Genomic DNA, 57,671 nt, shown 5'->3' on the forward strand with positions numbered 1-57,671 from the left:
CCAGTTCCGGCGTTACCCAATGGGCCGCGCGGGCAATGGGCTTAGGCACTTCCACAAAGGGACTGGTCTTGCGGCTGCGGACGTCGAGCTCAGCCTGCAAGGCGTCGGCCTGGTCTACGGTAAAGCCGGTGCCGACGCGGCCGCGATAAATCAGCTTGCCGTCCTCCCAGGTGCCCAGCAGCAGCGAGGCAAAGGACTTCTTCTTGGCCGAGGGAGACCAGCCGGCAATGACGAATTCCTGACGCTTGCTGGCCTTGATCTTGAGCCAGCTCTTGGTGCGCTCACCGCGATAGGGGGCATCGGCCTGCTTGGCGATGATGCCTTCATGGCCCTCTCGACTGATGGCGTCGAAGACCTTCTGGCCGTTGCCGGTGACATGGGCCGAAAACTGCACCAGCGATGATCCGTCGATCTTGCCCAGCAGCCTTTCGAGCCTGGCCTTGCGCTCGGTCAGCGTGAGGCCGGTAAGGTCCTTGCCATCGAGCTCAAGCAGATCAAAGGCGAAAAAGGTCAGCGGGCCGCCATTGGAAAGGTGGTCCTTGAGGGTAGAGAAGTCCGTGCGGCCCTTGGAGTCGAAGGCGCAGAGCTCGCCGTCGATCAGCGCGCTCCCCTTGGTGATGCGGGTGAGCGGCGGCACGATGGCGGCAAACTGCTCGGTCCAATCCTTGCCGGTCCGCGTGTAGAGGCGCACCTGGTCGCCGGCGATCGCGGCCTGGCAGCGATAGCCGTCATATTTCATCTCGAACACCCAGTCGGACCCGGTGGGGATGTCATTGACGAGAGTGGCTAGCTGGGGCGGCTGGAACTCGGGCAGGGCAGCGGTGGATTTCTTCGTCGCCTTGGCCTTGCCCGGCGCGGGATTGTCGACGGCCTTGTCGGGGTCGGAGTGCCAGACGGCATCGGCCTGGGTCTTGCTCTGTTTTTTGGGCTTGAGCCCGTTGGCAATGCCGGCCATATCGCGGCCGGTCGAGACCGATCTGGTGAAGCGCGGGACGAGGGTTTCTGCGTCTTTGGCGTAGTCATCCTTGTGCTTGATCAGCAGCCAGTTTTCGCGCGGGGGGCCGGACTTGCGTTTGCTGTCGCGGCCCTTCATATGCACCAGCACCCATTCGCCCTGCATGCGCTGGCCATGCAGGCGCATCTTGAGATCACCGCCCTCAAGACCTTCATGCGGATCGCCAATGGGTTCCCAGGTGCCCTGGTCCCACAGCATGACGGTGCCGCCGCCATACTCGTCCTTAGGAATGGTGCCTTCAAAGCTGCCATAGTCGACCGGGTGGTCCTCGACCCGGACGGCCAAGCGCTTATCGGCGGGATTGTCCGACGGCCCCTTGGTCACCGCCCAGCTCTTGAGCACGCCGTCGAGTTCGATGCGGAAATCAAAATGCAGCCGGGTGGCGTCGTGTTTCTGCACGACGAAGCGGTTGCCCGCGGCCGCCTCGGACTGTTGGCCCGAGGGCTCCTGCGTCTTGGTGAAGTCGCGCTTGGCGTGATAATCCTTGAGCAGGGTGTTGGCTTTGCTGGCCATGGCCTAGCTGGCCTTCTTGCGCGGGGCGGCTTTGGTCGCCGGTTTCTTCGCGGTGGTCTTCTTGGCCGGGGCGGCCTTGCTCCCACTGCTCCCCTCAAGGCTCGACTTGAGGGCGGCCATCAGGTCGACCACATTGGAGCCGCTGGGCCGCGACTCGGCGGGCTCATCTTTGGTCGAAACCGTCTTGCCCTTGGATTTGAGCTTAGCGGCAATCAGGTCGCGCAAGGCGGCCTGATAGTGATCCTTGAAGACGCTGGCGTCGAACTTGGCCGTCTTCTTTTCGATGAGGGCGGTGGCGACTTCAAGCAGATCTGGATCGGCCTTTTTCGCAGAGATTTCAGAGAAAAACGGATCGGATTTGCGGATTTCTTCCTCATAATGGAGCGTTTCCATCAGCAGGCCGGTGCCTGTCGGCTTGATGGCCACGAGATATTCCTTGCCGCGCAGGGCCAGTTGCCCCAGCCCGACCTTTTCGCTCTGGCGTAACGCATCGCGGATGACGCGGAAGGCGTCTTCAGCCAGCTCATCGGCAGGGACGACGAAGTAGGGCTTGTCATAGTAGATCGGGTCGATCTCGCAGGCGCCGACAAACTGGGTCAGTTCAAGGGTCTTGCGGGTGTCGAGCTTGACGGCGTCGATCTCGTCTTCGGTGAGCAGGACATAGTCGCCCTTCTCGTATTCGAAGCCCTTCATGATCTCGTCCTTGTCGACCGGCCCGACACCGGCGACCACCTTTTCGTAGTTGATGGGCTTGCCGGTCGGCTCGTGGATCTGCCGGAAGCTCGGCTTGGCGTTGGATTTTGTCGCGGTGTACAGCTCCACCGCGATGGAGACGAGGGAAAGGCGCAGCTGGCCTTTCCAGATGGGGCGTGACGCTGGCATGGCTGGTTCACCGGACTCGGGGACTTTTGCCGACAACGACTCCGCCAGTGCCTTTGTTCCGCCGCTCCTGGCGTTGCGCCCATCCTGATGCACCCATAAGGTCTGGCAACTGGACAAGGGAGAGTCGGCGATGGATGGCTTCAGCATTGCGCTGATCGGTTTGGGCATTCTGGCCCTGCTGGTACTGTTTGCCGGTGCCAAGACGGTGCCCCAAGGCTACAATTTCACCATTGAGCGGTTTGGAAAATATACCCGCACGCTCAAGCCCGGCCTCAACCTGATCGTGCCGTTCATCGATGCCATCGGCAAGCGCATCAACGTGATGGAGCAGGTGCTCGACGTGCCGCACCAGGAGGTGATCACGCGCGACAATGCCTCGATCACCGCCAATGGCGTAACGTTCTACCAGATCCTCGATGCCGCAGCGGCGGCCTATGAAGTGTCCAATCTCGAGAATGCCATCCTCAACCTGACCATGACCAATATCCGCACGGTGATGGGCTCGATGGATCTGGACGAACTGCTGTCCAACCGCGACGGCATCAACCAGCGGCTGCTGCATGTGGTGGACGCGGCCGTGGCGCCCTGGGGCGTCAAGATCACCCGCATCGAGATCAAGGACATTGATCCTCCCAAGGACCTGGTGGAATCGATGGGTCGCCAGATGAAGGCCGAGCGCGAGAAGCGCGCCGCCATCCTTGAGGCAGAGGGGCGCCGGCAAAGTGCCATCCTGCAAGCAGAAGGCGCCAAGCAGGCGCAGGTGCTGGAAGCCGAGGGCCGCAGGGAAGCGGCGTTCCGCGACGCCGAGGCGCGCGAGCGCTCGGCGGAGGCAGAGGCCATGGCGACGCAGGTGGTGAGTGCGGCGATCGCAGCCGGCAGCGTGCAGGCGATCAACTATTTTGTCGCCAACAACTACATCAAGGCCCTGGAATCCATCGCCAAATCGCCGAACCAGAAGCTGCTGATGATGCCGATGGAAGCCGCGAGCGTGATCGGCGCCATCGGCGGCATTGCCGAGATCGCTCGCGAGACCTTCGGGGGCGCCGCCCCGGCAGCGCCGCGGCCAAGCCGGCCGCCGCCCGCCGGCAAAGCGTAGCGGGGCCGCGATGCAAGTGGTCGATTTCATTGCCGCCAATGGTCCCTGGTCCTGGATCGTTCTGGGGATGATTCTGCTGGCACTGGAACTGGTTGTCCCGGGCGGATTCCTGCTGTGGATGGGGATTTCCGGGCTGGTCACCGGCGCGCTCACTCTGGTTCAGCCGATGCCCTGGCCGCTGCAGTGGCTGGTCTTCGGCCTGCTGTCCCTGCTGAGCATTTCAGCGTGGCTGCAATGGAATCGTCGCCGGCCGTCAGTCTCGGACCGCCCGTTGCTCAATCGCCGGGCCGACCATTTCATCGGTCACGAAACAGTGCTGGAGCAGGCGATCGAGCAGGGCTTTGGCCGCGTGGTGCTGGGCGATACGGTCTGGCGTGTGTCAGGTCCTGACCTGCCGGTGGGGCAGCGGGTGCGGATCGTGGGCAGCGACGGCGCCGTTCTCACCGTCGAGCCAATGTTGTAAGTCCATGGCAAGGCTTCATTAACTATAAGATGGAAGGATCGCCGGACCTGGGATCGCTGTGGTCCCAAGTCGGGATCGGTGTGCCGATTTGTCTTGTTGGGCGGGCGGTCTGAAAGTGTCCCTGCGGCTGCTTCATTGGGTTTGGCGGACCGGGGTCATTGGCGGCCTGTGCCTGGTTGCGCCCGCGCTGGGGCAATCGCTGGCCTGGAACGGCGACGGGGCGAAGGCCGACAATGACCGGCTGGTTGCGGGGACGTATCCCGCAGACCCGGTATTGAGCAGTGGCGCGGGCTTGCGCGAGCCTCACGATGCTCCTTTCGATATCGACTGGTCCGTAGCCCTGCGCGGTACCTACACCAAGTTCAGCGGCGGCGAGCGATTCGACACTCGGCTCATTCCTTCGGTGAGCCTGGATCACACCGGTTCGCGATCCAATCTCAAAGGCAATGGCAGTGCCGACATCGTCCGGTCCAATCAGGGGGCGGTGGATGTCAGTGCTTTGCGGCTTTCCGGCAGCGTGGATTATGCGCTGGATCGTGACACCACTTTGACCGGTGGCGGCCGCTTCGCGCTGTCGCGCGAGGTTGCCGGCACGCCGGGGGTGGCCAGCACCATCGCTATCGCGCCCCAGACCATCAGCGGTGGCGGCGATGTGGGCGTGACGCGGCAGTTCGGGAAATTCAATATCGGCGTCACGGGGTCGGCGGACCGATATGTCTATGGGGCGACGACGCTCACCAGCGGGGCCGTGGTCGACAATGCCGACCAGGACGTGTGGGCCTTGGATGCGGGGCTGCGTGTCGGCTTCCAGATCACGCCGATCTTTGAGGTGTTCGGCGCGGCCGATGTCGGGCGCGATGTGTTTGACCGGCCATCGACATCGCTGGGGCTGAGGCCGGATGCGACGACCACATCCCTTGAGGCCGGGGTCACCGGACGCTGGAGCGAGGTCCTCGAGGCTACGGCCTCGACGGGTATCACCATGCGGCGCTTTGATGCGGCCAGCCTGGGTGAGGTCACCGCCCAGACCTATGATGCACAAGTCATTTTCAGGCCGGACCCGACAATGCGCATGACCCTGGGCCTGGCCACGACTGTGTCGCCTCCCGGTCCCGATGGCGCGGGAACGACGCGCATTGGCTACGGCGCCAATGCCGAGATTGCATATACGGTCAATTCCTGGCTGGCCTTGCGGGCGCTGGCTGACTGGAACCGCGCCAGCTTTGTCGGCAGCAGCACGACCGAGAGTGGCTATGGCTGGGGCGCCGGTGGCGACTACAAGCTCAATGCCCATACCGCGCTGACAGGCGACTACAATTACGACCAGTTCGAGAGCAGCACCAATGGTGCGCAGGATGCGCACCAGGTGACGTTTGGCGTTACGCTGTCGCGTTGAGTGCTAGAACGGGTCGCCGAGGTCGAGCAGGCGCAACTGCTTGATGAAGCCTTCGCGAATATCGTCCCGATCAAGCGCATAGACCACATTGGCGGTCAGGAAACCGATCTTGCTGCCGCAGTCAAAGCTCTGGCCCTGATATTTGACACCGGTGAAGGACTGGCTGTGCATCAGGGTCTGCATGGCATCGGTGATCTGGATTTCGCCGCCGGCGCCGCGTGGCTGGTCGGCCAGCAGGCTGAAAATCTCGGGCTGCAGGATATAGCGGCCGGAAATGATCAGGTTGGACGGTGCTTCTTCGGGCTTGGGTTTTTCGACCATCTGGGTAATGGCAAAGCCGTTGTCTGGGCCCGCGCCGCGGGCGATGACGCCGTAGGACGAGACCTCCTTGTGCGGCACTTCCTCAACGGCGATGACGTTGCCGCCAGTCTCTTCATAGGCATCCATCATCTGCTTGAGCACGCCTGGCTCGCTCTTGAACAGCATGTCGGGCAGCAGCAGCGCGAAGGGGCTGTCGCCGACGATGTCGCGGGCGCACCATACCGCGTGCCCCAGGCCGAGCGGCTCCTGCTGGCGGGTGAAGCTGGTGCGGCCGGCAGACGGCAAATCCTTGCGCAGTTCATCGAGCGCTGCCGTCTTGCCGCGCAGTTCGAGCGTGGTCTCAAGCTCGAACTGGCGGTCGAAATGATCCTCGATCACGCCCTTGTTGCGCCCGGTGACGAAGACAAAGTGCTCGATCCCGGCCTCGCGCGCCTCGTCCACCGCATATTGAATGAGGGGGCGGTCCACAACGGTCAGCATTTCCTTGGGGAGAGCCTTGGTCGCAGGCAGGAATCGCGTTCCAAGACCGGCTACGGGGAATACGGCTGTTCTGACGCGCTTGGACAAAGATTTAACTCCGTGCTGATTTTGGGCGTAAGGCTATCGCAACCCTTGTATAATATCACGACAGAAAATTGCGTTGCAGTTGCAAAGGGCTATACGAATGGTGGTGATGGTTACTGGCGGCGCTGGCTATATCGGCAGCCACATGGTTCTGAGCCTGACCGATGCCGGGGAAAAGGTTGTCGTGCTGGACAATCTGGTGACCGGCTTTGACTGGGCCATCGATGGCCGGGCGGTGTTCGAAGAGGGCGATGCAGGCGATGTCGACTTCGTCCTGGGCCTGATCAAGAAACACGCCATCACCGAAATCGTGCACTTCGCAGGGTCCATCGTGGTCCCCGAGTCGGTGACCAATCCGCTCAAATATTACGGCAACAACACCGCCACTTCGCGCAGCCTGATCGAGGCGGCGGTCAAGGGCGGCGTCAAGCATTTCATCTTCTCGTCCACTGCGGCGGTCTATGGCATGACGGGCCTGGCGCCGGTGGTGGAGACCACGCCGCTCAATCCCATGTCGCCCTATGGCCGGTCCAAGCTGATGACCGAGATGATGCTGGCCGACGTGGCCGAGGCCCATCCCATGACCTATGGCGTGCTGCGCTACTTCAATGTGGCTGGTGCCGATCCGCAGGGTCGCAGCGGGCAGTCCTCGCCCTGGGCGACCCATCTGATCAAGGTGGCCTGCCAGACGGCGCTGGGACAGCGCGAGAAGATGGATATCTTCGGGACCGATTTCGAAACGCCCGATGGCACGGGTGTGCGCGACTATATTCACGTCACCGACCTGATTGCGGCGCACGCGCTGCTGCTGCGGCATTTGCGGGGCGGCGGGCAGAACACGACGCTCAACTGCGCCTATGGCAAGGGCTATTCCGTGCGCGAGGTGGTTGAGACCGTGCGCAAGGTGTCGGGCGTCGATCTGCGGGCCGACGAGGGACCACGTCGCGCCGGCGATCCCGCCTCGATCACGGCGACCGGCGAGAAGGTGCGCAGCCTGCTCGGCTGGGTGCCCCAGCATGATGATCTTACTGAAATCGTGACCTCTGCCTATGCCTGGGAAAAGCACCTGATGGTGCGGAACCGCTAGCTGACCATGGTCACGCCAAGGGGGATTATTGCTGGATTTCTGCTGGCGTTGACGATGACGGTCGCGGCGCTGGCGCAACCGGTGGAGAGCTTTGACAGCTTTCTGGCCGGGTTCCGCAGCAAGGCTGTTGCGGCGGGCATTGATGGCCAGCTTTACGACAGGGTGACAGCGGGCATGACGCCCGATCCGCGCGTGCCGCAACTGGTGACGACGCAGCCCGAATTTGCCACGCCAATCTGGGACTATATCGATGGTCGCGTCACGGCGGACCGCGTGGCGCGTGGCAAGGCGGCCATTGCCGCCAACCAGGCGCTGTTCGCTTCGGTCGGCGCTGCCTATGGCGTCGATCCCTATCTGCTGGGCGCCATCTGGGGCATGGAAACCGATTATGGGGCGGTGCTGAACAACGGCAATTTGATTGGTCCGGTGGTGCGTCCGCTGGCCACGCTGGTGCATCAGCGGCGCAGCCGGCTGGTGGAGGATGAAGGCGACCTGATCGCCGCGCTCAAGCTGCTGCAGCTGGGCGGGCTAGAGCCGCAGGAACTGGTGGGGTCGTGGGCGGGTGCCATCGGCCATCTGCAGGTCAATCCGGCCAATGTGGTGGCGCATGGCACCGATGGCGATGGCGACGGGGTGGTGGATCTGCACCGGTCCCTGGCCGATGCGCTGGCCACCAGCGCCCGCTATCTGCGGGGCATCGGTTATCAGCCCGGCCTCGACTGGGGCATGGAGGTCGTCGTGCCGCCCGGCTTTGACTATCTGCTGGCCAGCCGGACGCAGTTGCTGCCGGTATCGTTCTTTGCCGAGCGCGGGGTGACGCGCGTGGCCGACAGGCCGTTCGGGGACACCAATCTTGGCGTATTTCTCTATGTTCCCGCGGGACAGGACGGACCCAAGTTCTTGATGACGCAGAACTATCTGGTGCTCAAGGGCTACAACTTCTCCGACAGCTATGCGCTGAGCGTGGCGCATATAACGGATCGCTTGAAGGGCGGCGGCAGCTTTGTCGATGACTGGCCGCGCGGCACTGCGTTTCCCAATCTGGCGGAGCGGGAAGCGATCCAGCGCGCCTTGCTCAGCCTGGGCCTTTACGACGGCAGCGTGGATGGGCGCTTGGGACCCATTACCCAGGAAGCCTATGCGCGCTTTCAGGCGAGCCGGGGAGAGGTTGCCGACGGGTTCATCACCAAGGCGGCGCATGCGGCTCTGGCTGCGGCCGCGCGGTAACTTCGCGGTGCGGCCATGGCGCCGCCTATCGGGGTTTGGTAGGAGGATAAGTTCTGGCAGGCAGGTTGAGCATGGTCCGTATTGTCCTGGCATTGCTGATGGGGTTGTTCGTCCTGGTCGACGTGGCGCCCGTGCTTGCCCAGAACAATGATACCATCCAGGTGGCGCAGGGGGAAAAGCGGCGCACGCTGTTCGATCTGCTGTTTGGCGAGGAACCCAGCCAACCTGCACCCGTGCAGCAACCGCAGCGCGCCCCGCGCCAGCAGGCGCCAGCCACCGCTGCGGCGCCGGTTGCGGTGGCGCCGCAGGTGGAGAAGGCGGCCGATGCGACGCGGCTGGCGGTATTCGGGGACTCGCTGGCGATCGATCTCAGCCGGGCGCTGGAGCGGCGCTATGCCGAGGATGCCAATCTGGTGGTGATCAACAAGGGCATCAGTTCATCGGGCTTTGTGCGGGCCGATTTTTATGACTGGAACGCGGCGCTGCGCGAGGAGATCGCTGCCGACAGCTTCGATCTGGCGGTGATGATCATCGGCATCAATGACCGCCAGGAGCTGCGGATCGATGGGCAGGCTTTGGCGCCGCTGAGTGCAGGCTGGGCGGCGGCCTATCAGGCGCGCCTGGTTGATGCGCTGGAGGCGCTGCGGGCCGCCCGCAAACCGGTCATCTGGGTGGGCCTGCCGCCCATGGAAAAGGCGGAATATTCGGCCGCTATCAGCCAGATCGCCAATATCCAGCGGCTGGCCAGCTTTGCCGGCGGGGCGGAATATCTTGATATCTATGAGAAATTCCTGGGCGAGGACGGCAAATACTCGGCCAATGGCCCCGACGTCAACGGGCAGACGGCCCGCATGCGCAAGGATGACGGCATCCATTTTGCGCCAGCCGGCTCGGACAAGCTGGCCTTCTATCTGAGCCAGACCATCCGCACGCTCTATCGCGGCGGCGCGGTGGTCAGCGCGGTGGCCGACCCGCTGCTCGGTACCGATGCGGCGGCGATGCTGCGTCCGCCCTATCAGGGCGTGGGGCAGATGCGGCTGCTGGAAATGGCCGGCACCGTGATCCCGATCAGCCGCGCGCCGGCGCGGGCCAATGACTTGCTGCGGGCCGGCAGCGCGGGGACAGGCAGTGGCGCCTTCAAGCTGGAGACGCTGTTCGATGCGCCGGTCGGCCGGGTCGACGCCTTTGGTGTCGGCGTGGATCCGGCGGCGCAAGTGCTGGAAAATGCGGGCGAACGCTAGGATCAGTCGGTGAAGCGGACCGCGCCGATATGGGGCAGGTTGCGGTTGCGCTGGGCATAGTCGATGCCATAGCCGACGACGAATTCATCTGGAATATCAAAGCCGATCCAGCGCGCCTGAACATCGGTTTCGCGCCGGCTGGGCTTGTTGAGCAGGGCGCAGACTTCCATGCGGCGGGGATGGCGGGTGTTGAGGATTTCCAGCACGTGCTTGAGCGTATAGCCGGTATCGACAATGTCCTCGACCACCAGCACGTCGCGGCCGGCGATCTCGCCGCGCAAGTCCTTGAGAATGCGCACTTCCCGGCTGGATTCGGTGGAATTTCCGTAGGACGAGGCCTCCATGAAATCGACCTCGACGGGCAGGTCGAGCTCGCGCACCAGGTCGGCGATGAAGATGAAGGAGCCGCGCAGCAGGCCGACCACGACGAGCTTGTCGGTGTCGGCATAAAACGAGGATATCTCTTTTGCCAGGGCCTCGACGCGGGCGGCGATGGACTTGGCCGAGATCAGTTCATCGACGGTATAGGGCTTCTGGGTCATGGCAAAATTCCGTCACAGGGCATTCGATGTGTAACAACCGATTGGCCAAATTCGTTAGCAGACTGTTAGCCTTGAGGGTAGCCGGTCAGGCGCTGACGTGAAATGGGGGCGAGAGGCGTCGGTCGACGGGGTTTTGGCGACGGGCCGGCATCCTGCCCGGTGGAATCATACCCCCACCCGACCCCTTCGGGGCCACCCTCCCCACAAGGGGGAGGGAGAGCACGGTGCCTACAGCTAGCGCGGCAGGCTGGTCTTGCCCATCAGGTCGAAGTCGATGGAGCGGGCGGCCTGGCGGCCTTCGCGGATGGCCCAGACGACCAGGGACTGGCCGCGGCGCATGTCGCCGGCGGCATAGACTTTGGGGACGGTGGTCTTGTAGCTCAGCGTATCGGCATAGAGATTGCCGCGCTTGTCGAACTGGGCACCCAGCTCGGTCAGCATGCCCTCGTGGATGGGCGAGGCAAAGCCGATGGCCATCAGCACCAGATCGGCCTTGATGATGAATTCGGTGCCGGGAATGGGCTGGCGGCTGCGATCGACGCGGGCGCATTCGACGCCGGTGACGCGACCCTTGGCGTCGCCGATGATCTTCATGGTGCCGGCGGCGAATTCACGGATGGCGCCCTCGGCTTGCGATGAGGACGTCCGCATCTTGACCGCCCAGTTGGGCCAGTTGGTCAGCTTGTTCTCGAGCTCGGGCGGCATGGGGCGGACGTCGAGCTGGGTCACGGCAATGGCGCCCTGGCGGAAGCTGGTGCCGACGCAGTCGGATGCGGTATCGCCACCGCCGACGACCACGACATGCTTGCCGGCGGCGGTGAGCTGGACCTGGCTGGAGACGTCCTCGCCGCCGAGGCGACGGTTCTGCTGCACGAGGAAAGGCATGGCATAGTGCACGCCGGCAAAATGGGTGCCTTCGGCGTCGACGTCACGCGGCTTTTCCGAGCCGCCGCACATCAGGATGGCGTCGTGGCGGGCCTGCAGGTCGGACAGCGGCGTGGTGACTCCGACATTGACGCCATAGTGGAAGGTGACGCCTTCGGCCTGCATCTGCTCGACGCGGAAATCGATATGCTCTTTTTCCATCTTGAAGTCGGGAATGCCATAGCGCATCAGGCCGCCGGCGCGGGGCTCGCGTTCATAAAGGTGCACGTCATGGCCGGCGCGGGCCAGCTGCTGGGCAGCGGCCAGACCGGCCGGGCCCGAGCCGATGACGCCGACCGACTTGCCGGTCTTGTGGTCGTTGATCTGCGGCTTGACCCAGCCCGAGCGGATGGCGCGGTCGGCAATGGCCTGTTCGACGGTTTTGATGGCGACGGGCACGTCTTCGAGATTGAGCGTGCAGGCCTCCTCGCAGGGCGCCGGGCAGATACGGCCGGTGAATTCGGGGAAGTTGTTGGTGGAGTGCAGGTTGCGCGCCGCCTCTTCCCAGTCGCCATTATAGACTAGGTCATTCCAGTCGGGGATCTGGTTGTTGACCGGGCAGCCGGTATCGCCATGGCAGAAGGGAATGCCGCAATCCATGCAGCGCGCCGCCTGGTCGACGATGCGCCCTTCACTCATGGGAATGGTGAATTCACCGAAATGGCGGATACGGTCGGAGGCCGGCTCATAGCGGGGCTCTTCGCGCTCGATCTCGAGAAAGCCGGTTACTTTACCCATGGCTCTGCTCCCTGGAATTGATGTCGTTGCTAAGGTGCGCGATCTTGATGGTCATCATTCCGCCGCTGCTCCCATGCCCATGCCGGCGCGCTTTTTTTCCATCTCGCGGATGGCGCGGCGGTATTCGACGGGCATGACCTTGACGAATTTGGGCCGCATCTCGACCCAGTTGTCGAGAATGGCCTTGGCCTTGGTCGAGCCGGTATAGTGCAGGTGGTTGCTGATGAGCTGGTGCAGGCGCTCGTCGTCGTGGCGGGTCATGTCGCCCGAAATATCGACGCGGCCATGCCATTCGAGATCGCCACCATGATGGTGCAGATCGCGCATGAGGTTTTCTTCTTCGGGCACGGGCTCGAGATCGACCATGGCCAGGTTGCAGCGCTCGCGGAAGGTTTCGTCCTCGTCGAGCACATAGGCGACGCCGCCGCTCATGCCGGCCGCGAAGTTGCGGCCGGTCTGGCCGATGACCACGACAATGCCGCCGGTCATATATTCGCAGCCGTGATCGCCGGTGCCTTCAACCACGGCGATGGCGCCGGAATTGCGCACGGCAAAGCGTTCGCCGGCCACGCCGCGGAAGTAGCACTCGCCGGCAATGGCGCCGTAGAGCACGGTATTGCCGACGATGATGGAGTTCTCCGGCACGAAGCTGGCCTTGTCGGAGGGGCGTACGACGATGCGGCCGCCCGAGAGACCCTTGCCGACATAGTCATTGGCGTCGCCCACCATGTCGATGGAAATGCCGCGGGCAAGGAAGGCGCCAAAGGCCTGGCCGGCCGTGCCGCTGAGGCGGATCGAAATGGTGTCGTCGAGCAGGCCCTCATGGCCATATTTGCGGGCAACGGCGCCCGATAGCATGGCGCCGACGGAACGATCGCGGCTGCGGATGGGCAGGTCAATATGCACAGCCGTGCCGTTTTCCAGCGCCGGGGCGGCCAGCTCGACCAGTTGGCGATCGAGCACGGCTTCCAGATGATGGTTCTGGGTTTCGGAGTGATAGATGGTGTCGTCACCCAGCGGCTCGGGCTTGTGGAACAGCTTGGTGAAATCGACGCCATCGCTCTTCCAGTGATCGGCCAGCTTGCGCTGGTCGAGCAGATCGGAGCGGCCGATGAGCTCGTTGAGGGTGCGGGCACCCATGGCGGCGAGCAGGCCGCGCAGCTCTTCGGCGATGAAGAAGAAGTAGTTGATGACGTGTTCGGGCGTGCCCTTGAAGCGCTTGCGCAGCACCGGATCCTGGGTGGCGACGCCAACCGGGCAGGTGTTGAGATGGCACTTGCGCATCATGATGCAGCCGGCCGCAATCAGCGGCGCGGTGGAGAAGCCGAACTCGTCGGCGCCGAGCAGGGCGCCGATCAGCACGTCGCGGCCAGTCTTGAGACCGCCATCGACCTGGAGGCGGACGCGGGCGCGCAGGCGGTTGAGCACCAGAGTCTGGTGGGTTTCGGCCAGGCCGATTTCCCAGGGCCCGCCGGCATGCTTGAGCGAGGTCAAAGGCGAAGCGCCGGTGCCGCCATCATAGCCGGAAATGGTGATGTGATCGGCGCGCGCCTTGGCAACGCCGGCAGCCACCGTGCCGACGCCGACTTCGGACACCAGCTTGACCGAGATATCGGCCTGCTCATTGACGTTCTTGAGATCGTAGATGAGCTGGGCGAGATCTTCGATGGAATAGATGTCGTGATGCGGCGGCGGGCTGATGAGGCCCACGCCGGGCGTGGAATGGCGCGTCTTGGCGACGACCCAATCGACCTTGTGACCGGGCAGCTGGCCGCCTTCGCCGGGCTTGGCGCCCTGGGCGACCTTGATCTGCAGCTGATCGGCATTGACCAGATATTCGGTGGTGACGCCAAAGCGGCCCGAGGCGATCTGCTTGATGGCCGAGCGCATGGGATTGGCCGAGCCATCGGGCAGCGGCTTGTAGCGATCGGGCTCCTCGCCGCCTTCGCCGGTATTGGACTTGCCACCGATCTGGTTCATCGCCTTGGCCAGAGTGGTATGGGCCTCGCGCGAAATCGAGCCAAAGCTCATGGCGCCGGTGACGAAACGCTTGACGATATCGACCGCGGGCTCGACTTCGTCCAGCGAAACAGCCTCGCCAATCGGGCGGATCTCGAAGAGGTTGCGGATGGCCAGATAGCCGTTCTCACCCGAGTTCACGCGGGCAGCAAAGCTGTCATAGCGTGCCTGTGCGGTTTCGGGACTTTCGTCATGGGTGCGGACGGCGTGCTGCAGGTCGGCAACGACGTCGGGGCTCCAGGCATGCTTTTCGCCGCGGATGCGGTACATGTATTCGCCGCCCACATCGAGCGCCTTGCGCAGCACGACCTTGTCGCCAAAGGCGTCTTCATGCCGGCGCGCGGTCTCTTCGGCGACTTCGGCGAGGCCCACGCCCTCGATGGAGGTGGCGGTGCCGAAGAAGAAGCGCTGCACGAAATCGGTGCTGAGCCCGACCGCGTCGAAGATCTGGGCGCCGCAATAGGACTGGTAGGTGGAAATGCCCATCTTGGACATGACCTTGAGCAGGCCCTTGCCGACCGACTTGATGTAGCGGTTGACCACTTCGGCGGCATCGACCTCGGCGGGGAATTCGCCCTCGGCATGCAGGGCTGCCAGCGTCTCGAAGGCCAGATAGGGGTTGATGGCTTCGGCGCCATAGCCGGCCAGCATGGCAAAGTGGTGCATTTCGCGGGCTTCGCCGGTCTCGATGACCAGGCCCGAGGAGGTGCGCAGGCCCTTGCGGATCAGGTGGTGATGCACGGCGGCGGTGGCCAGCAGCGCCGGAATGGCGATGCGGTCGGCCGCGACCAGGCGGTCGGACAGCACGATGATGTTGTACTCGCCGGCGATGGCCGCTTCGGCCTGCTCGGAGATCGACTGGATAGCCGCCTCCATGCCTGCCGCGCCGGTTTCGGCGGGGTAGGTGATGTCGATGGTCTTGGTCTTGAACTGGTTGTCTGCCATGTCGCCAATGGCGCGGATCTTGGCGAGATCCTCATTGGTCAGAATGGGCTGACGCACCTCGAGCCGCTTTTCACGCGAGCTGCCTTCGAGATCGAGAATATTGGGCCGCGGGCCGATGAAGCTGACCAGGCTCATCACCGATTCCTCGCGGATCGGATCGATGGGCGGGTTGGTGACCTGGGCGAAGTTCTGCTTGAAATAGGTGTAGAGGAGCTTGGACTTCTGGCTGAGGGCGGAAATGGGCGTATCGGTGCCCATCGAGCCGACGGCTTCCTGGCCGGTGGTGGCCATGGGCGTCATCAGGATCTTGATGTCTTCCTGGGTATAGCCAAAGGCCTGCATGCGATCGAGCAGGGACTCGGAGGTCACCGGCGCGGTCAGCGCGGTATTGGGCAGGTCCTCGAGCACGATCTGGCTGCGGGCCAGCCATTCGGCATAGGGATGGCGGGTGGCCAGGGTCCGCTTGATCTCCTCGTCGGAAATGATGCGGCCTTCCTCGAGATCGATCAGCAGCATGCGGCCGGGCTGCAGGCGCCAGCGCTCGACAATGTCCTCGTCGGGAATGGTCAGCACGCCCGATTCGGAGGCGAGCACGACGTGACCTTCCTTGGTGACGAGGTAGCGGGCGGGACGCAGGCCGTTGCGGTCGAGCGTGGCCACGACATAGCGGCCGTCGCTCAGCGACATGGCGGCGGGGCCGTCCCAGGGCTCCATCAGGGCAGCGTGATACTCGTAGAAGCTCCGACGCGTCTCATCCATCAGCGGATTGCCGGCCCAGGCTTCGGGGATCAGCATCATGGCCGCGTGGGGCAGGGAATAGCCGCCGCGCACGAGGAATTCGAGCGCGTTGTCAAAGCAGGCGGTGTCGGACTGGCCCTCATAGGAGATCGGCCAGATCTTGGTGATGTCCTCGCCGAACTTGGGCGAGGAGACCGAGGCCTGGCGGGCGGCCATCCAGTTGACGTTGCCGCGAATGGTGTTGATCTCACCATTGTGGGTGGTCATGCGATAGGGATGGGCCAGCTTCCAGGAGGGGAAGGTATTGGTGGAAAAGCGCTGATGCACCAGGGCGATGGCGCTTTCGAAGCTCTCGTCGTGCAGGTCGAGATAAAAGGCGCCGAGCTGGAAGGCCAGGAACATGCCCTTGTAGACAATGGTGCGGGCCGACATGGAGACGACGTAAAAGCCGTTGTCGCCTGCCGATTCCGGAATCTGCGCATAGACGGTGTTGGAGATGACCTTGCGGGTGATCAGCAGCTTGCGCTCGAACTCGTCCAGCGTCATGCCGGCGGGGCGGCCGATGACCATCTGCTCGATGATGGGCTGGGTGGCGATGACGCCAGCCGAGAGATCCTTGTTTTCGACGGGCACGGTGCGCTCGCCGAGCAGGGACAGGCCCTCGCGGACGAGGCAATCCTGCACCACGGCGGCGACGCGGTCGCGCAGGCCATCGGTGTTGGGATAAAACAGCATGGCGACGGCGTAGAAGTGCTTTTCGGGCAGGGCGAACGGCATGACCTTCTTGAAGAATTCATGCGGGGTCTGCACGAGGATGCCGGCGCCATCGCCCATCAGCGGATCGGCCCCGACGGCACCGCGATGCTCGAGGTTCTCGAGGATTTCGAGACCCTTCTGCACCACTTCGTGGCTGGGTCTGTTCTTGATGTTGGCGATCATGCCGATGCCGCAGGCATCGTGCTCATTGGCCGGATCATAAAGACCCTGCGCTGTGGGACGGCCCATGGCCAAAGCCGTGGGGACGCGCTGGCCATCGCGGATCAAGGTTTTGGCAGTTTTCGGGGTGACCGGAGAAGTGGATCGGTTCCGCGCGTTTGCCATGGCTTTGTCCTCGCTGGTTGGTCGCGCCCGTTGCAGGGCCTGTCGCTATGTCGTGTGCATCCTGGTAGTGCCGGTCGCCCGGCGGGCTGGATGCGGTCTCGTCCTCAGGTGGGCAGACTGCGCAAGCGGGTCGTACACAGTACGGCTCGAACGAGCAAACCTGTCCATGCGTGGGGAGTGGCGCTGCATCCAAATGGCCACTCAAATTCGAGCTATCTTAGCTCCGCCTACCCGTTTCCGCTATCGTCTAGCGGGCCAGCCGGGCCAGCGTGCGTGCTGGCCGCGGAGAGCGGGGCGACGCGTCATATAGGACAGTTGTGCTGCCCTATCACGTCCACATTTGCATAATTCCAAACTGTGGGCAAGCGTCTTTGCCATGGAAGCGTCACAAAAAATAGGAAATTACCAACTCTTGTATAGGAAAGAGTAGGAAAACGGACGGGTAGCAGCCGCAAAAAGGGCGTCTCCCGGTCGGAAAACGCCCGTCAAGCCGGATAAACCAGCGATTGCCTATTCGAGGTGGGACTTGATGAACCAGAGGTCCTTGTCGAGCTCGCGCGAGAAGGCGGTGAGGATGTCGGCGGCATTGGCGTCGCCGGCCTCGTCGGTGGCGTCAATATCCTCGCGCACCTGGTTGGCCAGGGTGGCAAAGCGGTCGGCCAGGGCCTTGAGGTGATCGGGGACCTTGCGGATGTCGGTGGGATAGGCGGCCAGGGTGCTGGCCTTGGCGACGACCTGGCTGGTGCCCAGAGCAATGCCGTCGAGCTGGGCGACGCGCTCGGCGATGATGTCGACATGGGTGTCGATGGCGGTGCGCATGGGATCGAGCATTTCATGCACGGCGATGAAATCGGGACCCTTGAGGTTCCAATGGGCCTGCTTGACGATCAGGGCCAGGTCGATGGCATCGGCGAGGCGGGCATTGAGAATGTCGATGACGGCGGACTTGGCATTGCCCTTGAGGGCGACGGATGGGGTTTTCATGGGGGGGAGTCCTTTGACGCGGAAGTATTCCACCCGATCAACCGCCGGGGACAGACGGTGGTTCCGCGCGCCATAAAATAGGCGCAGCCCGGGTTGGGCTGCGCCATGCATCGTGCCTGCTGAAAGTCTGGGCCATTCGAGCGTAGCTCTCATGGCCTCGCCGCCTAAAATCGCTCCACCGGAGCGATTTTGCGCAAGCGCCGGCGTCTAGTTTACCGACTTGTCCTCGAGGCTGGACTGCTCGCCAGACTTGATCTGGATGGAGCGGGGCTTCTTGCTCTCGGGCAGCTCGCGCTTGAGCTCGAGGTGGAGCAGGCCGTGCTCGAGCGTGGCGCCATGGACCTCGACATAGTCGGCCAGCTGGAAGCGCAGCTCGAAGGCCCGCTCAGCAATGCCGCGATGGAGGAATTCACGCGCCGTATCAGCGGTTTCGGCCGACTTGGCACCCTTTACCACAAGGTTGTTTTCCTTGGTCTCGATGGCAATGTCGCCATTGGAGAACCCGGCCACGGCAATCGAGATGCGGTAGGCGTCGTCGCCGGTGCGCTCGATATTGTAGGGCGGGTAGGTCTTGGCTTCCTGGCCGACCAGATTGTCGAGCCGGTTGAAGACGCGGTCAAAGCCGACAGTGGAGCGATAGAAGGGGGAAAAATCGATGGTCTGCATAGTCACATTCTCCGTAAAGCAACGTGGTTTCCCGGTGGTCTCGCGGTGTTTTCCTCTTGGCTCCCAACATTAGGCAAGCCGAGGATATCGAGGTCGGGGTTCCCGGCAGAGCCGGCGAACGATTGAGATATAGGGGGCAATTTAGCCGGTTCAAGGCCGCCAAAGCGTCACGACTATGAACGGGTTATGAACAGGCCAGACCGATCGGGTTCAGGCGGACGGGACTAGAACAGGGTCAGGTGTTGAGGGCGACTTCAGCACTGCAGACGCGGTTCGTCACCCGCCCCCCGCACGGGCCGCCGACGCTCACAAGGAACCAGCATCCCCCGGGATGCTGGTTTTCTTTTTGCCCAGCGTTTGCTCTAAGTCAGGGTGTCACCCGGTTTGGAAGCGCTCATGAACACCGTCGATCCCAATGGCCCCAGCCTGGTCAATATTCCCACCAATCCACTGCCCGAAGGAGCGCGGGTGGGATTTTTCAAGACGATCGACAAGGTGCAGTTGCGCTACGCCACCTGGCCCAAGGCGGTGGGCAAGCAGCGCGGCACGATATGCCTGGTGCAGGGGCGCGGCGAATTCATCGAGAAGTATTTCGAGACCGTGGAAAATTTCCGCCAGCGCGGCTTTGCCGTGGCAACCTTCGACTGGCGCGGCCAGGGCGGCTCGGCGCGGCTGATCGGCAATAAGAGCCTGGGCCATGTCGACCGTTTCGAGGATTACGGCATGGATCTGCGCAGCTTTCACGGGCAGATCCTGCTGCCCGAATGCCCGCCGCCGTTCTATCTGGTGGGCCATTCCATGGGCGGGCTGGCGTCGCTGTTTGCCGCGGCGCAGGACCGGATGATGTTTGACCGGATCTTCCTGTCGGCGCCGATGCTGGCGCTGGACCGGCAGCCGCTGAGCATGGCCGGGATGGCGCGGGTGGCCACGGCGCTGAGCTTTATGGGCCTCGGCCGGCTGCCGATCCGCCGCAAGGCCGACAGGCCGGCCTCGGAAGCCAGCTTTGCCAATAACCCGCTGACCGGGGACATGCTGCGCTATCTGCGCATGGTGGATGTGGTCAAGGCGCGGCCGGCGCTCGAGATCGGCGCGCCGACGATCGGCTGGGTGGCCGCCGCCATGGGGGCGATGGCGGAAGCGGGCAGCGACAGCTTCCCCGCCCGGCTGGGCATACCCCTCTTGATGCTGGCGGCGGCGCGCGACGAAGTGGTCTCCACCAATGCCATCGAACAGCTGGGCCTGCGGCTGCGTACCGGGCGGCACCAGGTGATCCCCGGGGCGCGGCACGAACTGTTCATGGAAAGCGATCCCATTCGCGGCCAGGTGCTGGCGGCGTTCGACGCGTTCATTACCGAGCAGAGCTAGGCATCCACGCGGCGGCGCCTTGCCGGCGCGCAACGGGTCATGGTGCTGAGCGGTGGTCAATCGGCGCTGGCCGGCGGGTTTTTCATCTTCCAGGCCCAGCAGGCGGTGCCCGCTTTGGCGCCAACCTTGGCCGGGTATGCCGGCTTCGCGCGATCTGTTTCCCGGTATCGGGAACTTCCCGATTTAAGAGAGGGGAGTATCTAAAAGAACAGAGCTTCGCCTTCCACCGTGAAAGGAGGGCTGGCTCCGATTGACAGCAGGTGCGCATCAAGTTCCAGCTCGCGGCCTCTCGCCGACTGCGAAGTAGTAGCGAACGAAACGATCCATTCCCGATCTTTACGACACGCAACCGCGGCCGTGGGGTGGTCTCCGTCCACTTCAAACGACCGGCAGTGTTGGGCAAACCGATTTGCGAACGTTGCGAGTGGAGAGACTATCAGATTTCCCGCTTTGCCCTGCTGTCCTGACAAGACGGTGCCGACGATACCGGCGATGCTACCCGGAAGTGCTTTGCCGACCACGATCTCCCCTGACGTGTATCTGCTATAGGCAAAGCCGGCGCCCAAGGCGACTAGCGATACTGCAAGGAATGCTGCAGGTGTTCTCCAACGCTGCGCCGCAACCTTCTGAATTGATCCCCGGCCAGGAGTGGGCACCCAAGACCTGTTCGACTTTACGCCGTCACGTTTGGCTTGGCCACGCAGAAATCCCAGCGGGATAACCATGAGCATGGTGACAACTGTGAGCATCGCTCCTGCCAATTGCATTGCTGGCGTCGGCATGGGGAGGACAAGGCCCGGTAAAGAGGGCTCATCGGCCATCGCGTAGCCGATACCCGCAAAAGTCATAGGCCATTCCATCCCAAAGGCCTGAATAAGGATGAACAGACCGTTGGCAGCCAGGTATAGGGTGACGTCCCAGCCGGTACCGCCTCTGTCTCGGCGTCTCTTCACCGATAATGCATAGAGTGGGTACAGAACCGTTAGGAAGATACCGAGGACCAGCCAACCGCTGAACCGAAAGCGGGCAAGGATGCTGGTGCCGTTGAGTTCTTTGAAACTGGGGAAAAAGCTAAACGCAGCAAGCGTAGCCAACACATTGATCAACACCACCATGATCGCGATCAAGGCAATGCCGATCCACCAGCTTTCTCGGCCCAACCGACCGGAGGTGCTGGCGAACAGCGCGATGTACCACTCGATGCTAAAACCCCGGCCTCGCGGCTCGCTCATTCTTGGCTATCCCCACGCTCAAGTAATGCTGTCCAACCAGCATGTATGCGCCCCCGAAACCTAGCTCACGCTGCTTATCAACTTGCTGGTAGAGTTATGCCACTGGCGTTCAATATCAGGCTTAATGGCGACTTTTAGAGATCGAGCGCTGAGCGGGGCATGACCGACAAGGGGTCGAGAGCGGCCGCAGCAACGATGTGGGCAGGCCTCTGACGGCTTTCGACGATCCTGGAGCAAAACAGATATGGGTCGGCTGGCGAGTTTGGGGCCGGCATGGCCGACCGCAAGCCTCTGCCAGCCGAGTGCACGCTATCGCGGTTCGCTCAGAAGGCCCTTGACCAGGGCGTAGCATGCCAGCAGCAGAATGATGGCAAAGGGGAAGCCGGTTGAAACCGCCATGGCCTGCAGGGCAGCCAGGCCGCCCCCGAGCAGCAGGGCAATGGCGACAAGACCCTCAAAGCTTGCCCAGAAAATGCGTTGCCCCACGGGGGCATCTACCTTGCCGCCGGCGGTGATGGTGTCGATGACCAGAGACCCTGAATCCGAGGACGTCACGAAGAAGATGATCACCAGCGCGATAGCAATGAACGAGGTGATCTGTGTCAGCGGCAACCCGGCCAGCATCTGGAAAAGCTGCAGTTCCAAAGCCGAGCTTGCCACGGCCTCATAGCCGTCGTTGACCAGCTGGCTGATGGCCGTGCCGCCGAAGGCCGTCATCCACAAGACACTGACCGTGGAGGGGACCAGCAGCACGCAGATCAGGAACTCCCGCACGGTCCTGCCGCGGCTGACGCGCGCGATGAACATGCCCACGAACGGCGACCATGACATCCACCAGGCCCAGTAAAAGGCCGTCCAGCCATGACGGAAATTGTCGTCCGTCCGGCCGAACGGATTGGACAGGGCAGGCAGATTTTGTGCATAGGCCGACAGATTGGCAAAAAAGCCGGTGACGATCTGCCAGGTCGGCCCCACCGCCAGGACAAAGACCAGCAGTAGCCCAGCCATGACCATGTTGATTTCCGACAGCCGCTTGACGCCGGCATCGAGCCCGGCCACCACCGACAACAGCGCGACCCCGGTTATGGCCACGATCAGCACGACCATCGACACATTGCCGACCGGCAGGCCGAACAGGAAGTTGAGCCCGGCATTGGCCTGGCCGGCGCCTATGCCCAGCGAGGTAGCGAGGCCGAACAGCGTCGCGAAGACGGCCAGGATATCAATGATGTGCCCGGGCCAGCCCCACATGCGCTCACCAAAAACGGGGTAGAAGATCGACCGCATGGTGAGCGGCAGGCCCTTGTTATACGAGAATATCGCCAGCGAGAGCGCAACCACGGCGTAGATAGCCCAGGGGTGGAGGCCCCAGTGGAAAATCGTGGCCGCCATGGCCAGCCGCCGGGATGCCTCGGCATCGCCAACGGCACCATCGAGCGGCGCCCAGTCGGTCCGGACACCCGCTTCCATCACGGGACCGTTGAAGGCGGCGGTGAAGTTGGTGAGCGGCTCGGCCACGCCATAAAACATCAAGCCGATACCCATGCCGGCGGCAAACAGCATGGCCAGCCAGCCGGTGTAAGAATAATCCGGGGTCGCATCCCGCCCGCCGATGCGGATCTTGCCCAGCGGGGATACGATCAAACCCAGGCAGAGCAGGACGAAGACATTGCCGGCAATGATGAAGAACCAGTCGAAGTGACTGGTGAGGAAGTCGCGCAGCCCGATAAAGGCGTCAGTAGCGCGGCTGCCCAACACCATCGTCGTAATAACGAACAGCACGATGGTGAGCCCGGAAATAAGAAAGACCGGACTGTGCACGTCCACGCTCAGAAAGCCGCGACGGGAGACAAAATTGTCCTGACCAATGGAATAATCGGTCTGGATGATCTCTGTCGGTCCCTCGGGCGGACGAACCTCTTCGCTGCCGTTGTCCTTATCGTCGGTCATGGCTTTCCCATCCAGGTGTTAACAACTTCTCCAGCGGAAGTGATTCCGCCTGTTGTCTCTGGCTTAGGCTAAAATCCTCGCGAGCGGTGGTAACGATGTGGTCTTTGTCGACATCGGTCAGACCCCTTCGGCGCATCTCGATGCTGAACCCGCTTTTGAACGCAGCTTCCAGGACTTTGAAACTAACGCTTGAATGACCGCAAGGGTGGCAGCGGACCGGCCAGGGCTGGGTGGCAAATGCTCAGGCAGCTTGCCCGGAGCCGCCTGGACAGGCGGCGTGTCGGCTGGTCCGGCGCTGGCCCGATGCGTGTCGTTCTTCCCTTGCCTGGGTCAGGCGTTGCTGGCGGCCAGGGTGGCGAGCAGGGCGTCGAGCTGGACGAACTGTTCGGCTGCGCCATCCATGCCGCCCAGGGAGTCATCGAGCGCCTGCTTGCTGGGATAGACTTCGCTGAAGGTCAGCAGTGTTTTGCCGCCCGTTTCCACCAGGGTCACCGTGGAGATGGCGCCGTTCTCGCCTTCGTCATTGCTCCAGACGATCCGCGCCGGCGGCACCACGTCGATATAGCGGCCGAAAAAGGCCGAGATGGTGTCGGGGTCCTCGCCGAATTCGAGGCGGTAGCTGCCACCGGTGCGCACATCCATCTGGCAGGAGCGCAACGACAGGCCCAGGGATTTGGGCACCCACCAGCGCGCGAACAGTTCGGGATTGCTCCAGGCCTCAAAGACAATCCGCGCGGGTGCATCGAAGCTGCGCGTCACCGCGATCTCGCGATCGGATAGCCGCTTCACCGTGGTGCGGCCATCGACCGGGGCCGCCGCATTGTCCTGGTTATTGTCCATCAGTCTTCTCCTTGCGTTTGAGTTCTTCGACAACCCGGTCGAGCTGGTCGAAACGGGCATCCCAAAGCTGGCGGTACTGCTCGATCCAGGCCGCCTCCTGCTCGAGGCGGCTGATACCGAGCCGGCAGGTGCGCACGCGCCCGATCTTCTGCGTGGTGACGAGCCCCGCCCGTTCGAGCACACCGATATGCTTTTTCATGCCCGTCAGGGTCATGCGGAAGGTCGCGGCCAGTTCGCTGATCGAGGCATCGGCGCGCGCGAGCTGCTCGAGCACGCCCCGCCGGGTTGCATCCGAGAGCGCGGCGAATGAGGTATCAAAGGTGGCTTGCTGAAACTGAACCATGTGGTTCACTATATCGATCTGCGAGCGAAAGGCAAGGGGAGAGGCGTAAGACGGCGGGAATGGCGACTGGCCTAGGGGATGTCAGGCGGCCGCGCGCTGCTGCAGCAGCAGCTCGGTCAGCTTTTCCGCGGTGACTGGTCGGGAGAGCAAGAAGCCCTGGAGCTGGGTGCAGCCCAGCTTGGCCAGCATCAGGCGCTGGCTTTCGTCTTCCACGCCTTCGGCGGTCACATCGATGCCCAGGGCATCGGCCATCTGGATGACGGACTGCACGATGGTGCGCGTCACCTCGTCACTGCCCATGAGACGGGTGAAAGACTGGTCGATCTTGAGCTTGTCGATATTGTAGGTACGCAGATAGCTGATGGACGAGTAGCCGGTGCCGAAATCGTCGAGTGCGATGCGGATGCCCATTTCCTGCAGCCGCGCCAGGGTGATCTCGATCTGGGGGGAATGCTGCAGCAGCACGCCCTCGGTGATCTCGAGCTCAAGCCGTTTTGCGGGCAGTCCGGTCTTGTTGAGCACGTCGCTGACGCGGCTGCCGAAGGCCTGGTGACGCATCTGCACGGGGGAGATGTTGACGGCGATCCAGAGCAGGTCGGACTCGACCGCGGTGCGGCAAGCCTGTTCCAGCACCCATTCGCCGAGCTGGTTGATGATGCCGGTTTCCTCGGCCAGGGCGATGAACTTGTCGGGTGACAGCAGGCCGCGCTGGGGATGTTTCCAGCGGACAAGCGCCTCGGCGCCGACAATGGCGCCGGTCCGGGCGCTGAAGATGGGCTGATAGAGCACGAACAGGCCCGCGCCGGTGATCAGGGCATTGCGCAGGTCAATCTCGAGCATGCGCTTTTCGCGGCGGGAAGCGTCCATCTGTGGATCGTAAAGCTTGAGCCGGTTGCGGCCCTCGGCCTTGGCGGCATAGAGCGCCACGTCGGCGCGCCGGAACATCTCCGCCGCCGTCACCTCCCGGCCGTCCTCCAGCGAGACGCCGAAACTGGCCGTGACCTCGACGGTCTCGCCGCCCAGGACAAAGGGGTCATGCAGGGCGCGGATCAGGCCCTCGCAGATCCAGCGTGCCTGGCCTTCGCTGATCATGCCCGGCTGCACCAGGGCAAATTCGTCGCCGCCCACGCGGGCAAGGGTCGCCTCTTCGGGCAGGGCAAAGGCAAGGCGCCGCGCCACCTGGCGGATCAGATCATCACCCGCAGCGTGGCCAAGGGTGTCGTTGACCTCCTTGAAGCCGTCCAGATCGATGGAGACCAGCGCGACCTTGGTGGGCGCCAGGTATTGATAGGCCATGGCCTCGTTGAGGCGCGATTCAAACAGCGCGCGATTGGCAATGCCGGTGAGCGGATCGTGCAGCGACAGATAGGTCGTCTGATCCTGGGCGATCTCGAGCCGCAGGGTCATGCGGTGCAGCCAGGCGATCAAGGCGAGCAGGCTGGCCAGGCCCAAAGCAAAGACGCCCAGGGTGGCCGGCGCAGTTTCCACCAGGAGCTCGAGGACCGGGTGCTGTGGCTTCCACCCCAGCACGGCAATTACCCGTCAGACATTGTTGAGCACCGGAAGCGTCGAGGGCGCCCCGTTTCGGGCAACCACGCGAAGGTCATCAAGGCCGAAACGCGTGCCGACCTCGTCGAGCATGTCTGCGGAGACGAGCTTGACCGAGACATGCAGGAAGGCGTCGTCGGTGACCGGCTTGTCCGCGTCAGATGTCAGCACGACCGGTCGCAGGCTGAGATAGGCCAGGTGACCATCACCCAGGATCACGGTGTCGAGCAGGCCGCGATCGACGGGCGATGCTGTCGCGCCATCCTGCTGGGTTGACGCCAGGGCGACGCGCGCCCGGAATTCGGCAAGCAGGCCGGCAAGAACGGCTTGGTCCGCAGGATTGACCGACTGGCCAGCATATTGCCCCTGGTCTGCCGCACGAACGACATGGTCGTCCGGGGCGATGACATAGACGCGGTCATGGCCGTAATACTGGCTCATCCAATCGACGAGATTGTCGGCAATCCAGGGCTGGTCGTTGGCCTCTAGCCGCAAGACGGCCTCGTCCCAGACGGCGGTACTGTCCTGCTCGGTCGTGAGCCTGTCTTTTTCCTGATCCAGGCCAGCGGTGACCGATTGGCGCTCCTGGGCATCTGCCCAGGCGTCAATCCGCCCGGCGGCCCACCAGGTTCCGAAGGCAACCGCCAGCATCATGGCTATGCCAAAGACAAGCAGGAGCCAAACCAGGGGGCTCGACACAGAGCGCGATGATTGAGGACGGGCGGATGTCATGGCGGCAGATTAGCATGCAGTTATGATGCAATCGTTCACTGCGCCGGTGGAAATTGGCTGAGGCGAGAGTGTGGCCCCATCCTCGAATACGGCGCTGGGGCAGGGCCGTCGTCCGTCTTGACGGGGAAGTTGGAGACCCGGGCGGCGGCATTGTCCCACTGGTGGGCGGGTAAATTGTCCCGGCGCCGCGCTTGAACTGCAGACGATATGGCTGGACTTTTATAGGGTACCCCCCTATGCTACCTACAGGAGGCGCCATGTCACATATGATCACGGAAAAGAGCCGGCTGCTTGCCCGCGTCCGTCGCCTCAAGGGGCAGATGGAAGCGGTGGAGCGCGCGCTGGAGGCCGAGGTCGAGTGCGGCGATGTCCTGCAATTGCTGGCCTCAGTGCGCGGGGCGCTCAATGGCCTCACCGTCGAGCTGATCGAGGACCATATCATCCACCATGTTGTGGATCCCCAGAACGAACCCGATGCCAGCAAGGCCAAGGGGGCAGCCGACCTCATCGCGGTCGTGCGCAGCTATCTCAAGTGAAGCAGGATACCGACATGACTGAGCAAGCATTTCCGGCGCCGCATGATCACGTGTTCCTGGGAAGCGGCCACGACCGCAACGAACGGCGCACCTGGCTGGTCATCGGCCTGACTGCCACGATGATGGTGGTCGAAATCGCCGCCGGCAGCCTTTTCGGCTCGATGGCGCTGACGGCCGATGGCTGGCACATGTCCACCCATGCCGGCGCCATGCTGATCGCTGCCCTGTCCTATCGCTATGCCCGGCGGAATGCCCACAATCCGCGCTTCAGCTTCGGCACGGGCAAGTTTGGTGATCTGGCGGGCTTTGCCAGCGCGGTCGTGCTGGCCTTGATCGCGCTCCTGATCGGCTATGAGAGCTTTGTGCGGCTCGGCAGCCCCGTGGCGATCAACTTTGAGCAGGCGATCCTGGTCGCGGTCATCGGGCTGACGGTCAACCTGGTCTGTGCCTGGCTGTTGCGGGAAGATCATGCCCATCACGGGCATCACGGCCATTCGCATGGCCACGACCATCACGATCATGGTCACGCCCATGATCATGGCCATGAGCATCATGCCGGCAAGCCAGCAGGGGGGCAGGATCTGAACCTGCGCGCGGCCTATCTGCACGTGCTGGCCGACGCCCTCACCTCAATACTGGCCATTGCTGCCCTGGTGTTTGGCAGCCTCTATGGCTGGCTGTGGCTGGACCCGGTCATGGGCATTGTCGGTGGCCTGGTGATCGCCCGCTGGTCCTGGGGCCTGATCAAGCAGGCCGGTGGCTCGCTGCTGGATTACGTCCCTGCCGATGAAGACCTGCCGGCAGAAATCCGCGCGGCCGTCGAGGTGGACGGGGATACGGTAACCGACCTGCATATCTGGCGCCTCGGGCCGGGGCATTTTGGCGCCATTGTCAGGCTCGACGCGGGACAGGTGCAGGCGCCGGACGTCTACCACGCCCGGCTCGCGCATATTCATGACCTCTCCCATCTCACCGTCGAGGCGCATCGGCGTGCCTAGCGCCGTGAGCGGCATATGAGGCGGGAACCCTGAGCCGGGGGCGCTGATCGTCCGCCGGCTTTGAGGCCGAATGGCCAAGTCGCGCGGTGCGGGATCTGGGCGTCAAGGCCGTTGCGGTCGATCCGCGCATTCAGGCAACGGTAGATGAAGAACCCGTTTTCGATGGTAGGCGACTGATCGCCGGGGGCTTCACGGTTGAACTGGACGTGGGTTAGCAATGCCTAGCTGGCGTTGACCAGGGCCAGCGCCTCTTGCAGTAGTGCCGGCGTGGCCGCGGCGATGACGTTGCCGCCGCCGGTGGGTTCGCTGCCATCCCAGCAGGCCACGGCGCCGCCGGCTTGGCGGATGATGGGGACCAGAGCGGCGATGTCATAGGTGTTGAGGAAGGGCTCGATGACGAGGTCGGCATGGCCGGCCGCGAGCAGGGCATAGCCGTAGCAGTCGAGGCCGAAGCGCTGCAGGCGGGTGGCGGACTCGATGGCGCTCCACTTGGCCATGAGCTCGGGCGTGCGGAACAGCGATGGCGTGGTGGTGAAGACGCGGGCGGCGGCCAGGGTGGTGAGGCCGGAGGTGCGCAGCGGCTGGGTGACACCGTTGCGGGTATAGGTGGCGCCGGCGGGGGTGGCGAGGAAAGTCTCGCCGATAAAGGGCTGGCTCATCAGGCCGGCAATGGCAATGCCGTTATGCGCAAAGCCGATCAGCGTGCCCCAGACGGGCGCGCCGGTGATGAAGGCGCGGGTGCCGTCGACCGGGTCGATGATCCAGGTATAGTCACCCTGGCCGGAATTGCCCCATTCCTCGCCGATGATGGCGTGCTCGGGAAAGGCATTGCCGATGACGGCGCGGATGGCGGTTTCGGCGCCGCGATCGGCCTCGGTGACTGGATCAAAGCCGGCAGCCAGCTTGTTGTCGACGCCCAGATCGGTGCGGAACAAGGGCAGTGTGATGGCGGCGGCGGCATCGGCGGCGGCCAGCAAAGTGGCCTGGATCCTGGCGATATCGAGGGTCATGGGGCGTGTCGCATCAGAAGGGGCCAACACCGCGCCACGACCTCGTGGTTCGACAGGCTCACCCCAGAGGTCTACTGAAAGAACGTGCGGCTGGCTATACCGCTGGCTACTCGGCCGCGGCCTTTTCCGGCAGGGCCTGGTTGCCGACCAGCGAGACCAGATCGAGCCCGACCAAGGCAAAGATCAGCCGCTCCATGATCTGGCGGATGGCGTCGAAATTGTCGGTCTTGGTCAGGGTCACCTCGTTCATGTAGAGGTGCCGGCTGATTTCGATCTGCAGGGCATGAATGCCATGCTGGGGGCGGCCATAAGTGCGGGTGGCAAAGCCACCGGCATAGGGGCGGTTGCGCGCGACCCGCAAGCCGGCGCTGGTGAAGATGGTTTCCACCAGATCGACGAGGGCGGGGGCGCAGGTGGTACCGTAGCGGTCGCCCAGTACGATATCGGGCGCGGCCCGATCATTGGTGCGGGCGATGCGCGGCATGGAATGGCAATCGATCAGCAGGCCCACGCCAAAGGCATTGACAGCTTCGCTGAGCAGGCGCTGCAGGGCGGCGTGATAGGGATGGTAGATGCCTTCGATGCGCATGCGCGCATCGTCCAGCGTCAGCCGGTCGCGATAGATGGGCTTGTTCTCGGCAACGACGCGGGCCAGCGTGCCCAGCCCGGCGGCAACGCGGGGCGAGGTGGTATTGAAGCGATCGCTCAGCGGCTCGACAAACATGGTGGGATCGAGTTCCCATGGCTCGCGATTGACGTCGAGATAGGCGCGGGGGAAATGGGCGCGCAACAGCGGGGCGCCGACATGGGGCGCGCGGGCGAAGAGCTCGTCGACCCAGGCATCCTCGGACTGGCGGATGGAGAGGTGATCAAGCCGGGTCATGGCGAGGAAGCGTTCGGGATAGACGCGGCCGGAATGGGGGGAATTGAACACGACGGGCGAGAGGAGGCGGCGTGGCCTGATGGTCTCGAATGCCGGCTGATCCCAATAGTCAGACCGCACGCTGTTTCCCCGAACTTGCGCCTCAACGCGGCGCACCTGTGACTGTGTTGATACAGTGTCGCCGTTTGTGACGGCGTTGTCCACATTCTGCATATATTGCCAACGAGAATCGGACCTGATTTGCAGAAGTGCAAACTTGCCTTAAGCATCGCGGGCTAGAGTGCGACTCACGCCCGACGGCCGGAGAGAGATGATGAAGCGAATTCTGCTCGCTGAAGACGATAATGACATGCGCCAGTTTCTGACGCGGGCCCTCAAGAATGCCGGCTATGAAGTGGTGTCGTTCGACAACGGGCTCAGTGCCTATGAGCGGCTGCGCGAAGAGCCGTTCTCGCTGCTTCTCTCCGATATCGTGATGCCGGAAATGGACGGCATCGAGCTGGCGCGCCGCGCCACCGAACTGGACCCCGACCTCAAGGTGATGTTCATCACCGGCTTTGCCGCGGTGGCGCTGAACCCCGACAGCGACGCGCCCAAGGATGCCTCGGTGCTGAGCAAGCCGTTCCACTTGAAAGACCTTGTCAATGAGGTTGAGCGGCTCTTAGCCGCTTAGGAAACTCTACTGCGGCGGCCGCCTCGGGGCCGCTGGTTTCCACATGAACTGAGAACTTGCAGCACAAGTTCGATTGACCCCTTGACCCCCCCGCGGGTTTTATGGTCTATCCGCGCCACTGGCAGGGCTTAACGGCGCTGCCTTCCCGGAGAGATGGGCGTATAGCTCAGCGGGAGAGCACCTCGTTGACATCGAGGGGGTCACAAGTTCGATCCTTGTTACGCCCACCATCTCTCTGAATACTTCGCCTTTGGCGACGGGAGTATAGCTCAGCGGGAGAGCATTCGCTTCACACGCGAAGGGTCACAAGTTCAATCCTTGTTACTCCCACCATTCGCCTTCGCTCCCGGTGAAGGCGGTCTGCAAATACCACATTGCTGCGCTTCCGGTGCTCACGTGCCGAACGCACGCTGCGCGCTGGGTCTCGGCCATACCTGTTTTCGACTCACCCCAGATCAAAACTGAAGGAAATGGTGCCCGCCGATGACGTTGCGCGGGCGGGTCGGAATCGCCCTTTTCGACTCCGCCTCACGAAAATGCCGACTGCGAGATCGTGAAGTTGAAATTCGTGCCCGCCAGAAGATCTGAAAAAGCCCGATCGTGAGATCGGGCTTTCTGCTTTTCGGTGCCGATGTGCGGATTATTCCGCGGCCTGGCGGACAACGCGGGGGCCTTCGATCATGCCGATGGTGGCGTTGCCGTCGATGAAATCCTCGAACAGGACCGTGGTGCGGTCGGGCGTGCCGATGACCACCGCCATCTGGCCGGGGCCGTCGATGCGGCGGATCGGCGCTTCGGGCTGGTCGACGTTGAAGCTCACCGAATAGTGGCCGCCGGCCAGAGTGGTAAAGGGCAGGCCATGCCAGCTCGCCGTCGAGGTGATGTGGACGTGGCCGGCGATGACCTGGCGGATGTCGGGATGGGTCTTGAGCGCGGCGATGAAGTCGGCGGGCTCGAGCATGCGGATGTCGTCGGAGCGGATATGGAGGGCATTGGCGTTGTGATGCAGCACCACGATAACCGGCCGATCCATGGCTTCGGCCAGCCTGGCGCGCAGCCAATCAAGCTGGACCGCCTCCAATACGCCATCGACGCGGCCCGGTTCGGACGAATCGAGCAGGATGATGCGGTAGCCCTTGATGTCGATGACCTTGTCGACCTTGCCGGTCTCGATGGCGAAATCGTCGCCGAAGACCTCGAGAAAGGCCGGGCGGCGGTCATGATTGCCCAGGGTGATATGCACCGGGATGGGCAGGCGGGCGATGATGGCCTTGAGATACTCATAGGCTTCCGGCTGGCCGAGATCGGCTAGGTCGCCAGCGAGAATGCAGAAATCGGCATCGGCATAGCGCTCGACCACGGCATTGATGGCTTCTTCGAGCCGGGCGCCGGTATCAAGCGTCATCGACAGCTCGCCCTTGGGCATCACATGCAGGTCGCTCATCACGACGAATTTGAGTGTCATCTTGGCCTCTCGGATTGTTTGACGCTCTCCTAAAGGCGCTGGATGAAGCGGTTGTGACGGTCGGTCAGGCGGCCTTGCGGCGGATCGCGTAGCGGTCGCGGGCTTCGGCAACGCGGTCGCCATTGCGGTGTGTCCAGTCGCTGATGGCGGCAAGCGGCGCCTGGAGTTCGCGACCCATTTCGGTCAGCTCATAATCGACGCGCGGCGGGATGATGGGGGTGACCGTGCGATGCACAATGCCGTCTTCCTCGAGTTCGCGCAGCGTCTGGGTCAGCATCTTCTGGGAGATGCCCTCGACCTGACGCTTGAGTTCGGAAAAGCGCATCGGTCCGCTCATCAGCGACATGATGATGTAGAGCGACCAGCGTCCGCTGATGCGGCCGAGGATTTCGATCATCGGCACGGCGACGTGGGAGCATTCGGCGAAGGTTTTGGGCTGTTTCGTCGGCGTGTACGGGGTTTCCATCTGGTGCCTCAGGTCAAGAAAAGTGCCGTCTTGCGGGTCGGCGGACAGTATCGAATATAGTGTCAGTTACGTTCTGTTACTAGATACCGAATCCATCCTCACTCCACAAAAGAGACTGCCTCCCATGAGCAAACCCCGCATCGGCATTATTATTTCCACCACCCGCGAAGGGCGTTTCGGCGAACGGGTGGCGCGCTGGGTGGCTGAACAGGCCGCCAGCCGCACTGATATCGAGACCGAGATTGTCGACCTGCGCGACTATCCGCTGCCGTTCTTTGACTATATCGCCTCGCCGCGCTTCGTGCCGATCGACACGCCTGAGGCCCGGAAGTGGTCCGGCAAGCTGGCCGAGCTGGACGGCTATGTGTTCGTGACGGCGGAGTACAACCACTCGGTATCGGGGGTGATCAAGAATGCGCTCGACTTTGTGTTCGCCGAGTCGGCACGCAAGCCCGCCGCCTTTGTCGGCTATGGCGCGGTGGGCGGGGCAAGGGCGGTCGAACATCTGCGGCAAATCGTGGTGGAACTGAGCATGGTGCCCCTGAACCGGGCCGTGCATATCAATATGGAGCCCTTCATGGGCCTGATCCGCGACGGCAAGGATTTTGCCGATTACCCCTATCTGGCGCCCACTGTGGTGACGATGCTGGACGAGCTGGCCTGGTATGCCCAGACGCTCAAGACCGGCCGCGAGCTGGAGGCCCAGAAGGCCGCCGCCTAGGGACGGGTGGCGTCAACGGTCCCGGCCGGGTGCTGCCGGCCAGGACCATTGGCTCAGGCGGCAGGCCAGATGATGTCGGCATTGCCGTCGATGAAATCGTCGAACAGGACCGTTGTGCGATCGGGCGTGCCGACGACGACGGCCATCTGGCCGGGGCCGCTGATGTGGCGCATCGGGGCCTTGGGGTGATCGACCGAGAAATCCACCGAATAGTGGCCGCCCGCCAGGGTGGTGAAGGGCAGGCCGCGCCACATGGCGGTCGAGGTCAGGTGCACATGGCCGGCAATGACCTGGCGGATATCGGGATGGGTCTTAAGGGCTTCGATAAAGGCATCGGGCTCCAGGATGCGGATGGTGTCGGAGTGGATGTGCAGCGCGTTGGCATTGTGGTGCAGCACGACGATGACAGGGCGGTCCATGGCTTCGGCGAGGCGGGCGCGCAGCCAGTCGAGCTGCACTTCTTCCAGCACGCCATCGACGCGGCCGGGCTCGGAGGAATCGAGCAGGATGATGCGATAGCCCTCGGCGTCGATAACCTTGTCGACATGGCCGGTCTCGGCGGCATGGTCGGCGCCAAAGACGTCGAGGAAAGTCGGGCGGTCATCGTGATTGCCCAGGGTGATATGCACCGGGATGGGCAGGCGGGCGATGATGGTCTTGAGCCGGCTATAGGCAGCGGCCTCGCCGTGATCGGCCAGGTCACCGGCCAGGATGCAGAAGGCAGCATCGGCATGGCGGGCGAGGACCGCGTCCACCGCCTGCTCAAGGCGCGCACTGGTGTCCAGCGTGATCGACGTCTGGCCCTCGGGCACCAGGTGCAGATCGCTCATGATGATGAATTTCAGCGTCATTTCAGCCTCTCAAAAATGTTCGAGGCGTCCTAGGGGATGCAGATGACCGTCGGGTGACGATTCGATGTCACCACATGGTTTGCCTGGCCCGTTCCGGCCAGGCCTCGTCGTAGCTTCGGCCACCGACCTGATCATGGGTCATGGCGGCGAGGATTTCGCCGGGCGTCGGCAGGGTGGCGGGATCGATGTGTCTGGCCGGATTCCACAGCTCGGAGCGAACGATGGCGCGGGCGCACTGGAAATAGAGTTCGTCGATTTCCATCACGATGACCGAGCGCGGCGCCTTGCCGTCGACGGCAAAGCTCTCGAGCAGCGCCGCGTCGACGCTGATGCGGGCCCGGCCATTGGCGCGGAAGGTGGTGCCCGAGCCGGGCAGCAGGAAGAGGAAGGCGCAGCGCGGGTCGGCCAGGATATTGCGCAACGAATCGATGCGGTTATTGCCGCGGCGATCGGGCATCATCAGCGTGGTGTCATCGTGCACGCGGACAAAGCCGGGCTGGTCGCCGCGCGGGGAGCAGTCAATGCCCTCCGGGCCGATGGTGGCGAGGGCGGCAAAGGGGCTGGCCTCGACGAGGCGACGATAGTGCGGGGTCATGGTGTGAGCCACCTTGACCATGGAGGCAGGGCCCGGCGCCGGCAGGTAGAGCGCTTCGAGCTGGGCAAGTGAGGTCAGATAAGTCATGGCAGTGAACTCTTGATCGTGGAGGCCGGGCCGATGCCCCGCGGCATCGGTTCCGCCCGAAGTGATGCAGCTTGCACTAGGTGGCTGGTGTAACTGACCCTATATTGCGAACGAATGACACGGCGACAAAAGGAGTAAGGCCATGGATGCCCATGCTTTCAAGGTAACCCGCAGCGATGCGGAATGGCGCGCCAAGCTGACGCCGGAACAGTATCAGGTGATGCGCCAGCACGGCACGGAACGGCCGGGTAGCTGCGCGCTGCTGCACGAGACGCGGCAGGGCACCTTTACCTGCGCGGGCTGCGACAGCCCGCTGTTTGAGGCGACCCTCAAGTTCGAAAGCGGCACCGGCTGGCCGAGTTTCAACGACCCGCTGCCCGGCTCGGTGGAAAATACCGAAGACCGCAGCCTGGGCATGGTGCGCACCGAATGCCATTGCGCCACCTGCGGCAGCCATCTGGGGCACGTCTTCCCCGACGGTCCGCCACCCACCGGCCTGCGCTATTGCATCAATGGCGTGGCGCTGAATTTCATCCCTGCCTAACCAGCCGATTTTCTGGCCCGCTTGGCCTGCAAATGCCCGTCTCCTGCGCTTCCGGTCCTCACGTACTCAAGTACGCTGCGGTCCGGTTCTCGGAAACGGGCATTTTCGCCTCATGCGAACCAGAAACTCGACCAGTTAGGTGCCTCCCTAACGAGAAGTCCCGGAGCGATCCGGGGCTTTTTTTGGGGCGCCCCACGGTCTATAAATGCACGCTATACAATCTAACATTTTGATGAATCTTGATTCATTTTTGTTGGATCTCTGATGCCATCCTGGTCTGTAGCCTTGTTAGTATTTGTCGTGACCATATGGTGTTTTATTTACATATGCCCCGTGCTCTATGGTGCGTTTAAGTCGGGGAAAATAGAGGGGCGGTCAGGCGTTATTATCAGGGCTCGGAACTCATTTTTGTTTTATCGTCTGGTATTTTTGTATTTGGCTAGTTTGCTTATTATGACTTTTGCCAGTGCGACCTTATTTTGGAAATCTTTCCTTTAGCATTTGACCCGCCGCTGAGCGCTGGCGGCACCCCTCTCCCGTCTCGCGCTGGGCGCGAGCCACCCTCTCCCGCAGGCGGGAGAGGGAAGAAAGGGCTCCACTCAGGTGCCGCGGGGCTTGGCGCGGGCGGTGGGACGGGCTTTGGCGGGGTCGTCGGGCCAGGGGTGGCGGGGATAGCGGCCCTTGAGGTCTTTGGCGACATCGGCCCAGGAGCCGGCCCAGAAGCCGGGCAGGTCGCGGGTGGTCTGGATCGGGCGATGGGCCGGCGAGAGCAGAATCAGCACAAGGCGGATGCGGCCCTGGGCGATGGTGGGGTGGCGGGTGAGGCCGAACAGTTCCTGGACGCGGATCTCGATGGCCGGGCCGCCTTCGGCGGCGTAGTCGATGGGCACGCCATTGCCGGTGGGGGCGGTGAAATGGCTGGGCAGCAGCGCCTCGATCTCCTGGCGGCGGGCAAAGGGCAGCAGCAGGTCGAGCGCGGTGCGCAGCTCTTCGCCGGTGATCTCGGAAAGTTTGGTGAGGCCATAGAGGGCGGGGGCGAGCCAGTCGGCGACGGTGGGTGCGAGGGCGTCGGCGCTGAGATCGGGCCAGTCGTCGCCCAGGGTGGCATGCAGGAAGCCGGCGCGGGCGCGCCAGGCGGCCTGGTCGCGGCTCCAGGGCAGGAGATCAATGCCGCGGCGGGCGGCGGCTTCGGCCAGCAGCAGGGCGGCGGCCTGGGCATCATCGACGGGCACGGGTTCGTCGGCCAGCTTGAGCGCGTCGAGTTGGCGGGTGCGGCGGGCGCGCACGCTGGCCGAAGCGGCATCAAAGCCCAAAGTGGTGGCGCTGTTGATGCGGTGGGCAAAGAGGGTTTCAAGATCGGCGCGATCGAGGGCCACGGCGGCGCGGATGCGGCCTGAGGCAGCGGCGCCGGTAATGTCGGTGACGACGAGGAACGCCTGGTTGGCGAGGGCGTCGGTGAGTTCGAGGCTGGCCTGGCGGCCATTGGCCAAGCGGAACTTGCCGCGCGGGCCGGCGGCCTGGGCGACACGGTCGGGAAAGGCGCGGGCGAGGTGATGGCCGGCGGGCAGATTGCCGCCGCGGCCGCCACCGGCCAGTTTGGCCCAGCGCTGGGCCAGCTGGCGCGCATCACTGGCGCGCTTGCCGGTGTCGCGGCGGAAACGGTCGAGGCGGTGGTTCAAATCCGTACCGTCGCCGCCAAGGCCGCGTTCGCCGATCAGCACGGCCAGTTCCGCGGCGGTAAGCGCGTCGTCCTCAGCTGCAGCGGCCACCACCATATGGGCAAGGCGCGGATGCAGCGGCAGGCGGGCCAGGGCCTTGCCGTCGGCGGTAAGGTGACCGCCGGCGTCGATCGCCTCCAGCCGCTGCAGCAAAGCCACGGCTTCGGCCCAAGCGGGGGCGGGCGGGGGATCGAGGAAGGGCAGGGCAGCAGGGTCGCTGACGCCCCAGCTCGCGAGATCAAGCACGAGATTGGCGAGGTCGGCGGCGAGGATTTCGGGCGTGTCGAAGGGGGCGAGCGCGGCGGTCTGGCCCTGGTTCCACAGGCGAATGCAGACGCCCGGGGCGGTGCGACCGGCGCGGCCGCGGCGCTGGTCGGCGCCGGCACGCGAGACGCGGGCGGTATCGAGCGTGGTGAGGCCGGTGCCGGGATCATAGACCGGAACGCGGCGGAAGCCGGAATCGACGACGATGCGGACGCCATCGATGGTCAGCGAGGTTTCGGCGATGGAGGTGGCGAGTACGATCTTGCGGCGGCCGGGCTCGGCGGGGCGGATGGCGCGATCCTGCTCGGCCGGCGTCAGCTGGCCATAAAGCGGGGCAATATCGGTATCGGCGGAGACGCGGGCGGCGAGGCGCTCGGCCACCCTTGTGATCTCGCCCTGGCCTGGCAGGAAGACCAGAGCCGAGCCTTCGTGCTCGCGCAAAGCGGCGAGAACGGCGGCGGTGACCTGATCGTCGAGGCGCTGCAGCGGATCGGGTTCGCGGTGCAGGGTTTCGACGGGAAAGGCGCGACCCAGGCTCTCGATGACGGGCGCGTCCCCCAGCAGGCGGGCGACGCGGGCGCCGTCAATGGTTGCCGACATGACCAGGACGCGCAGATCGGGGCGGAGGGCGGCGGCGTCGAGCGTCAAAGCGAGGCCGAGATCGCCATCGAGACTGCGTTCGTGGAATTCGTCGAACAAAACAGCGGCGATGCCGGTGAGTTCGGGATCGTCGAGCAGCAGGCGGGTATAGACGCCCTCGGTGACGATCTCGATGCGGGTGCGGGCGGAAACTTTTGTATCCATGCGGACGCGATAGCCCACGGTCTGGCCAACTTCCTCGCCGAGCAGGCGCGCCATCTGGCCGGCAGCGGCGCGGGCGGCGAGGCGGCGCGGCTCGAGCATGATGATGCGGCCATCCCCGCGCCAGGGCGCGTCGAGCAAAGCCAGCGGGACCCGCGTTGTCTTGCCGGCGCCGGGCGGGGCGACGAGCACGGCATAGGGGCCGGCCATGAGCGCGGCGTGCAGGGCCGGCAGGGCGTCATCAATTGGTAGTGGGGGCAGGGGTGCGGGCATTGCCGGTTCATGGCGGATCAGCGAGTGTAGGGCAAGAGAGACGTGGTTTGGGGCGCGCTGCATGCAGTTAATCGAGATCGGCAATGAGCACCTGAGCGTGACGGTATCCCCCTTGGGGTCAGAGATGCAGTCGATCGTCACCAGCGACGGCCAGAGCTGGCTGTGGGATGGCGATGCGGCCTTCTGGGCGGGGCGCTCGCCGGTGCTGTTTCCCATGGTGGGCAAGGCGCCGGACGACCATATCAGCATCGACGGCCAGCGCTTTCCGATGGGCCAGCACGGCTTTGCCCGGCGCAGCCAGTTCGAGCTCGCCGAGCAGGGGGCGGATTTCTGCCGGTTCGAGCTGAAATCGAGCCTGTCGAGCCGCACGGTCTATCCGTTTGATTTCACGCTGAGCCTTGAACACCGGCTGGTGGGAAGGGCGGTGCAGGTGACGGCGGAAGTGCATAATAGCGGCCACAGCCTGATGCCGTTCGGTATCGGCTTTCACCCGGCCTTTGTCTGGCCGCTGCCGGGCTGCGAGGGGCAGAGCCATAGCGTGGTGCTCGACAATGGCCATGCGCCGGCTTTGGTGCGGCTCTCGGGTGGGCTGGTGAAACCGGAAAAGCTGGCTTCGCCCTTTGTGGATGGCAGGCTGGTGCTGGACCATGAATTGTTCGCCAGCGACGCCATGCTGTTTCCCGACGGGGCGGGGGCGGGGCTGCGCTATGGCACGGCAGACAAGGCCATCCACTTCACCTGGGAAAACCTGCCCAATCTGGCGCTGTGGAGCAAGCCGGGCGCGCCCTTCATCTGCCTTGAGCCCTGGCATGGCACGGCGGCCGAAATGGGCGGCAGCGATGACTTGGCCGAGCGGCCCTATGGGGAGGTGCTGGGGCCGGGCTCGTCGGGGCTTTACCGGTTCAAGGCGGAGATGGTGGGGTAGCTATTCCGCCGCGCCGCGTTCCGCGATGATCGGGTCGGGGCCGTTGGGGTCGCCGGGGGCGGTTTCGGCATTGAGATCGGGGAAGGCGACGACGCGGTTGTTGCGGAAGTCGAGCCGGACCACGAGCAGGCCGCGTTCCTCGAACCAGGTCAGCAGGCGCCGGGCGCGGCTGGCCGAATGGGTGCCATAGAGGCGTGCCAGGGTCGCGTCGGAGGGGCAGGCGGCGCCGCTGAGGGCGGCCTGGGCCAGCACGAGGAAGACGCCCTGGACGTCGTCGGAGAGGGTCTGCGACAGGGTCAGAGCCTGCTGCCAGCCTTCGGACTGCACGGTTTCGCTGTCGGGAGCGACGCGGGCCACCGCCAGCAGGCGCTTGAAGGCGGGCAGAGCCGGCGGCTCGCCCGGCACGCGGCGGATGCGGCAGCGCACCAGGAAATCCTGATAGAGCACGGCCACGGTGCGGAAGCTGGCATCGGGATCGCCCAAGAGCTCGGCCATGATGGCCTCTATCTGGCTATCGTGCTCGGCCTGGTCGATTTCGGGGAAGAGCGATTGCGGCGGCGCCTCGACTTCGGGCGGGCGGGCGCGCGACAGCTGGGCCAGCAGCTCATTGGTCGAGGGCGGCGCCGGCGGGGGCGGGCGGCGCACAACCGGACGGGCGATTTCGTCGGCCGAGGCGGTAAAGATCAGGTCAGCCGCGTCGAGCGGGGCCTCGGGCAGCGGGGTCAGCTTGGGGCTGGAGGAGCGGGCCTGGGTCTCGACATCGCCAATGGTGACGGGCAGCGGGCGGCGCGAAATGGCGGGCCCCAGGGCAATGAAATGGCCGCGGGCGAGGTCACGGAACTGCTCGGCCGTGCGCTTTTCCATGCCCAGCAGATCGGCGGCGCGGGCCATGTCGATATCGAGAAAGGTGCGGCCCATCAGAAAGTTGGATGCCTCGGCGGCGACGTTCTTGGCCAGCTTGGCAAGGCGCTGGGTGGCGATGACGCCGGCCAGACCGCGCTTGCGGCCGCGACACATCAGGTTGGTCATGGCGCCGAGCGACAGCTTGCGCGCTTCGTCGGAGACTTCGCCGGCCACGGCGGGGGCAAAGAGCTGGGCCTCGTCGACGACGACGAGCACGGGATACCAGTAGTCGCGATCGGCATCGAACATGCCGCCCAGAAAGGCCGCAGCGGCGCGCATCTGCTGCTCGACATCGAGGCCTTCGAGGTTGAGCACGACCGAGACGCGGTGCTGGCGGACGCGGGCGGCGATACGGGTGAGCTCGGCTTCGGTGCGGGTGGCGTCGATGACCAGATGGCCGAATTTTTCCGACAGGGTGGTGAAATCACCCTCGGGATCGATGATGCATTGCTGCACCCAGGGGGCGGACTGTTCGAGCAGGCGCCGGAGCAGGTGCGACTTGCCGGAGCCGGAATTGCCCTGGACGAGGAGACGGGTGGCGAGCAATTCCTCGAGGTCGAGCGTGGCGGGCGCGGTGCCCGCGCTCATGCCCATGTCGATTGCTACCTTCATCTAGTCTCCAGAGGGATGGCTCGTCGGAGCGCCATCGCGGTCAATTGCGCCTGCTGGTTAGCACATCGCGCCGCCGATTCGGGCAGGGGCGCGGCGATCAAACCACAGCTTTGCGGGCTTGCGGCGCTTGCGCAGACGCGCCGTGGATGCTTAACCCAGCGCCAAAGGGGCGCGCGCAGCGGCGTGCGGCCAGCAGCGCAGGTCCGGTACAAGCATGATTCGTCTCGAGAGCATTGGCAAGCAGAACGGCAAGCAGATCGTCTTCATCGAGGCGTCGGCGGCGCTGCAGAAGGGCGAAAAAATCGGCCTGGTCGGTCCCAATGGCGCCGGCAAGACGACGCTGTTCCGCATGATCACCGGCGAAGAGCAGCCCGATGAGGGCCAGGTCTCGGTCGATAAGGGCATCCAGATCGGCTATTTCAGCCAGGATGTCGGCGACATGACGGGCCGCAGCGTGGTGGCCGAAACCATGAACGGGGCCGGGCCGGTCAGCGAGCTGATGGCCGAGATGGGGGAACTGGAAACCGCCATGGGCGATCCGGACCGGGCCGACGAGATGGACGCCATCATCGAGCGCTATGGCGAGGTGCAGGGGCGCTTCGAGGAGCTGGACGGCTATTCGCTCGACGGGCGGGCGCGCGAAGTGCTCGACGGGCTGGGCTTTAGCCAGGAAATGATGGATGGCGATGTCGGCGCGCTGTCGGGCGGCTGGAAGATGCGGGTGGCGCTGGCGCGGATCCTGCTGGCACGGCCCGATGCACTGCTGCTCGACGAGCCGAGCAACCATCTCGACCTCGAAAGCCTGATCTGGCTGGAAGCCTTCCTCAAGAACTACAGCGGCGCGCTCTTGATGACGAGCCATGACCGCGAGTTCATGAACCGCATCGTCAACAAGATCGTCGAGATCGATGGCGGCACGCTGACCACCTATGCCGGCGATTACGAATTCTACCAGCAGCAGCGGGCGATCGGGGAAAAGAACCAGCAGGCGCAGTTCGACCGGCAGCAGGCCATGCTGGCCAAGGAACTGGCTTTTATCGCGCGCTTCAAGGCGCGGGCCAGCCATGCCGCCCAGGTGCAGAGCCGGGTGAAAAAGCTCGACAAGATTGACAAGGTCGAGCCGCCCAAGCGCCGGCAGACCGTGGCCTTCGAGTTCCGCCAGGCGCCGCGTTCGGGCGACGACGTGGTGGTGATCAAGAATGTCGGCAAGGCCTATGGCAGCCGCACCATTTATGACGGGCTGGACTTTCATGTGCGGCGGCGCGAGCGCTGGTGCATCATGGGGGTCAATGGCGCGGGCAAATCGACGCTGCTCAAGCTGGTGGCGGGGGATTCCACGCCTGACAGCGGCACGGTCAATGTCGGGGCGAGCGTCAAAATGGGCTATTTCGCCCAGCACGCCATGGATGTGCTCGATGGCGACCGCACCGTGTTCCAGATGCTGGAAGACAGCTTTCCGCAGGCCGGGCAGGGACCGCTGCGGGCGCTGGCCGGGGCGTTCGGCTTCTCGGGCGACGAGATGGAAAAGAAGTGCCGGGTGCTGTCGGGCGGGGAAAAGGCGCGGCTGGTGATGGCGCTGATGCTGTTTGATCCACCGAACTTTCTGGTGCTCGACGAGCCGACCAACCATCTCGACATCGCGACCAAGGAAATGCTGATTCAGGCGCTGAGCCAATTCGAGGGCACGATGCTGTTTGTCAGCCATGACCGGCATTTCCTCGCCGCCCTGAGCAACCGGGTGCTGGAGCTGACGCCGGAAGGCGTGCATGTCTATGGCGGCGGCTATACCGAATATGTGCAGAGCACGGGCCAGGAGGCGCCGGGGCTAAGAAGCTAGGACTGGTCTCGGCGTTTCTGCCGAGAGGCTGAACCCCTCACCCCGGCCCTCTCCCCTCGGGGAGCGGGGGCGCAGGAGCCAGGGCAGCACGGGCGGGCTCGGCCCCGCATGGCCTTCCTGCTCTAATTGCTTCGCTGGGGCGATTTGCCCCTACCGGGTCGTCCGGAAATCTTGTATGGAAGATGTAACCGGCCGGTTCGGCCTTCTTCCAGCAGCAAGATTACAAGCAGCAGATGACCAAGAAATTCGCCATTGTCGGCACGGGCGGCCGGCACCAGATGTTCCGCGACGCCGTTGCCATTACCCATGCCGAAAGTGCCGAACTGGTCGCCCTGTGCGACGTCAACCAGAGCCGGCTGGCGCTGTCGGCCGACAAGGTGCCCGACAAGACCGGCAATGGCATTGCCACCTATCTGGCTGAAGATTTCGACAAGATGCTCAGCGAGCAGGACCCCGACACGGTGATCGTGACGGTGCCGGATTATCTGCATGACGAATATATCGTGCGGGCGCTCGAGGCAGGTCGCAATGTGATGACCGAAAAGCCGATGACCATCGATGTGGCCCGGCTCAAGCGCATCCTGGACGCGCAGAAGGCGAGCGGCAAGAAGGTCACCGTGACCTTCAACTATCGCTATTCGCCGGCGCGTACCCAGCTCAAGGACATCCTGCTCAGCGGGGTGATCGGTGAGATCACGGCGGTCGACTTCCGCTGGTATCTCGACCGCGTGCATGGCGCCGACTATTTCCGCCGCTGGCACCGCTACAAGGACAAGTCGGGCGGGCTGCTGGTGCACAAGTCCACGCATCACTTCGACCTGTTGAACTGGTGGGTCGCCTCGACGCCCAAAAGCGTGACGGCGATCGGCAAGCGCGATTTCTACACGCCGGAAATGGCGGTCAAGCTGGGCCTGGAAGACCATGGGCCGCGCTGCCATACCTGTCCGGTGGCGGAGAAGTGCGAATTCCGCATGGACCTGGAAGCCGACGAGGCGCTCAAGGCGCTCTATCTCGATGCCGAGGAAGATGACGGCTACTGGCGCGACAAATGCGTGTTTGCCGATGACATCACCATCGAGGACACCATGCAGGTGCAGGCGCAATATGCCTCGGGCGCCTCGCTGAACTATACGCTGGTGGCCTATTCCCCCTGGGAAGGGCTCGAGGTCAAATTCCACGGCACCAAGGGCGAGCTGACGCACAAGCATATCGAAGTGCATGGCGTGTTTGCCGGCGGCCATCGCGAGCGCGACGAAACCGAGGCCATGTTCACCGAACTGCATGTGGCGGGCGGCTTGCCGCAGAAGCTCGACGTGTGGACCGGCAAGGGCAGCCATGGCGGCGCCGACCCGATCATGCTGGGCTATCTGTTCGATCCGGACAATATGGAAGCGGACAAATATGGCCGGGCTTCCGACCAGGTGGCCGGCGCCTGGTCGATCCTGACCGGGATCGCGGCCAATCAATCGATCGCCCGCAATGGCGAGCGCATTTTCGTCGACGAGATGCTGGCAGAAGCCGGCATCGTGCTGTAACCGCCGCTCTGGGGGCAAAAGCCCCCAGAAAGCTGTGGAAGGCACCATATCCGGGGGAGCATTCCCCGGATATTCCGGCACATGGTCGGGAGGGGTAACAATTATGGTGTCTGCCAAGGTGCTTGACGTGACCGAGGAGACCATGGCGATGCGCGTGGTCGGCGCTTTGCGGGACGATATCGTCACCATGGCGCTCAAGCCGGGCGATGTGATCTCGGAAAGCGACATTGCCGGCCGCTATGGCGTGTCGCGCCAGCCGGTGCGCGAGGCCTTCATCCGCCTGGCGCAGCAGGGCCTGCTGCTGATCCGGCCCAAGCGCGCAACCGTCGTCAAGAAGATCTCGCCCGAAGGGGTGCGGCAGAGCCGGTTCATCCGCGAATCCATCGAGGTGGAAATCATCCGGCGGCTGGCGGCCAATCCGGGCGACGCCGCCGACGTGCTCAAGACACTGATCATCGACCAGGACATGGCCTCGGCGGCCAATGACAGCCGGCGCTTCCACACGCTGGACGAGCTGTTTCACCGCACGCTGGCCCGGCTGGCGGGCGTGGAATATGCGTGGCAGCTGATCGACGATCACAAGATGCAGCTCGACCGGGTGCGCTACCTGACGCTGGGGACATCCTCGTCGCGCGTGGCCATCGACGAGCATGTGGTGATCGCCCGGGCCGTGGCCGAGGGCGATGTCGCCGGGGCCGAGGCGGCGATGCGGGCGCATCTGGCGCGGGCCGAAATCCTGCTCGGCCAGACCATCAGCGAGCATCCCGATTATTTCGAATAGAGCGCTGCCCGCCGGCTGACTTGTGTGGCCGGTGGATCGCATGGCGCTCCAGACCATTATCCAACAAGCGGCGGGACGAACCCGCCCGCGTGCCCGCCCCTCGGGTCGGCTGCGCCAGCAAGCAAGGACAGCACAATGAAAACACGGCGATTGGGCAAGACGGGTTACGCGGTCTCCGAGATCGGGCTGGGCTGCTGGCAGCTGGGCGGGGATTTCGGTCCGGTGGGCGACGAGACGGCCACGGCCATTCTCGACGCGGCCAATGCGGCCGGCATCAGCTTCTGGGACACGGCGGACGTCTATGGCGGTGGCCTGAGCGAAAGCCGCATCGGCAGCCATGCCAAGGGACCGGGCGTGCATGTGGCGACCAAATTGGGGCGCGGCGGCGGGCTGTTTCCGGACAATTATTCCAAGGACGGCGTGCGCAAAAGCCTCGAGGGTTCGGCCGAACGGCTGGGTGTAACGTCGCTCGATCTGGCTCAGCTGCATTGCGTGCCCCCGGCGGTGCTGCAGGCAGGCGATATCTTCGCGTGGATGGATGACTTTCAGGCCGAGGGTCTGGTCAAGCACTGGGGCGCCAGCGTCGAGACCATCGAGGAGGGCATGCTCTGCCTCGAGCAGCCCGGCCTTGCCACGCTGCAGATCATCTTCAACCTGTTACGCCAGGACGCAGCCCAGGAATTGCTACCCAAGGCGGCGGAAAAGGATGTGGGCATCATCGTGCGGCTGCCGCTGGCCAGCGGCTTGCTCAGCGGCAAATATGACAAGGACACCGTGTTCGACGTCACCGATCACCGCAACTACAATGCGGATGGCAAGGCCTTCTCGGTGGGCGAGACCTTTGCCGGCATCGAGTTTTCCCGCGGTGTGGAACTGGTGACCGAGCTCAAGGGCCTGGCGCCCAGCGGCATGGCGATGAGCCAGTTCGCGCTGCGCTGGATCCTTGACCATCCGCAGGTGAGCACCATCATTGCCGGGGTCAGCAAGCCCGAGCAGATCGCCGACAATGTTGCGGCGAGCGAACAGAGGAACCTGTTCCCTGCGCTGATGGGACAGCTGGGGACCTGGTACGAGAAGAACGTCAAGCCGGAGATTCGCGGCGGGGTCTAGGGCAGGCGAGCTTTACGGCCGGCCTGAAGCATAGCGGTCCATCGCAAGAGCGTGACGCCCCCTAGCGCTTCGGGCCCCGCGTCCTTACGTTGGGACAACAAGAAAAACCTGCCGAGTACCCCATGAGCTACCATGAAGCCTTCGACCTGATCCGCGACGAGCACATTGCGGAGGCCAATTCGCAGGCGCAGCTGTTCCGCCACAAAAAGACCGGGGCCGAGGTGCTCAGCCTCGTCAATGACGACGAGAACAAGGTGTTCGGCATCACCTTCAAGACGCCGCCGACGGACTCGACGGGCATTGCGCATATCCTGGAACATTCGGTGCTGTGCGGCAGCCGCAAATATCCGGTCAAGAAGCCGTTCGTCGAGTTGATCAAGGGGAGTCTCAACACCTTCCTCAATGCCATGACCTTTCCGGACAAGACGGCCTATCCGGTGGCCAGCCAGAACCTGAAAGACTTCTACAACCTCGTCGATGTCTATCTGGACGCGGTGTTCTTTCCGCTGCTGACCGAGGAGACTTTCCTGCAGGAAGGCTGGCATTACGAGCTCGAAGACACGGCGGCGCCGCTGGTCTACAAGGGCGTGGTGTTCAACGAGATGAAGGGCGTGTTTTCGTCGCCCGACGCGGTGATGCGCGATATCGCGCAGCGCTCGCTTTATCCAGATGTCACCTATGGCAAGAGCTCGGGTGGCGATCCCAAGGCGATCCCGGACCTGACCTACAAGCAGTTCCGCGACTTTCACGCCAAGTTCTATCATCCCTCCAATACGCGGGCCTTCTTTTCGGGCGATGACGATGCCGGCGAACGGCTGGCGATCCTTGACGCCTATTTCAACCAGTTCGAGCGGGCGCCGGTCGATGCCGAGGTCAAGCTGCAGCCGCGCTTCAATGCGCCGCGCCAGATCGAAGCCACCTATGCCGGCCCTATCGAGCCGGGCAAGGCGCGCCATGGCATGGTTTCGCTCAACTGGATGATCGATCCGCCGGCGGACCGCACCGAGGCGCTCAGCCATGGCATGCTGAGCTATCTGCTGGCCGGCAATCCCGCTGCGCCGTTGCGCAAGGCGCTGACGGAAAGCGGCCTGGGCGAGGGCATGACCGGGGGCGGCATTGGCAGCGGGCTGCGCCAGCCGATGGCCAGCTTCGGCATGAAGGGACTCGATCCGGCGGATGCGCCCAAGGTAGAGGCGCTGATCCTCTCCACGCTCGACGAGATCGCCAAAACCGGCTTTGCGCCCGAGCAGTTGGCCGCAGCGGCCAACACGTTCGAGTTCTCGCTGCGCGAGAACAATACCGGCTCCTATCCGCGCGGCATGGTCTATATGTTCAATGCGCTGGGCAGCTGGCTGCATGAGGGCGACCCGCTGGCGCCACTGGCCTTCGAGACGGCACTGACCGCGCTCAAGGAGAAGGCGGGGCAGGGCCATTTCGCCCAGGAAATCCACCGGCTGTTTCTCGACAATATGCACCGCACCACAGTGACCCTGCGGGCCGACCCCGAGCAGGGGGCGCGCGAGGCGGCCAAGGAAGCCGAAATCCTGGCCGATGTGCGCCAGGGCTTTGATGCCGACGCGCTGAGCGCGACCGTGGCCGAGACCGATCGCCTCAAGGCACTGCAGGAAGAGGTCGACGATCCGGCGCTGCTGGCCAAAATCCCCACGCTGACTCTGGCCGACCTGCCGCGCGAGAGCCGCACGGTGCCCATCGAGATCGGCACGCTGGCCGATGCCAGGCTGTTCTACCATGACCTGCCGACGCTGGGGATTGTGTACCTCGATCTGGGCTTTGATCTGCATGTGCTGGACAAGGAACTGCTGCCCTATCTGCCGCTGTTCGGCCGGGCGCTGCTACAGACCGGGACGAGCAAGGAAGATTTTGTGTCGCTGACGCAGCGCATTGGTCGCGCCACTGGCGGGGTAGCCCAGCATCGTGGCCTCTCCTCGCGCCAGGGCGATGCCGGCACGGCGGCCTGGTTCTTCCTGTCGGGAAAGGCGGTGCCGGACAATATCACCGAAATGCTGGCCATCATGGGCGACGTGCTGCTCGATGCGCGGCTCGATAACCGCGAGCGGTTCAGGCAGATGGCGCTGGAGGAAAAGGCGGGCTTTGAGGCGCGCATGATCCCGGCGGGCAATTCCATCGTCGATACACGGCTCAAATCGAGCCTGACCGAGGCCAGCTGGATTGCCGAACAGCTGGGCGGGGTCAGTTATCTGCAGTTCCTGCGCGGGCTGGTGAGCCGGATCGACAGCGACTGGGACAGTGTCGAGGCGGTGCTGACGCGCATTCGCGACACGCTGTTCAACCGCGGCCGCATGGTGGTCAATGTCACGGCTGACGGGGCGCTATGGAGCCGGGCCAAAAGCGAGATCGAGGGCTTCCTCACGACAATGCCGGATGCCCGTCCGTCGCTGGTCGACTGGGGCGTGCAGTTTGCGCCGAAGTCGGAAGGCCTGATCATTCCGGCCCAGGTCAATTATGTGGGCAAGGGCGCCAATCTCAAGACGCTGGGCTTTACACTGACCGGCGCCTCCAGCGTGGTACTGAAGTTCCTCAACACCACCTATCTCTGGGACAAGATCCGCGTGCAGGGCGGGGCCTATGGTGGCTCCAGCCGGTTCGACCTGACGAGCGGCAATTTCAGCTTCCTCTCCTATCGCGATCCCAACCTGCTCAAGACGCTGGATGCTTATGACGGGGCGGCCAAGGCCCTCCACGTCGCCATCGGGGACAATGACCTGACACGCTCGATCATCGGGGTGATCGGGGATGTCGATGGCTATGAATTTCCCGACGCCAAGGGCTATTCCTCAATGTGGCGGCAGCTGACCGGCACGACGGACGCGATTCGGCAGCAGCGGCGTGACGAGATCCTGGGAACGACGCCAGCCGATTTCAAGGCCATGGCCGAGGCCGTGGATGCGGTGGCGCGGCAGGGCCATGTGGTGGTGCTGGGCGGCGAGGCCGCGATCAGCAAGGCCAATGAACAGCGGCCGGGTCTGCTGGATGTGACCAAGGTGATGTGAGGAGAGCAGACCTCGTCCTGAGCTTGTTGAAGGACGAGGCCATGGCACCATCCCGCCACGCCTTGTGTTCGAGAGGCTCATCATGAGGGCTCCTGACACCTGCTGGCGCTGCGCGATAGCATTGTGCGGTGAACCACTGCCAGTGGGTGGACGTTAGGAGTGTCATGGCCAGTCCGATCCTCGACCGACACCTGCATATCAAGGCAATTGACGCCTATATCGACCCCGGCGTGCCGCGCGAGCGGGCGATCGTGACCCATGGCCATGCGGACCATGCCCGATCGGGGCATGGCAGCGTGCTGGCGACGCCCGACACCATTGCCATCATGCAGACGCGCTATGGCGCGGACTGCGCGCGGCGTTTCGAGCCGCTCGATTTCGGCGTGCCGCTGCAGATCGATGACGTGACCATCACGCTGTTTCCGGCCGGTCATATCCTGGGTTCGGCGCAGGTGCTGGTGGAGCAGGCCGGGCAGCGCGTGGTGGTGACGGGCGACTACAAGCGCCTGGCCGACCGCACGGCGCAGCAATATGAACTGGTCAAATGCGACTTGCTGGTCACCGAGGCGACGTTCGGGCTGCCGGTGTTCCAGCACCCGCATCCGCAGCTGGAGATTGCCCGGCTGTTCAAATCGGTGGCGGACAATCCAGAGCGCAGCCATCTGGTGGGCTGCTACGCCCTGGGCAAGGCGCAGCGGGTGATCGCGCTGCTGCGCGACGCCGGCTGGGACCAGCCGATCTATCTGCATGGCGCCATGCTCAAGCTGTGCGCGCTCTATGAAGAACTCGGCGTGGCGCTGGGGGATCTGCGGCCGGCGCTGGACCTGCCCAAGGCGGTTTTTGCCGGGCAGATCGTCATCGCGCCGCCCTCGGCGATCCGCGACCGCTGGAGTCGGCGCTTTCCCGATCCGGTGGTTTGCCAGGCCTCGGGCTGGATGAGCGTCAAGCAGCGGGCACGACAGGCGCTGGTGGAGCTGCCGCTGGTGATTTCGGACCATTGCGACTGGAGCGAATTGCAGCAGACGGTGCGCGAGACCGAGGCGGACACCGTGTGGGTGACGCATGGGCGCGAGGATGCGCTGGTCTATTGGTGCCAGCAGCAGGGCTTGCAGGCCGAGCCGCTGCACCTGCAGGGCTTTGAGGATGATGGCGGGGAGGACGCGGCATGAAGCGGTTTGCGCAATTGCTGGAACTCTTGGCGCTGACGACCTCGCGCACGCGCAAGCTGGCGGCGCTGACGCAGTATTTTCGTGAAACCCCGGACCCCGATCGCGGCTATGCGCTGGCGGTGCTGACCGGGGCGCTCAGTTTCCGCAATGTGAAGCCGGCTTTGCTCAAGCAGACGGTGCTGGCTGAGGTCGACGAGACGCTGTTTGCCATGAGCTATGACTATGTAGGGGACCTGGGCGAGACCATCGCGCTGATCTGGCCGCATCACGGCGGGACCGGCGAGCTGCCCTCGCTGACCGAATTGATCGGGCTGTTCAACACCACGTCCAAGAGCGCGCTGCCAAAGCTGATCGGTGGGCTGCTGACGCAGGCGGAAATTAACGAGCGCTGGGCGCTGGTGAAGCTGGCGACCGGCGGGTTGCGCATCGGCGTCTCGGCGCGACTGGCCAAGACGACGCTGGCGGAGATGAGCGGGATCGAGCTGCAGGCGATCGAGGAAGTCTGGCATGGGCTCAAGCTGCCCTATACCGATCTCTTCGCCTGGTTGGAGGGGAGAGCCGGTCGCCCCGATATCGACCAGTCAGCGCGGTTTCATCCGCTGATGCTGAGCAACCCGATCGACGAGGCCAAGGATTTTTCGAACTTTGCGCCGGCGGACTATGTCGCCGAGTGGAAATGGGACGGCATCAGGGTGCAGTTGGTGGTGGGTGGCGGCAGTGTGTCGCTGTTCTCGCGCACGGGCGACGATATTGCGCCGGCCTTTCCCGATATCGTGGAAAACGTAACGGGGCGGGCGGTGCTGGACGGGGAATTGCTGGTGGGCCGGGATTTCGCCCCCGGCTCGTTCAACGACCTGCAGCAGCGGCTCAACAAGAAGGTGGCATCAGCCAAGCACCTCAAGGAAAGCCCGGCCTTCATCCGGGTCTATGACATATTGTTCGATGGCGATGATGACCTGCGGACCCTGCCCTGGCTGGAGCGGCGGGCGCGGCTCGAGGCCTGGTTTGCCGCCAATCCACAGAGCCGGCTGGACCTGTCCGGTGTCCTGCCCTTCAGCGACTGGGGCGACCTCGGCCGGCAGCGGCGGGAGGGCGCCGACATGCATGGCCATGAAGGGGTGATGATCAAGCTCAAAAGCGCGCCCTATGTCCCGGGGCGCCCCAAGGGCTATTGGTACAAGTGGAAGCGCGATCCGAACCTGGTGGACGCGGTGCTGATGTATGCCCAGCGCGGGCATGGCAAGCGCAGCAGCTTTTACTCGGACTATACATTCGGAGTGTGGAAGGGCAATGAGATCGTGCCGATCGGCAAGGCCTATTTCGGCTTTACCGACGAGGAACTCAAGCTGCTCGACAAGTGGATCAGGGGCCATACGCTGGGCACGTTCGGGCCGGTGCGCGAGGTCAAAAAGGAGCTGGTATTCGAGGTCGCCTTCGACAGCGCCCAGGAGAGTACGCGGCACAAATCGGGCGTGGCTTTGCGGTTTCCGCGCATCAACCGGATAAGGTGGGACAAGCCGGCGGCCGAAGCGGCGACGCTGGCGGATATGGCCGTGTTTGTCGGGGCGACTTAGTCTGGACGTGTGCTTGAGACCTCATGGTGAGCCTGTCGAACCACGAGGTCGGGCGGTTGGGTCGTGCCACGACCTCATCCTTCGACGGGCTCAGGATGAGGTCTACTGAAGCGCCTCAGGATGGATCCCGGCCTTCGCCGGGATGACATGGTGGATTTTAGGAGTTCGGTGAGATGTCTTCACGATCGATCAATGAAAAGCTGGTGGCGCTGACCCGGCAGATGGCCGACGCAGCCGAGGCGATGGATTTCGAGAAGGCGACCGCGCTGCGCAACGAAATTGCTCGGATCAAGGGCGAGGCGCCATTGCAGGAGGGCGACCCGGACACCGTCACCGTTGGCCAGCCGCCGCCGGGAGCGATGGGGCTGGGCACGCAGGTGCCGGTGCGGCAGCCGCCCAAGGGCTGGGTGAAGCCGAAAAAGCCCGATTTCATGACCAAGAATGTCAAGCCGCGGGCCGGGCGCTAACCTGCCTTGACCAGCGGTTCGTCCGCCAGTTTGCGGATTTCGCGCAGTTCGTTGATGGTGGTTTCGAGGTCGTCGCGCTGGCGTTCCAGCGAGGCGAGGCGTTCGTCGACCTTGGCAGTGAGCAGGTTGACCTGCTGGCTGCGGTCGGCGTCGTAGAGGCTGAGATAGTCCGAGATATCCCGCAGCGAAAAGCCCAGGCGCTTGCCGCGCAGGATCAGGATCAGCCGGGCGCGGTCGCGGCGGCGGAAGATGCGGGTGGCGCCAACCCGCTCGGGGGCGAGCAGGCCCTTGGCTTCGTAGAAGCGGATGGCGCGGGTGGAGATGCCGAATTCCTTGGCGAGGTCGGCAATGGCAAAGAGGTCGCGGTTCTCGGCTTCGGGTCGGTTCATGGCGCGGTTTCCGGCGGCGTGCCTTTGGCGGCGTGTGCCGCGGTATATTCGGCGCGCAGTTCCTTCTTGCTCAGCTTGCCGATCAGGGTCTTGGGCAGGGCGTCCTTGAAGATGATCTCACGCGGCATTTCGATCTTGTTGAGACGCTCGGTGAGATAGGCCTTGAGTTCGGTCTGGCTGGCGGTGTGCCCGGCGCGCAGCTTGACGAAGGCGACCGGGGCCTCGCCGCGATACTCGTCGGGCACGCCGATGACATTGGTCTCCTCGACGGCGCCATGGGTCATCAGCGCCTCCTCGATGGTGCGCGGATAGACATTGAAGCCCGAGCAGATGATGAGGTCCTTGATGCGGTCAACGAGGAAGACATAGCCGTCCTCATCCATATGGCCGACATCGCCGGTGCGCAGCCAGCCATGCATGAAGGCGTCTCGCGTGGCGTCAGGGTCGTTGTAATAGCCGGCCATGACCTGGGCGCCCTTGACCTGGAGTTCGCCATCCTCGCCGATGCCAACGGGCTCGCCGGTCTCGAGATTGACGAAGCGGATATCGGTGCCGGGCAGCGGCAGGCCGATGGACATGGGCTTGCCGGGCTTGCGCAAGGCGGCGCAGCAGACCACCGGGGAGGCTTCGGTCAGGCCATAGCCCTCGGCGAGGACGGCGGCGGACTTTTCGGCGACGGCCTTGCGGACCTCGTTGGGCAAAGCGGCGCCGCCGGAAATGGCAACCTCAAGGCTCGCCAGCTGTTCGCGCGTGGCGCTGTCGGCGCGGGCGATGGCGCTGAGCAATGTGGGCACGGCGGGCAGCACATTGGCGCGGGTGCGGGTGAACAGGTTGAGCAGGGACCTGAGCTCGAACCGCGGCAGCATGATCACCGGAGTGCCATTGCAGAGCGGCACGTTCATGCAGACCGTCATGGCGAAGATGTGGAAGAAGGGCAGTACGGCCACCACCTTGGAGGGCGGATAGAACAGACCATCGCCCCATTTGTCGATCTGGCTCATATTGGCGGCGATATTGGCATGGGTGAGCAGGGCGCCCTTGGGAATGCCGGTGGTGCCGCCGGTATATTGCTGCACGGCAATGTCGGCCTTGGCGTCGATGACGACAGGGGTGGGCGGCTCGCCCCGCCGCACCATGTCCTCGAAGTGGCTGATACGGTCGGCAATGGGGGAGGATTTGAGGCGGGCCAGATCCTTGCGCTTGACCACCGTGTACAGCAGCTTCTTGACCAGCGGCAGGGCGTCGGGGAAGTGGCAGACCACCAGCGACTGGACGTGGCCGGCTTCGACCAGCTTTTCGGCCTTTTCGAAAATCTGCTGCAGGTCGAGCGTGACCATCACGTCAGCGCCGGCATTGGCGGTGATGTGGCTGAGCTCGTGCACGGTATAGAGCGGGTTGCAGTTGACCACGGTGCCACCAGCGCGCAGCACAGCGTAATAGGCGATGGGGTAGAAGGGCGTATTGGGCAGCATCAGGGCAACGCGGCTGCCCTTGGTGACGCCGAACTGGCGCTGCAGGGCGCCGGCAAAGGCGATGATCTTGCTGGCCAGATCGCCAAAACTGGTGGTGCCGCCGAGAAAATCGAGCGCCACGGCAGCGGGGTTTCGGGCGCAGGCAGCCAGCACCTGCTCATGCACCGGACGGATGTCGAGCTCGACATCCCAGGCAATGCCGTCGGGATAGCTGGCGATCCAGGGGCGCGGATGGGCGTCGGACTTCTTGGCTGCCATGTTTCCTCCGGGTGCCGATGTTCGGCATGGGCTTGCTGCCCTTGATGGAGGAATATTCCATGGGTTTACGTTAGCGTCAAATGGGTGCCGAGGTTTTTCATCGTGATGCGGCTCGTCCGGCAGGCGCCCGGCCATCGGACTAACGACCTATGCGGCTGCTAGTTGACGTATACGTCAACCTTGCTAAACTGATCTCAACAAGAAGGCCCGGGCGCGCTATGATCCCGACGCGGCAGGCCCAATGACCAAGCCGGACGATTCGGCGACCGGTCTGACGTTTCGGGAGTGAGTTGCTCGGCGAACCCGCACGAGCAGCGCCTTGGAGGGCGTGCCGTGATCTTTGTGCTTATCGTGATCAGCCTTGTGGTCTTTGCCGCCCTGGCGCTGCGGGAAAGCCCGCTGTGGCAGTGGGGCGTCGCGACGCTTCTGATCGGCCTGCTGTCGGGCATCGACCTGACAGAAGCCGGAATGCGCTATGGTTTGGGCGCGGGCAGCTGGGTGCTGCTGCTCATCGGTGCCATCATGCTGGCGCTCAGTGTGGTCGCCATCCGCAAGCCGCTGCTGATCACCCCGATCTATGGCGCGGTCAAATCGATCCTGCCGCGCGTCAGCCGCACCGAGCAGGAAGCGCTGGATGCCGGCACCGTCGGCTGGGATGCCGAGCTGTTTTCCGGGCGCCCCGACTGGAGCAAGCTGACGGCCATTCGCCCGCTGACGCTGAGCGCCGAGGAACAGGCCTTTCTCGATGGCCCGACCAACCAGGTCTGCGCCATGATCGATGACTGGGACACGCGCAACAACCGCGCCGATCTCAGCCCCGAAGTCTGGCAGTTCCTCAAGGATCACGGCTTTTTGGGCATGCTGATCGGCAAGGAGCATGGCGGGCTCGGCTTTGGTGCGCAGGCGCAGTCCATGGTGGTGTCCAAGATCTCCAGCCGCTCGGTGGCGGCCGGCATTACCGTGATGGTGCCCAATTCGCTCGGACCGGGCGAACTGCTGGAAAAATACGGCACACATGAACAGAAGGAAAAGTATCTCGGCCGGCTGGCCAAGGGCCTTGAAGTGCCCTGCTTTGCCCTGACCGGGGTGCATTCGGGTTCCGATGCCGGCGGCATGCGCGATATCGGCGTCGTCACCAAGGGCAGCTATCAGGGCAAGGACGTGCTCGGGGTCAAGCTGAGCTGGGACAAGCGCTATATCACGCTGGCGCCGATCGCCACGCTGGTGGGTCTGGCCTTCATCCTCAAGGACCCGGAAAACCTCCTGGGCAAGGGCAGCGATATCGGCATTACGCTGGCTTTGGTGCCGCATGATCATCCCGGGGTGGAAATCGGGCGCCGGCATTTCCCGGCACGACAGGCTTTCATGAACGGGCCGACGCGCGGCACCGATGTGTTCATTCCGATGGAATTCCTGATCGGGGGCACCGACTATGTCGGGCAGGGCTGGCGCATGCTGATGGAGTGCCTGTCGACCGGGCGCGCCATTTCGCTGCCGGCCATCGGCACGACCTCGATCAAGCAGGCGCTGCGGGTCACCTCAGCCTATGCAAGGGTGCGCCGGCAGTTCGGCATTCCGGTGGGGCTGATGGAGGGCGTGGCCGAGCCGCTCGGCGAGATGGTCAAGCGCGCCTATACCTATGAGGCCTCACGCCGGCTGACCGCCTCGATGGTGGATGAGGGTCAGCGCCCGGCGGTGATCTCCGCTCTGCTGAAGTATCGCACCACCGAAGCGATGCGCGACAGCGTCGATGACAGCTTCGACATCCATGGCGGCCGCGCCATCCAGGACGGGCCGACCAATTATCTGTTCGGCGGCTATATGGCGACGCCGGTGGCGATCACGGTGGAAGGCGCCAATATCCTGACGCGCACGCTGATGACCTTTGCCCAGGGCGTGCTGCGGGCGCATCCCTTCCTCTACAAGGAAATCGCCGCGGCGCAGAACAAGGACAAGAAGGCGGGCATCGACCAGTTCGACCTGGCCTTTGCCGGCCACACGAAATTCATGCTGCGCAATATCGTCGCCAGCTTTCTGCACGGGGTCAGCAATGGCGCCTTTGCCAGTACGCCGGTGGAAAACGAGATGGCGGGCTGGTACCGCAAGCTGCACCGCTATGCGCAGGCCTTCGCGCTGACGGCGGACTGGACCACGGTGCTGCTGGGCGGACAGCTCAAGCGCAAGCAGAAGCTGAGCGGCCGCATGGCCGATATCCTGGGCGATCTCTACCTGATGTCGGCGACGCTGCGACGCTTCGAGGACGAGGGGCGGATTGCCGCGGACCGGCCGCTGGTCGAGGCGATCATGGCCGACCGGATCGCGGCGATGGAGCAGAGCTTTGGCGCCGTCTTCGCCAATTTCCCCAATGGCCTGGCGGCCAATGCGATGCGGGTGCTGTGCTTCCCGCTGGGGCGGCATGCGCGGCCGGCCAGCGACCGGGTGAACTATCGCCTGGTGCGCGACGTGCTGCAGCCGGGCGCCTTCCGCGACCGGCTGACCACGGGGCTCTATGTCTCGATGGACCCCAGCGACGTGACCGGGGTGCTCGAGGACGCGCTGATCAAGGTGACTGAGGCCGAAGAGATCGAGGGCCGGTTCATCAAGGCTTCGCGCAAGGGCGTGATCGAGCGGCGGCTGGATCGCGACGCCATCGATGATGCGGTGGCGGCGGGCGTGCTGACCGGCAATGAGGCCGGGATCATGCGGGCGGCCGACGAGGCCACCGACCGGGTGGTCAAGGTCGACGACTTTGCCGCCGACGAGCTGGCGCCGGAAAAGCACAAGGCGGCGGCGGAATAACGTGCCCCTCGGGTCGAGCCCGAGGGCCGGTTTGAAATGTTGCAGGCTCAGCCTGCGTCTCCCTCCCCCTCGTGGGGAGGGATCAAAGGTGGGGGCTTGGCGGGCCTTGAGCGCGTGACGCCCCCACCCCTAACCCTCCCCACAAGGGGGAGGGAGCTCGCCCGGTGGATGGGCGAGACTGGCGCAATGCCCGGAATTCGAGGAGACATAATGATCCAGCCGCAGATGCCGCAGACGACGAACTGGCACTTCAGCCTTGACGTTGAAAAGCTGGGTTGGCTGACCATCGACACGCCCGGTTCGCCGGTCAATACGCTTAGCCGGTTGGCGATCGAGGAGCTCGAGGCGCTGGTCGGGCGGTTCGAGGAACTGGCACAGAGCGGCGAGCTGGTGGGCGTGATCCTGCTCAGCGGCAAGGAGAGCGGCTTCATCGCCGGCGCCGATATCAGCG

The 57,671-nt window shown here is 63.9% G+C and carries 47 protein-coding genes and 2 tRNA genes (2 of these 49 running past the window's edge); 25 read left to right on the forward strand and 24 right to left on the reverse strand.

What is annotated here, in order from left to right; translation table 11 throughout:
* Positions 1 to 1,528: the 5' portion of a DNA ligase D gene (gene ligD, locus GDR53_RS11075; RefSeq protein ID WP_193334562.1), read on the reverse strand. It extends 1,112 nt beyond the left edge of the window; 1,528 of the gene's 2,640 nt are visible here — the first part of the coding sequence; its start codon is at positions 1,526 to 1,528; its stop codon lies off the left edge, out of view.
* A 3-nt stretch (positions 1,529 to 1,531) separates the two neighbouring features.
* Positions 1,532 to 2,410, reverse strand: a complete 879-nt coding sequence (gene ku, locus GDR53_RS11080) for a non-homologous end joining protein Ku (RefSeq protein ID WP_193334563.1) — start codon at positions 2,408 to 2,410, stop codon at positions 1,532 to 1,534.
* Between the two features lie 130 nt (positions 2,411 to 2,540).
* Between ku and GDR53_RS11085 the strand changes: the two genes are divergently transcribed.
* The 3 genes from GDR53_RS11085 (at position 2,541) to GDR53_RS11095 (ending at position 5,365) form a co-directional block, all read left to right on the forward strand.
* On the forward strand, positions 2,541 to 3,506 hold the full coding sequence (locus GDR53_RS11085) for an SPFH domain-containing protein (RefSeq protein WP_193334564.1): 966 nt from the start codon (positions 2,541 to 2,543) through the stop codon (positions 3,504 to 3,506).
* A gap of 10 nt (positions 3,507 to 3,516) precedes the next feature.
* Positions 3,517 to 3,969, forward strand: coding sequence for an NfeD family protein (locus tag GDR53_RS11090; RefSeq protein WP_193334565.1), 453 nt, complete (start codon positions 3,517 to 3,519; stop codon positions 3,967 to 3,969).
* Positions 3,970 to 4,261: 292 nt separating this feature from the next.
* Complete coding sequence (locus tag GDR53_RS11095) at positions 4,262 to 5,365, forward strand: outer membrane beta-barrel protein (protein WP_193334566.1); 1,104 nt, start codon at positions 4,262 to 4,264, stop codon at positions 5,363 to 5,365.
* 3 nt (positions 5,366 to 5,368) lie between these two features.
* On the opposite strand, the gene galU is transcribed toward GDR53_RS11095, so the two are convergent.
* Positions 5,369 to 6,253: a UTP--glucose-1-phosphate uridylyltransferase GalU gene (galU, locus tag GDR53_RS11100; RefSeq protein ID WP_193334567.1), complete on the reverse strand. Its 885-nt coding sequence runs from the start codon at positions 6,251 to 6,253 to the stop codon at positions 5,369 to 5,371.
* 97 nt (positions 6,254 to 6,350) lie between these two features.
* On the opposite strand from galU, the gene galE reads away from it, so the two are divergent.
* From galE to GDR53_RS11115, 3 genes are all read left to right on the forward strand, one after another.
* Entirely contained in the window at positions 6,351 to 7,337 is a 987-nt protein-coding gene (galE, locus tag GDR53_RS11105; protein ID WP_193334568.1) for a UDP-glucose 4-epimerase GalE, read from the forward strand.
* 54 nt (positions 7,338 to 7,391) lie between these two features.
* Positions 7,392 to 8,564: a lytic murein transglycosylase gene (locus tag GDR53_RS11110; RefSeq protein WP_232846808.1), complete on the forward strand. Its 1,173-nt coding sequence runs from the start codon at positions 7,392 to 7,394 to the stop codon at positions 8,562 to 8,564.
* Positions 8,565 to 8,635: 71 nt separating this feature from the next.
* The gene (locus GDR53_RS11115; protein ID WP_193334570.1) at positions 8,636 to 9,805 is read left to right on the forward strand and encodes an SGNH/GDSL hydrolase family protein; all 1,170 of its coding nucleotides are present in this window, start codon (positions 8,636 to 8,638) and stop codon (positions 9,803 to 9,805) included.
* 2 nt (positions 9,806 to 9,807) lie between these two features.
* On the opposite strand, the gene hpt is transcribed toward GDR53_RS11115, so the two are convergent.
* From hpt to GDR53_RS11140, 5 genes are all read right to left on the reverse strand, one after another.
* Entirely contained in the window at positions 9,808 to 10,347 is a 540-nt protein-coding gene (gene hpt / locus GDR53_RS11120; RefSeq protein ID WP_193334571.1) for a hypoxanthine phosphoribosyltransferase, read from the reverse strand.
* A 234-nt stretch (positions 10,348 to 10,581) separates the two neighbouring features.
* Positions 10,582 to 12,009 (reverse strand): glutamate synthase subunit beta, encoded by a 1,428-nt coding sequence (locus GDR53_RS11125; RefSeq protein WP_193334572.1) that lies wholly within the window; start codon positions 12,007 to 12,009, stop codon positions 10,582 to 10,584.
* Positions 12,010 to 12,063: 54 nt separating this feature from the next.
* Positions 12,064 to 16,848 (reverse strand): glutamate synthase large subunit, encoded by a 4,785-nt coding sequence (gene gltB, locus GDR53_RS11130; protein ID WP_408639802.1) that lies wholly within the window; start codon positions 16,846 to 16,848, stop codon positions 12,064 to 12,066.
* A 474-nt stretch (positions 16,849 to 17,322) separates the two neighbouring features.
* Complete coding sequence (gene dps, locus GDR53_RS11135; RefSeq protein WP_193334574.1) at positions 17,323 to 17,796, reverse strand: DNA starvation/stationary phase protection protein Dps; 474 nt, start codon at positions 17,794 to 17,796, stop codon at positions 17,323 to 17,325.
* 207 nt (positions 17,797 to 18,003) lie between these two features.
* Positions 18,004 to 18,462: an Hsp20 family protein gene (locus GDR53_RS11140; RefSeq protein WP_193334575.1), complete on the reverse strand. Its 459-nt coding sequence runs from the start codon at positions 18,460 to 18,462 to the stop codon at positions 18,004 to 18,006.
* Between the two features lie 396 nt (positions 18,463 to 18,858).
* Between GDR53_RS11140 and GDR53_RS11145 the strand changes: the two genes are divergently transcribed.
* Positions 18,859 to 19,827, forward strand: coding sequence for an alpha/beta hydrolase (locus GDR53_RS11145; RefSeq protein WP_193334576.1), 969 nt, complete (start codon positions 18,859 to 18,861; stop codon positions 19,825 to 19,827).
* Positions 19,828 to 20,027: 200 nt separating this feature from the next.
* Here GDR53_RS11145 and GDR53_RS11150 read toward each other — a convergent pair whose 3' ends face one another.
* The 6 genes from GDR53_RS11150 to GDR53_RS11175 form a co-directional block, all read right to left on the reverse strand.
* Complete coding sequence (locus GDR53_RS11150; RefSeq protein WP_193334577.1) at positions 20,028 to 21,059, reverse strand: DUF805 domain-containing protein; 1,032 nt, start codon at positions 21,057 to 21,059, stop codon at positions 20,028 to 20,030.
* Between the two features lie 309 nt (positions 21,060 to 21,368).
* Entirely contained in the window at positions 21,369 to 23,009 is a 1,641-nt protein-coding gene (locus GDR53_RS11155) for a BCCT family transporter (RefSeq protein WP_193334578.1), read from the reverse strand.
* A gap of 330 nt (positions 23,010 to 23,339) precedes the next feature.
* Entirely contained in the window at positions 23,340 to 23,849 is a 510-nt protein-coding gene (locus GDR53_RS11160; protein ID WP_193334579.1) for an SRPBCC domain-containing protein, read from the reverse strand.
* Positions 23,839 to 24,192, reverse strand: coding sequence for an ArsR/SmtB family transcription factor (locus GDR53_RS11165; RefSeq protein WP_193338056.1), 354 nt, complete (start codon positions 24,190 to 24,192; stop codon positions 23,839 to 23,841). The genes GDR53_RS11160 and GDR53_RS11165 overlap by 11 nt, the downstream gene beginning before the upstream one ends.
* Before the next feature lie 81 nt (positions 24,193 to 24,273).
* Positions 24,274 to 25,680: a putative bifunctional diguanylate cyclase/phosphodiesterase gene (locus GDR53_RS11170; protein ID WP_193334580.1), complete on the reverse strand. Its 1,407-nt coding sequence runs from the start codon at positions 25,678 to 25,680 to the stop codon at positions 24,274 to 24,276.
* Between the two features lie 54 nt (positions 25,681 to 25,734).
* Positions 25,735 to 26,394 carry a CHASE4 domain-containing protein gene (locus tag GDR53_RS11175; RefSeq protein ID WP_193334581.1) on the reverse strand — a complete coding sequence of 220 codons (660 nt, stop codon included), beginning with the start codon at positions 26,392 to 26,394 and terminating at the stop codon, positions 25,735 to 25,737.
* A 335-nt stretch (positions 26,395 to 26,729) separates the two neighbouring features.
* Between GDR53_RS11175 and GDR53_RS11180 the strand changes: the two genes are divergently transcribed.
* The gene (locus tag GDR53_RS11180) at positions 26,730 to 27,008 is read left to right on the forward strand and encodes a metal/formaldehyde-sensitive transcriptional repressor (RefSeq protein ID WP_193334582.1); all 279 of its coding nucleotides are present in this window, start codon (positions 26,730 to 26,732) and stop codon (positions 27,006 to 27,008) included.
* A 14-nt stretch (positions 27,009 to 27,022) separates the two neighbouring features.
* Positions 27,023 to 28,006: a CDF family Co(II)/Ni(II) efflux transporter DmeF gene (dmeF, locus tag GDR53_RS11185; protein WP_193334583.1), complete on the forward strand. Its 984-nt coding sequence runs from the start codon at positions 27,023 to 27,025 to the stop codon at positions 28,004 to 28,006.
* A gap of 221 nt (positions 28,007 to 28,227) precedes the next feature.
* Here dmeF and hisN read toward each other — a convergent pair whose 3' ends face one another.
* Complete coding sequence (gene hisN / locus GDR53_RS11195; RefSeq protein WP_193334585.1) at positions 28,228 to 29,016, reverse strand: histidinol-phosphatase; 789 nt, start codon at positions 29,014 to 29,016, stop codon at positions 28,228 to 28,230.
* A gap of 106 nt (positions 29,017 to 29,122) precedes the next feature.
* Positions 29,123 to 30,019, reverse strand: coding sequence for an N-formylglutamate amidohydrolase (locus tag GDR53_RS11200; RefSeq protein WP_232846605.1), 897 nt, complete (start codon positions 30,017 to 30,019; stop codon positions 29,123 to 29,125).
* A gap of 193 nt (positions 30,020 to 30,212) precedes the next feature.
* Here GDR53_RS11200 and cpdR point away from each other — a divergent pair, with 193 nt between their 5' ends.
* From cpdR to GDR53_RS11215, 3 genes are all read left to right on the forward strand, one after another.
* The gene (gene cpdR / locus GDR53_RS11205) at positions 30,213 to 30,572 is read left to right on the forward strand and encodes a cell cycle two-component system response regulator CpdR (RefSeq protein ID WP_046105558.1); all 360 of its coding nucleotides are present in this window, start codon (positions 30,213 to 30,215) and stop codon (positions 30,570 to 30,572) included.
* Positions 30,573 to 30,727: 155 nt separating this feature from the next.
* A tRNA-Val gene (locus GDR53_RS11210) sits at positions 30,728 to 30,802 on the forward strand.
* Between the two features lie 28 nt (positions 30,803 to 30,830).
* Positions 30,831 to 30,905 (forward strand) — tRNA-Val (locus tag GDR53_RS11215).
* A 307-nt stretch (positions 30,906 to 31,212) separates the two neighbouring features.
* Here the strand turns inward: GDR53_RS11215 and GDR53_RS11220 are convergent.
* Both GDR53_RS11220 and GDR53_RS11225 read right to left on the reverse strand, forming a co-directional pair.
* Complete coding sequence (locus GDR53_RS11220) at positions 31,213 to 32,037, reverse strand: metallophosphoesterase (RefSeq protein ID WP_193334587.1); 825 nt, start codon at positions 32,035 to 32,037, stop codon at positions 31,213 to 31,215.
* A 64-nt stretch (positions 32,038 to 32,101) separates the two neighbouring features.
* Entirely contained in the window at positions 32,102 to 32,503 is a 402-nt protein-coding gene (locus GDR53_RS11225; protein ID WP_193334588.1) for a winged helix-turn-helix transcriptional regulator, read from the reverse strand.
* Positions 32,504 to 32,627: 124 nt separating this feature from the next.
* Between GDR53_RS11225 and GDR53_RS11230 the strand changes: the two genes are divergently transcribed.
* Positions 32,628 to 33,224: an NADPH-dependent FMN reductase gene (locus GDR53_RS11230; RefSeq protein ID WP_193334589.1), complete on the forward strand. Its 597-nt coding sequence runs from the start codon at positions 32,628 to 32,630 to the stop codon at positions 33,222 to 33,224.
* A gap of 53 nt (positions 33,225 to 33,277) precedes the next feature.
* Here GDR53_RS11230 and GDR53_RS11235 read toward each other — a convergent pair whose 3' ends face one another.
* Positions 33,278 to 34,075: a metallophosphoesterase gene (locus GDR53_RS11235; RefSeq protein ID WP_193334590.1), complete on the reverse strand. Its 798-nt coding sequence runs from the start codon at positions 34,073 to 34,075 to the stop codon at positions 33,278 to 33,280.
* A 67-nt stretch (positions 34,076 to 34,142) separates the two neighbouring features.
* The gene (locus tag GDR53_RS11240) at positions 34,143 to 34,757 is read right to left on the reverse strand and encodes a pyridoxamine 5'-phosphate oxidase family protein (protein WP_193334591.1); all 615 of its coding nucleotides are present in this window, start codon (positions 34,755 to 34,757) and stop codon (positions 34,143 to 34,145) included.
* 142 nt (positions 34,758 to 34,899) lie between these two features.
* On the opposite strand from GDR53_RS11240, the gene msrB reads away from it, so the two are divergent.
* Positions 34,900 to 35,301 (forward strand): peptide-methionine (R)-S-oxide reductase MsrB, encoded by a 402-nt coding sequence (gene msrB / locus GDR53_RS11245; RefSeq protein ID WP_193334592.1) that lies wholly within the window; start codon positions 34,900 to 34,902, stop codon positions 35,299 to 35,301.
* Positions 35,302 to 35,900: 599 nt separating this feature from the next.
* Here msrB and hrpB read toward each other — a convergent pair.
* Complete coding sequence (hrpB, locus tag GDR53_RS11250) at positions 35,901 to 38,357, reverse strand: ATP-dependent helicase HrpB (protein WP_193334593.1); 2,457 nt, start codon at positions 38,355 to 38,357, stop codon at positions 35,901 to 35,903.
* A gap of 61 nt (positions 38,358 to 38,418) precedes the next feature.
* Between hrpB and GDR53_RS11255 the strand changes: the two genes are divergently transcribed.
* The gene (locus tag GDR53_RS11255; RefSeq protein ID WP_193334594.1) at positions 38,419 to 39,282 is read left to right on the forward strand and encodes an aldose 1-epimerase family protein; all 864 of its coding nucleotides are present in this window, start codon (positions 38,419 to 38,421) and stop codon (positions 39,280 to 39,282) included.
* Here the strand turns inward: GDR53_RS11255 and GDR53_RS11260 are convergent, their stop codons facing one another.
* The gene (locus GDR53_RS11260; RefSeq protein ID WP_193334595.1) at positions 39,283 to 40,797 is read right to left on the reverse strand and encodes an ATP-binding protein; all 1,515 of its coding nucleotides are present in this window, start codon (positions 40,795 to 40,797) and stop codon (positions 39,283 to 39,285) included.
* Positions 40,798 to 41,011: 214 nt separating this feature from the next.
* Here GDR53_RS11260 and GDR53_RS11265 point away from each other — a divergent pair, with 214 nt between their 5' ends.
* From GDR53_RS11265 to GDR53_RS19940, 8 genes are all read left to right on the forward strand, one after another.
* A complete protein-coding gene (locus GDR53_RS11265; protein ID WP_193334596.1) occupies positions 41,012 to 42,634 on the forward strand; it encodes an ABC-F family ATP-binding cassette domain-containing protein in 1,623 nt (540 codons plus the stop codon).
* A 233-nt stretch (positions 42,635 to 42,867) separates the two neighbouring features.
* Positions 42,868 to 44,169 carry a Gfo/Idh/MocA family protein gene (locus GDR53_RS11270; protein ID WP_193334597.1) on the forward strand — a complete coding sequence of 434 codons (1,302 nt, stop codon included), beginning with the start codon at positions 42,868 to 42,870 and terminating at the stop codon, positions 44,167 to 44,169.
* Between the two features lie 103 nt (positions 44,170 to 44,272).
* Complete coding sequence (locus tag GDR53_RS11275) at positions 44,273 to 44,950, forward strand: GntR family transcriptional regulator (protein WP_193334598.1); 678 nt, start codon at positions 44,273 to 44,275, stop codon at positions 44,948 to 44,950.
* 135 nt (positions 44,951 to 45,085) lie between these two features.
* Positions 45,086 to 46,060, forward strand: coding sequence for an aldo/keto reductase (locus tag GDR53_RS11280; protein ID WP_193334599.1), 975 nt, complete (start codon positions 45,086 to 45,088; stop codon positions 46,058 to 46,060).
* 122 nt (positions 46,061 to 46,182) lie between these two features.
* Positions 46,183 to 49,092: an insulinase family protein gene (locus GDR53_RS11285; RefSeq protein ID WP_193334600.1), complete on the forward strand. Its 2,910-nt coding sequence runs from the start codon at positions 46,183 to 46,185 to the stop codon at positions 49,090 to 49,092.
* A gap of 164 nt (positions 49,093 to 49,256) precedes the next feature.
* Positions 49,257 to 50,261, forward strand: coding sequence for a ligase-associated DNA damage response exonuclease (locus tag GDR53_RS11290; protein WP_193334601.1), 1,005 nt, complete (start codon positions 49,257 to 49,259; stop codon positions 50,259 to 50,261).
* Positions 50,258 to 51,835 (forward strand): cisplatin damage response ATP-dependent DNA ligase, encoded by a 1,578-nt coding sequence (locus GDR53_RS11295; protein WP_193334602.1) that lies wholly within the window; start codon positions 50,258 to 50,260, stop codon positions 51,833 to 51,835. Before GDR53_RS11290 ends, GDR53_RS11295 begins: the two co-directional genes overlap by 4 nt.
* A gap of 173 nt (positions 51,836 to 52,008) precedes the next feature.
* A complete protein-coding gene (locus GDR53_RS19940; protein ID WP_193334603.1) occupies positions 52,009 to 52,302 on the forward strand; it encodes a UvrB/UvrC motif-containing protein in 294 nt (97 codons plus the stop codon).
* Here GDR53_RS19940 and GDR53_RS11305 read toward each other — a convergent pair.
* Together GDR53_RS11305 and GDR53_RS11310 are read right to left on the reverse strand one after the other, a co-directional pair.
* A complete protein-coding gene (locus GDR53_RS11305) occupies positions 52,299 to 52,691 on the reverse strand; it encodes a MerR family DNA-binding protein (protein WP_193334604.1) in 393 nt (130 codons plus the stop codon). The genes GDR53_RS19940 and GDR53_RS11305 overlap by 4 nt on opposite strands.
* A complete protein-coding gene (locus GDR53_RS11310; protein WP_193334605.1) occupies positions 52,688 to 54,421 on the reverse strand; it encodes a long-chain-fatty-acid--CoA ligase in 1,734 nt (577 codons plus the stop codon). The genes GDR53_RS11305 and GDR53_RS11310 overlap by 4 nt, the downstream gene beginning before the upstream one ends.
* Before the next feature lie 333 nt (positions 54,422 to 54,754).
* Between GDR53_RS11310 and GDR53_RS11315 the strand changes: the two genes are divergently transcribed.
* Both GDR53_RS11315 and GDR53_RS11320 read left to right on the forward strand, forming a co-directional pair.
* On the forward strand, positions 54,755 to 57,220 hold the full coding sequence (locus tag GDR53_RS11315) for an acyl-CoA dehydrogenase (RefSeq protein ID WP_193334606.1): 2,466 nt from the start codon (positions 54,755 to 54,757) through the stop codon (positions 57,218 to 57,220).
* Positions 57,221 to 57,430: 210 nt separating this feature from the next.
* Positions 57,431 to 57,671: the beginning of a 3-hydroxyacyl-CoA dehydrogenase NAD-binding domain-containing protein gene (locus GDR53_RS11320; protein WP_193334607.1), read on the forward strand. It continues 1,721 nt past the right edge of the window; 241 of the gene's 1,962 nt are visible here — the first part of the coding sequence; its start codon is at positions 57,431 to 57,433; its stop codon lies off the right edge, out of view.

It is taken from the genome of Devosia beringensis (assembly GCF_014926585.1).
In the GTDB taxonomy this organism is placed as follows: domain Bacteria; phylum Pseudomonadota; class Alphaproteobacteria; order Rhizobiales; family Devosiaceae; genus Devosia; species Devosia beringensis.

Coding starts and splice junctions, on each gene's coding strand:
- GDR53_RS11310 (WP_193334605.1), bottom strand. CDS start 54,421: ATGGCAGCCAAGAAGTCCGACGCCCATCCGCGCCCCTGGATCGCCAGC.
- GDR53_RS11165 (WP_193338056.1), bottom strand. CDS start 24,192: ATGGTTCAGTTTCAGCAAGCCACCTTTGATACCTCATTCGCCGCGCTC.
- GDR53_RS11240 (WP_193334591.1), bottom strand. CDS start 34,757: ATGACTTATCTGACCTCACTTGCCCAGCTCGAAGCGCTCTACCTGCCG.
- GDR53_RS11305 (WP_193334604.1), bottom strand. CDS start 52,691: ATGAACCGACCCGAAGCCGAGAACCGCGACCTCTTTGCCATTGCCGAC.
- GDR53_RS11090 (WP_193334565.1), top strand. CDS start 3,517: ATGCAAGTGGTCGATTTCATTGCCGCCAATGGTCCCTGGTCCTGGATC.
- cpdR (WP_046105558.1), top strand. CDS start 30,213: ATGAAGCGAATTCTGCTCGCTGAAGACGATAATGACATGCGCCAGTTT.
- GDR53_RS11230 (WP_193334589.1), top strand. CDS start 32,628: ATGAGCAAACCCCGCATCGGCATTATTATTTCCACCACCCGCGAAGGG.
- GDR53_RS11255 (WP_193334594.1), top strand. CDS start 38,419: ATGCAGTTAATCGAGATCGGCAATGAGCACCTGAGCGTGACGGTATCC.
- GDR53_RS11175 (WP_193334581.1), bottom strand. CDS start 26,394: ATGATGCTGGCGGTTGCCTTCGGAACCTGGTGGGCCGCCGGGCGGATT.
- GDR53_RS11125 (WP_193334572.1), bottom strand. CDS start 12,009: ATGGGTAAAGTAACCGGCTTTCTCGAGATCGAGCGCGAAGAGCCCCGC.
- GDR53_RS11155 (WP_193334578.1), bottom strand. CDS start 23,009: ATGACCGACGATAAGGACAACGGCAGCGAAGAGGTTCGTCCGCCCGAG.
- GDR53_RS11160 (WP_193334579.1), bottom strand. CDS start 23,849: ATGGACAATAACCAGGACAATGCGGCGGCCCCGGTCGATGGCCGCACC.
- GDR53_RS11265 (WP_193334596.1), top strand. CDS start 41,012: ATGATTCGTCTCGAGAGCATTGGCAAGCAGAACGGCAAGCAGATCGTC.
- galE (WP_193334568.1), top strand. CDS start 6,351: ATGGTGGTGATGGTTACTGGCGGCGCTGGCTATATCGGCAGCCACATG.
- ku (WP_193334563.1), bottom strand. CDS start 2,410: ATGCCAGCGTCACGCCCCATCTGGAAAGGCCAGCTGCGCCTTTCCCTC.
- GDR53_RS11270 (WP_193334597.1), top strand. CDS start 42,868: ATGACCAAGAAATTCGCCATTGTCGGCACGGGCGGCCGGCACCAGATG.
- GDR53_RS11115 (WP_193334570.1), top strand. CDS start 8,636: ATGGTCCGTATTGTCCTGGCATTGCTGATGGGGTTGTTCGTCCTGGTC.
- GDR53_RS11220 (WP_193334587.1), bottom strand. CDS start 32,037: ATGACACTCAAATTCGTCGTGATGAGCGACCTGCATGTGATGCCCAAG.
- hisN (WP_193334585.1), bottom strand. CDS start 29,016: ATGACCCTCGATATCGCCAGGATCCAGGCCACTTTGCTGGCCGCCGCC.
- hrpB (WP_193334593.1), bottom strand. CDS start 38,357: ATGCCCGCACCCCTGCCCCCACTACCAATTGATGACGCCCTGCCGGCC.
- GDR53_RS11110 (WP_232846808.1), top strand. CDS start 7,392: ATGACGGTCGCGGCGCTGGCGCAACCGGTGGAGAGCTTTGACAGCTTT.
- GDR53_RS11235 (WP_193334590.1), bottom strand. CDS start 34,075: ATGACGCTGAAATTCATCATCATGAGCGATCTGCACCTGGTGCCCGAG.
- msrB (WP_193334592.1), top strand. CDS start 34,900: ATGGATGCCCATGCTTTCAAGGTAACCCGCAGCGATGCGGAATGGCGC.
- GDR53_RS11285 (WP_193334600.1), top strand. CDS start 46,183: ATGAGCTACCATGAAGCCTTCGACCTGATCCGCGACGAGCACATTGCG.
- GDR53_RS11260 (WP_193334595.1), bottom strand. CDS start 40,797: ATGAAGGTAGCAATCGACATGGGCATGAGCGCGGGCACCGCGCCCGCC.
- GDR53_RS11180 (WP_193334582.1), top strand. CDS start 26,730: ATGTCACATATGATCACGGAAAAGAGCCGGCTGCTTGCCCGCGTCCGT.
- GDR53_RS11275 (WP_193334598.1), top strand. CDS start 44,273: ATGGTGTCTGCCAAGGTGCTTGACGTGACCGAGGAGACCATGGCGATG.
- GDR53_RS11150 (WP_193334577.1), bottom strand. CDS start 21,059: ATGAGCGAGCCGCGAGGCCGGGGTTTTAGCATCGAGTGGTACATCGCG.
- GDR53_RS19940 (WP_193334603.1), top strand. CDS start 52,009: ATGTCTTCACGATCGATCAATGAAAAGCTGGTGGCGCTGACCCGGCAG.
- dps (WP_193334574.1), bottom strand. CDS start 17,796: ATGAAAACCCCATCCGTCGCCCTCAAGGGCAATGCCAAGTCCGCCGTC.
- GDR53_RS11225 (WP_193334588.1), bottom strand. CDS start 32,503: ATGGAAACCCCGTACACGCCGACGAAACAGCCCAAAACCTTCGCCGAA.
- GDR53_RS11140 (WP_193334575.1), bottom strand. CDS start 18,462: ATGCAGACCATCGATTTTTCCCCCTTCTATCGCTCCACTGTCGGCTTT.
- GDR53_RS11085 (WP_193334564.1), top strand. CDS start 2,541: ATGGATGGCTTCAGCATTGCGCTGATCGGTTTGGGCATTCTGGCCCTG.
- dmeF (WP_193334583.1), top strand. CDS start 27,023: ATGACTGAGCAAGCATTTCCGGCGCCGCATGATCACGTGTTCCTGGGA.
- GDR53_RS11145 (WP_193334576.1), top strand. CDS start 18,859: ATGAACACCGTCGATCCCAATGGCCCCAGCCTGGTCAATATTCCCACC.
- GDR53_RS11295 (WP_193334602.1), top strand. CDS start 50,258: ATGAAGCGGTTTGCGCAATTGCTGGAACTCTTGGCGCTGACGACCTCG.
- GDR53_RS11280 (WP_193334599.1), top strand. CDS start 45,086: ATGAAAACACGGCGATTGGGCAAGACGGGTTACGCGGTCTCCGAGATC.
- GDR53_RS11290 (WP_193334601.1), top strand. CDS start 49,257: ATGGCCAGTCCGATCCTCGACCGACACCTGCATATCAAGGCAATTGAC.
- hpt (WP_193334571.1), bottom strand. CDS start 10,347: ATGACCCAGAAGCCCTATACCGTCGATGAACTGATCTCGGCCAAGTCC.